Genomic DNA, 55,067 nt, shown 5'->3' with positions numbered 1-55,067 from the left:
CGGCGAGGATCAGGCGCGGTATCTGGTGGCCTGCAGCTTCGATCAGGCCGAAGCGCTGATGACCGCGGCCGCGCGCGCCGGGGTTCAGTTGGCCGCCGTCGGCCGCTTCGGCGGCGACAGCGTCCGGCTGGGCACCAGCGAGGCGCCGCTGGCCGATCTGTCGGCCCTCTACCGCAGCGCGTTCGCGCGCGCCATCGGCGACGCTTGATTGCGCCCGCGGGCACGACTACCTTTTCGCCAGAACATCGAGGAAGACCAATGGCCATCACGGCAGAAGAACTGGAAACGCTGTTGCGCGACAGTTTTCCGAACGGGCAGGTCACGATCACCGACCTGGCCGGCGACGGCAATCACTACGCCGCCGAGATCATCGACGAGAGTTTCCGGGGCCTGAACCGCGTCCAGCAGCAACGCGCCGTCTACGCCGCGCTGAAGGGCAAGATGGATGGCAGCCAAGGCGAGCTGCACGCGCTGGCATTGACCACGAAGGCGCCCGAATGACAGGTACTCCTGGATGATAATCTACCTGATCCTCGGCGGGATCGTGGTGCTTGGCATCTTCCTCATGCTGGGCCGCGCGAAGGTCGAGGAGAAGGACGACGACGACGATGACGACGACACCCCCGGCGGTCCGCGGCGCATCCGCGTTCCCGTCCGGTCAACGAACAGAGGTAAGCGATGAGCGTGACCGACCAGATCCGCGAAACGATCGAGAAGAACGACGTGGTGCTTTACATGAAGGGCACCAAGACCATGCCGCAATGCGGCTTTTCCAGCCGAGTAGCCGGTGTCCTTAACTTCATGGGCGTGGAATTCGCCGATGTGAACGTGCTGGCCGATGAGGGCGTGCGCCAGGGGATCAAGGAATTCTCGGACTGGCCGACGATCCCGCAGCTTTACGTCAAGGGCGAATTCGTCGGCGGCTGCGACATCATCACCGAGATGACGCTGTCGGGCGAACTCGACCAGTTGTTCGAGGCCAAGGGCGTCTCCTACGACAAGGACGCCGCCGACAAGATCCGCGAAGCGAACGCCTGATCCGCGCACGGTAGGCATCCTGAAGGCAGTCACCCCAGGATTGGATATCTTCGCTCGCAACCCTATTTGCGGGCGTTGAAGGCGTCTCAACTGCAATGCGATGCGATCCGGTAGTCCCTGCAACCGGGACACCGGCATGATGGGCGGGACACGCGAATGAAGATCACTCAGGTGCGCAACGCGACACTGCGGCTTGACTATGGCGGCAGCCGTTTCCTGATCGACCCGATGCTGGGCGATCAGGGCGCCTATCCGCCCTTCGCCGGCACGCCGAACGACGACCTGCGCAACCCGCTGGTGCCGCTGCCCCTGCCGCTGCAGGACATTCTGGATGTCGACGCGGTGATCGTGACGCATCTGCACGCCGACCATTGGGATACCGCCGCGGTGGAGAGCGTGCCGAGGGATCTGCCGCTTTTCGCGCAGAACGCCGAGGATGCTGCGAAGATCGGCGCCGCCGGCTTCAGCGATGTGCGCGTCCTGGGCGCCGACACCCGCCTGGAGGGGGTCGAGCTGATCAAGACCGCTGGGCAGCATGGCACCGACGCCGCGATCAATCGGCTCGGCGACCGGCTGGGGCAGGTCTGCGGAATCGTCTTCCGCCATCCGGATGAAAGAACGCTCTATCTGGCCGGCGACACGATCTGGAACGACCATGTGCAAACGGCGCTGACCCAGCACCGTCCGGATATCGTGATCGTCAATGCCGGTGCGGCGACGATCAATGGCGTGGGCCGGATCATCATGGGAAGCGACGATGTGCTGGCGGTGCATCACGCGGCGCCCGAGGCGCGGATCGTCGCCAGCCACATGGAGGCGCTGAACCACTGTGTCCTTTCCCGCGCCGATCTGCGCTCCTTCGCCGAGGGCAACGGTTTTTCGGACCACCTGGACATCCCCGCCGACGGCGAGACCCTGACGTTCTGACCCCTGCGCGGCGCGCGACGTCCGCGCATTCGGCGGCAGGCTGGACTTGAATCGCACAAAACAAAGGCACGTTGGTCAAAACGCCGGCGCATGGCCCGCGAAACAGCCTGAAAATAAGGCAGCGGGACGCGGATCGTATTGAAGGGGCAGCACGGTCCTGCCTTTCTGGCGCGAAAAGGAAACCGCGCCATGAACGCCCTCGCACCGGATACAGCCAGACACCAGCGCAGCCACGGCGCCGCGCATGTCGCGATGGCACGCCTGGCCGGTCGCACCCGCCTTTCCAGGCTGGCGCAGCGCGGCTCGGCCCGGGCGATCCTGCTAGACAGCGCTGATCGGCCGGAGGTGGTTTTCCTCAACACCTCGGGCGGGCTCACCGGGGGCGACCGGCTCGAGTTGTCGCTCGACCTCGGCGCCGGGTGCCAGGCGGTGGCGACGACTCAGACGGCGGAACGCGCCTATCGCGCGGCGGAGGGCGAGGCGCGCGTGCGCATTCAGCATGCGGTGCATGCCGGGGCGCATCTGGATTGGTTGCCGCAGGAAACGATCCTTTACGAATCGAGTGCCCTGTCGCGGCGCAGCGAGATCGCGCTGCACGCCGACGCCTCCTGCCTGGTGCTTGAGGCGGTCGTCCTGGGCCGCGCGGCGATGGGCGAGCATCCGCGCGAACTGCGTTTCGGCGATCACCGCACGATCACGCGCGACGGGCGCCCCGTCCTGATCGAGCCGCTGCTGCTGGACCGCGACGCGATCGCCGGCGGCCCCGCCGTCCTTGGCGGGGCACGTGCCTTTGCCATCCTCGCGCTCGTGCAAGCGGGTGCCGAAGACGCGGTTGCGGCGGCGCGCGATGCCCTGGGCGAACCCGGCGTGTCGGGCGCAGCCTCGGGCTTTGACGGCAAGCTGGTGGTGCGGCTGATGGCCGGGGATGGCTGGCCGCTCAAGCGCCAGATCGTCCGCCTGCTGCGCCGCCTGCGACCCCTTCCCCTGCCCCGCGTCTGGCAGATGGCCGGGGGCACCGCATGAACCTGACCCCGCGCGAACGCGAAAAGCTGCTGGTCAGCCTGGCCGCGATGGTCGCGCGCGGCCGGCTCGACCGCGGCGTGAAGCTCAACCACCCCGAAGCCGTGGCCCTGATCACCGATTTCGTGGTCGAGGGCGCGCGCGACGGGCGCAGCGTCGCCGACCTGATGGAGGCCGGCGCGCATGTGATCGTAGCCGACCAGTGCCTGCCCGGCATCCCCGAAATGATCCCCGCGGTCCAGGTCGAGGCCACGTTTCCTGATGGCACCAAGCTGGTGACCGTCCATCACCCCATCCGCTGAGAGGTTTTCATGCGCGCGCGTCGATCTGCTCTTCCACTTCTGCTGCTGCCGGTCCTGCTGCTTCCCGCAACCGCCGCGGCGCATCCGCATCATGACCACGCCGGGGGCTTCCTTGACGGGGTGGCGCACCCGCTTCTCGGCCTCGATCACCTGCTCGCGATGGTCGCCGTCGGCCTTTGGGCGGCGCTGACCGGCGGGCGGGCGCTCTGGGCTCTTCCGCTGGCGTTTCTGGCGGCGATGGCGGTTGCCGGGCTGGCCGGCACCGGCGGCGCCGCGTTCGCGCTGGTCGAACACGCGATCCTCGCCTCGGTGATCGTCCTCGCCGCGGCGGTGGCGCTGTCGCTGCGCGTCTCCCTGGCCTGGGCCGTGCCGCTGGTCGCGCTCTTCGGCACCGCGCATGGCTGGGCCCACGGGGTCGAGGGGTCCGGCGGGCTGGATTACGCCGCGGGTTTCCTGATCGCCACCGCCGCGCTCCACACGCTCGGGGTCGCGCTGGGGCGGCTGGGACCTGTCGCCCTGCGGCTGGCGGGCGGCGCAGTGGCGCTTGGCGGCGTCGCCCTTGCGGTCACCTGAGAAAGGCACCCCGATGATCCCCGGAGAGATGTTCTTCACCGACACCGAGATCGAACTCAACGCCGGTCGGCCCGTCACCGTCCTGGAAGTCGCCAATACCGGCGACCGGCCGGTGCAGGTGGGCTCGCACTACCACTTCGCCGAGGCCAACCCGGGACTGCGGTTCGACCGGGCCGCCGCGCGCGGCCAGCGGCTGGACATCCCCGCCGGCACCGCCGTGCGGTTCGAACCCGGCCAGACGCGCGAGGTTCGGCTGATCCCCTACGCGGGGGAACGCCACGTCTACGGGTTTTCCGGCGCTATCATGGGCGCGCTTTAGGGTATAGCGAGGGCGCTTAACCTGACCAGGAGTCGTTCCATGATGCTTACCCCCGCCGCGATGCAGCTTGCCAACACCTATACCCGGATGCTGGTCGAATCACAGATGATCATCACCATGCGCATGATGGGGATGGTCGGCGCCTGGCGCGTCTCGCCCACCGAGAACAAGCGCATGGTGCAAGAGAAGATGAGCGCCTTCATGAAGGGAGCCGCCGCCGCCGGTGCGGTCGCAATGCGCGGCGCCGACGCGGTCGCCATCGTCACGGCGGCGACCGCGCCCTACAGCCGCGCGACCCGCGCCAACACCCGCCGCCTGCGCGGTGGCCATCCGCTTCTGCCAAAGTAAGGACCAGCGATGCCCGTCCGTATCCCGCGCGCCGATTACGCCGACATGTACGGCCCCAGCACCGGCGACCGCGTGCGGCTGGGCGACACCGACCTGATCGTCGAGGTCGAGCGTGACCTGACCACCTACGGCGAAGAGGTGAAGTTCGGCGGCGGCAAGGTGATCCGTGACGGCATGGGCCAGTCGCAGGTCACCCGCGCCGGGGGCGCGGTGGACACGGTCATCACCAACGCGCTGATCGTCGACTGGACCGGGATCTACAAGGCGGATCTGGGCCTGCGCGACGGGCGGATCCACGCTATCGGCAAGGCCGGCAACCCCGACACCCAGGCCGGGGTCGACATCATCATCGGTCCGGGCACCGAGGTGATCGCGGGTGAGGGAAAGATCCTGACCGCCGGCGGGTTCGATGCGCATATCCACTTCATCTGCCCTCAGCAGATCGAGGATGCGCTGCATTCCGGCATCACCACCATGCTGGGTGGCGGCACCGGCCCGGCGCACGGCACGCTCGCCACCACCGCCACGCCCGGCCCGTGGCACACCGGGCGCATGCTGCAAAGCTTCGAGGCGCTGCCGATGAACCTGGGCCTCTCCGGCAAGGGCAATGCCAGCCTGCCCGACGCCCTGCACGAACAGATCCGCGCCGGCGCCTGCGCGCTGAAACTGCACGAGGATTGGGGCACCACCCCCGCCGCCATCGACTGCTGCCTGTCGGTGGCCGAGGAAACCGACGTGCAGGTGATGATCCACACCGACACGCTCAACGAATCCGGCTTTGTCGAGGATACGATCCGCGCCATTGGCGGCCGCACCATCCACGCCTTCCACACCGAAGGCGCCGGCGGCGGCCATGCGCCCGACATCATCAAGGTCTGCGGGCTGGCCAACATCCTGCCGTCCTCGACCAACCCGACCATGCCCTACACCGTCAACACGATCGAGGAACATCTCGACATGCTGATGGTCTGCCACCACCTCAGCCGTAAGGTGCCCGAGGATGTGGCCTTTGCCGAATCGCGCATCCGGCGCGAAACCATCGCGGCCGAGGATATCCTGCACGACATGGGCGCCTTCAGCGTCCTGTCGTCGGACAGCCAGGCGATGGGGCGGGTGGGCGAGGTGATCATCCGCACCTGGCAGACCGCGCACAAGATGAAGCGCCAGCGCGGCCCCCTGCCCGAAGAGCAGGGCGCGAACGACAACGCCCGCGTCCGGCGCTACATCGCCAAATACACGATCAACCCGGCCATCGTGCACGGCATGAGCCGCCATATCGGCAGTATCGAGGTTGGCAAGCGCGCGGACCTCGTGCTCTGGTCCCCCGCCTTCTTCGGCGCCAAGCCCGAGATGGTGCTGCTCGGCGGCTCCATCGTTCTGGCGCAGATGGGCGATCCGAACGCCTCGATCCCCGTTCAGCCCATCTATTCCCGCCCGATGTTCGCCGCCCACGGTCGCGCGCTGGAGGCGAGCGCCGTCACCTTCGTCAGCCAGGCGGCCCACGCGGCTCGCGTCGGCGCGGACCTCGGCCTGCGCAAGACCCTTCTGCCGGTCGAAGGGTGCCGCGGCCTGACCAAGGCCGACATGCGCCTGAACGACACCCTGCCCTTAATCGAGGTCGACCCCGAAACCTATGCCGTCCGCGCCAATGGCGAGCTTCTGACCTGCGAACCCGCGCAGGAGCTGCCGCTGGCGCAGCGCTATTTCCTCTATTGAGCCCGCCATGATCGCACACCTGCCCGCCTTTCGCGCAGTGTCGCTGGATTGCGCCCATGCAATGCGCAGCCAAGCCATGTCTATGCCGCAACGCAGCATTGCCCGGCCCGCACTGGATATGGCAGCCCCGATGCCCCATATTGTTCGCCAAGGGAGGAAACCGCCTATCGAAAGGGTTTCCTATGGCTTACTTTCCGAACCTCAACACGGAAGAACTGACGCCGCGCCTGCGCGCGCAAGCCGACCGCTTCTTCGCCACGCTGGGCCAGGGCTTCAATTCGTATATCGAGCGCCGCTCGCGCCGGGCGCAGATCGAATATCTCGACAGCCTCAGCGACGCCGAATTGGCCAAGCGCGGCATCACCCGCGACCAGATCGTCCAGCACGTCTTCCGCGACCTGATGTTCTGCTGAACGGCCGGACGGGACCGGGCGGGCAGGTCATGCTCCGGGCGGAAACGCGCCATGACTGACCTGCCCCCCGCCCGCCAGATCCTCCGCGCCGGGAACGGCCGGGCCGCCACCGAGACGGTCGCCCTCGACTACGAGGCGCGCTTTCTGCGTCGCAAACGGCTGCGCCTGCCGTCGGGCGACAGCTTTCTGGTCGACTTGGCCGAAACCGTCAGCTTGGACCACGGCGACGCCCTGCTGCTGGACGACGGCCGCGTGATCGCCGTCGAAGCCGCGCCCGAACCGGTGCTGGTGATAACCGGCGACCTGCCGCGCCTCGCCTGGCATATCGGCAACCGCCACACGCCCTGCCAGATCGCCCCCGACCGGCTGGTAATCCGCGCCGACCACGTGCTCGAGGCGATGCTGCGCCATCTCGGCGCCGACCTCGCCCCCACCCACCTGCCCTTCACGCCCGAGGGCGGCGCCTATGGCCACGGCCGCACGATGGGCCACGACCACGGCCATGCGCACGCCCACAGCCACGCCCATTCTCACGCGCACAGCCACGCCGACGCCCACAGCCACGCGGACGCGCACGCCGCCTCATCCAGCCCCCGGGAATGACCGCTCCGCTAACCCCCCTGCTGGCGCTGACCCAATGGCTCTCGCCCGCCTTCCCCACCGGGGCCTTCGCCTATTCCCACGGGCTGGAGCAGGTGGTCGCCGACGGCACCGTGCACGACCCCGCGACGCTTCAGGACTGGCTGCGTGGCATCCTTTTGCACGGCGCCGGGCGGCAGGACGGCGCGCTTCTGATCCGCGCGCTCGCGCCCGCAACCTCGCTCGACGCGCTCGACGCGCTCGACGCGATGGCGCGCGCCCTCGCCCCTTCGGCCGAACGGCTGGCCGAGACCGTGGAACTGGGCACCGCCTTCGCGCGCTCGGTCGCGGCGACAACCGGTCGCGCCATGCCACCCCGCGCCCTGCCCGTCGCCGTGGGCGAGGCCGCGCGCCCGCTTGGCCTGCCCGCCGCGCAGGTCGCGGCCCTCTACCTGCAGGCCTTCGCCGGCAACCTCGTCACCATCGCCACCCGGCATGTCCCCTTGGGCCAGTCCGCCGGGCAGCGCGTACTGGCGCAGCTTCTGCCCCCCATCCAGTCGCTAGCGCAGGACCTCTCGTCCACGGAAGCACCGGAGATCTCGGCCTCGGCGCTGGCCGCCGATCTCGCCGCCATGACCCACGAAACCAAGGACGTGAGGCTTTTTCGCACATGAGCATGAACGGCCCCCTGCGCGTCGGCATCGGCGGCCCCGTCGGCGTCGGCAAGACCACGCTGACCGAACACCTCGCGCGCGCGTTGGCCCCGCGCTGCTCGATGGCGGTGATCACCAACGACATCTACACGCGCGAGGATGCCGAATACCTGATGCGCGCGCAGGTGCTGCCCCAGGACCGCATCCGCGGGGTCGAGACCGGCGGTTGCCCGCATACCGCGATCCGCGAGGATGCCTCGATCAACCTCGCCGCGCTGGCGGAACTGTCCGTGACCTTCCCGGGGCTCGACCTGGTGCTGATCGAATCCGGCGGCGACAATCTGGCCGCGACCTTCTCGCCGGAACTGGCCGACCTCACGATCTACGTCATCGACACCGCCGCCGGGCAGGACATCCCGCGCAAGAAGGGGCCGGGGTTGACCCGGTCGGACCTGCTGGTGGTCAACAAGACCGATCTGGCCCCGCATGTCGGCGTGGACCTCGCGCAACTCGAATCCGACACCGCCGCGGCGCGGGGCGACCGCCCCTACGTCATGGCCCGCCTCAGGCAGGGCGAAGGCGTGCCGCAGATCGTCGACTTTCTGGTAGCCGAGGGCGGTCTGACCCTCTCCTGAAAACCCACCCCGCGCCTAGGGCAGCAGCAGCGCAAATGCCACGACCCCGGCCACCAGCAGCGCGCCCGCCATGGGCCATCGGCTCAGCACCGCGTCGATCCGGGCGGCGCGGACCAGCAAGCGCAGGCCCCCGCGTCGCGCTCCGAAGGGCGGTGTCGGTTCGATGTCGGGCAGCCGCCACCCTACCGCGCGCGCCGGCAGCAGGTGCAGCAGATCGCCAGGCGGTTGCGTCGGGACCGGCCGGCGGCAGAGCACGGCCAGCACTCCCAGCCCCAGCAGCATCGGCCACAGCGCCTCGACCACCGCGCCGGACCGCAGCGCATATCCCACCGGCAAGTCCGTCGCCCCCGACCAAAGCGCCCAGGGCACCAGCACCGCGGCCAGCCCCAGCGCCCCCGCCCCCGCGATCAGCGCGCCCCATGGCTGGCCCTGCGCCCTCTTGTCGTCGCGCGCCAGCAGCCAGAGGAACCAGCCCAGCACCAGCGTCGTCGTCACCCCGCTCAGCGTCACGGCCAGCGCCAGCGCCGGCGCCAGCCCGCTCTTGGCCGCGGCCTTCGCCAGCCCGCCGCCGGTCAGCGGCAGCCCGGCGACCGACAGCGCGATCAGCCCCGCCAGCGCCAGCGTCGCCGCGCGCCGCCGCCCGGTCGCCGCCATTGCCACGCCGACCAGCAGGAACAACGCGCCCTTGGCCAGACCGTGGTGCAGCGCGTAGAAGGCCACCGATTGCCCCGCCCCCACCAGCGCCAGGATCAGGCCCATCTGGCTGACCGTGGAATAGGCGAGTACCGCCTTGGGATTGGCCTGCGTCAGCCCCCACAGCGCCGCGCCGAAGGCCCCGGCAAATCCCAGGCCCACCAGCAGACCGCCCCAACCGCCGCCCGGTGGCAGGAACAGCAGCATGCCGATCAGCCCCGCGTTGACGATCGCGCCCGACAGCACCGCCGATCCGGGCACCGGCGCCACCGGATGCGCCAGCGGCAGCCAGACATGCAGCGGCACCATGCCCGCCTTGATGCCGAACCCGGTGACCAGCAGCGCCAGCCCGATCCCGCCCAGTGGCGCGTCGCTCAGCGCCTCGCGCACCGCCGGGATCTGCAGGCTGTCGCCCGCCTGCGCCCCGATCAGCAGCCCCGCCAGCAGCGCCGCCTCGCCCAGCACCGCCAGCACGATATAGACCCGCCCCGCCGCCAGCGCGGCTTCGGTCCGCTCGTGCACCACGAGCACCCAGGCACAGAGCGACACGGCGGCGAAGGCCACGTAGAAGGTCACGACATCCGCCGCCAGGAACACCCCCAGGTTGCCGGCCAGCGTCACGCACCAGAAGCCCGCCAGGATCCCGGAGCGCACGCCGCGTTCCAGCGTCAGCGCCGCCTGCCAGCCCGCCGCCGTCCAGACCGCCGCGGTCATGCCCAGAAACAGCGCCCCGCCGGGCACCGCCGCCAGTTCGACGCCCAGCAACAGGTCGGGCATCCCGGTCGTCCCCGGCGCCCCCAGCACCGCAAAGCCCAGCGCCGGCAGCGGCGCCAAGGGCAGCACCCGCACCGCCAGCGCGCGCCAGGCCGGCACAAGCGGCACCAGCCCCAGCAGCAGCGGCCAGGCCAGCACCAGAAACGGCCAGGGCGAGCCGGTTATGATCGCGCTCATGGCAGATACCCCCGCGTGATGATCAATTCGGCCCAGCGCAGCGGGCTGACGGCGCTGGCCGCCAGCGCCCCCACGCCCAGCGACGCCGCCGCGGTCACCACCGCGGGCGCGACCAGCACCGGCGCGCGCTCGTCCCCCGTCGCGTCCCCGGCGGCCGGCAGGAACCACAGCCGGTAGAGCAGCGGCAGGAAATAGGCCGCGTTCAGAAGCGTCGATGCCGCAAGCACACCCAGCACCCAGGGCGCGCCGGCCTCCAGCGCGCCGAGGCCCAGATAGACCTTGCTGACGAACCCCGCCATCGGCGGCAGCCCGATCATGCCCAGCGCGCCCAGCGAAAAGCAGGCCGAGGTCCAAGGCATCCGCGCGCCGAGGCCGTTCAACCCCTCGATCCGCTTCACCCCGGCGCGCTCGTCATAGATGCCGGCGCAGAAGAACAGCGTGATCTTCATCAACCCCTGATGCACCAGATGCACCAGCGCGCCAATCATCGCATAGGGCCCAGCCAGCGCCGCGCCCAGCACGATGTAGCTGACCTGGCTGACGGTGGAAAACGCCAGCCGCTTCTTGATCTCGTCCTGCTGCAGCGCGCGGATCGACCCCCAGACGATGGTCAGCGACGCCAGCGCCGCCAGCGGCACGCCGACCCCCAGCGCCGCCACCGTCTGCGGCCCGAAGACGTCGTAGATCACGCGGATGACGCCGAAGGCGCCAGCCTTGACCACCGCCACCGCGTGCAGCAGCGCCGAGACCGGCGCGGGTGCGGCCATCGCCGCCGGCAGCCAGCCGTGCAGCGGCACCAGCGCGGCCTTGACCCCGACGCCCAGGATGAACAGCGCAAAGATCGCGCGCAGTTCCCAGGGGTCCAGCCCGCTCAGGTCCGGCGGCTCGGTGAACAGGACAGGGCCGGTCGCGCTTTCCAGCCAGATGATCGCCCAGAGCAGCGCCGCACTCCCCGGCAGGGCGAACAGCAGATAGCTGCGCGCGGCCCTCAGCGACGCCCCGTCCTGCTTGTGCGCGACCAGGGGCCATGTGCTCAGCGTCAAGAGCTCGAAAAACAGGAAGAACGAGATCAGCGAACCCGACATCGCCAGCCCCGTCGTCGCCGCCACGCACAGGCTGAAAAAGCCGAAGAACCGCGACTGGTGCGCCTTGGTGCCGAAATAGGCGATCGCATAGACCGTGGTCAGCAGCCACAGCGTGCCGGATAGCGAAACGAACAACAGCGCGATCGCGTCCACCCGCAAGAGCAGCACCAGCCCCGGCGCCAGCGGCAGCGACGCCTCGTAGACCGCGCCGCCCGCCACCGCGACCAGCATGGCGACGATCAGCCCCAGCTTCAGCACCGCGCCGCCCAGGTTCAGCGCGTTGCGCAGCACGCGGCTCGCCTCGGGCAGAAAGAAGGTGATCGCGGCGGTGATCAGCGATGTCGCCAGGATCAGGACCGGCAGCAGCGCGCTCACGGCCCCTCCTCGGCGGCCTCGGGGCGACCGATCTGCAGAAAGTCGAAGGGCGCGGCCGACAGGATCCCCAGCAGGATCGCCAGCCCCGCCAGCACCAGCGGCACCGCCTGCCGCGCGCGCGCGACCGTCTGCACGCCCTCGCCCCCCTCGCGCGCGAAAAGCGCGGCCATCGGGCGATAGAGGTACCCCGCCGTCAGCAGCCCGCCCAGCGTCATCACCAGCGCCCAGATCCACTGCCCCGCCGCGAAGGACGAGGTCATCAGCAGGTATTTCGCCGTGAACCCGCCCGACGGCGGCAGGCTGATCAGCGTGACGCTGGCCAGCGCGAAGGCGAAGGCGGTCATCGGCATGACCCGCGCCAGCCCGCGCAACGCGCCCAGCCGGTCGCTGCCGGCGGCGGCCATGAACAGCCCGGCGGCCAGGAACATCGCGGCCTTGGCCAGCCCGTGGCTGAGCGCCTGAAAGATCGCGCCGGTCCAGGCGCCCGCCGTCCAGGGTTGCGCCCCCGCCGCGCCCCCGGCCAGCGGAAAGACCAGGAACAGGTAGCCCAGCTGCGCCACCGTCGAATAGGCGACGATCAGCTTCAGCCGCGCCTGCACCAGCGCCCGCAGGCTGCCCCACAGGATCGCCGCCGCCCCCAGCACGCCCAGCAGCAGAAGCGCCCGGTCCGTGCCCAGGTCCGGCATCGCCTCGAACCAGAGCCGCAGCAGGATCACGAAGGACGCCTTCGGCACCAGCGCCGACAACAGGGCCGAGGCCGGCGCCGGCGCGCTGGCATGCGCCGGCGGCAGCCAGACGTGAAACGGGAAGAGCGCGGTCTTGACCAGCAGCCCCGCGGTCATCAGCGCCAGTGCCAGCCCGTCCGGCGCGGCCGCATCGCGCGCGGCGACCAGGTCGATGTCCAGCGTGCCATGCGCGCCGTAGATCAGCACCACGCCGGCCAGATACAGCAGCGACCCGGCCAGCGCGAAGATCAGATAGCGCATCGCCGCGGCAATCGCCTCGGCCCGCCCGCCGATCGCGACCAGCGCGACCGCCGCCAGCGTCAGCAACTCGATCCCGACATAGAGGTTGAAAAGATCGCGCGACAGGAAAACCGCGTTCAGCGCCCCCCAGAGCAGAAGCATCAGAGGCCAGAAGCCGAAGGCGGCGCGCGGCCCGGCGCCCTGCGGCGTCATCTCGTCCCGCGCGGCGGCGGCGACGCCGGCCATGACCAGCGCCGTCAACAGCACGAAGGCGGCGCCCAGCCCGTCGGCGGCCAGCGCGATGCCCAGCGGCGGCGACCAGCCGCCCAGCGCCAGCCGCACCACCCCGCCCGAATGCACCGCAACGGCCAGCCCGACCGCCGCCACCAGCGTCAGCGCAACCACGCCCGCCAAGACCGCCGCCACCGCGCGGCGCGGCAGCGCGACGGCGGCCAGCGCGCCCAGCAGCGGCAGGACCAGGCAGGCCAGCAGCGCGCTCACGGCGCGTCCTCCTCCTCGGGCAGGGTGGCGCGGCCGGCGGCGCGCACCTGCGCCACGACCAGCGCCACGGCCAGCGCGCTGGCTGCCAGTGCGACGACGATGCCGGTGATGATCAGCGCCTGCGGCACCGGGTCCGGCGCCGCCCCCCGCGTCGCCGCCGCCCCGAAATAGAGAAACAGGCCCGACCCGATCAGGTTGAACGCCACCACCCGCCTGAGCAGGTGCCGCGCCGCCAGCAGGCCGAAAAAGCCCAGCCCGACCAGCGCCGCGCCCGTCAAGGCATAGATCGACAAGGCCGCCATCACCCGGCCCCCTCCGCCTCGGGCGGGCCGAGGACCAGGAACGCCAGCGTGACCGCGATCGACACGGTCAACGCCACCTCGATGGTGACGATGGCGGGTTTCGCAAACCCCTCGGGCAGGGTCAGGAAGCCCCCGGCCAGCACCGCGCCCGCGATCCCCGCCAGCAGAAAGACCGCCGGCCCCAGGACCAGCGCCCCCTGCCAGAGCGGCGCGCCGATCCACGGCGGGCGGATCACCCCCGCCAGCACCGCGACCAGCCCGACCGCCGCCAGCACCGTGCCGCCCTGAAAGGCCCCGCCCGGATGGTCCGCCCCCGCCCAGACCAGCCAGACCCCGACCAGCAGGCCCACCGGCGGCAGCACGCGCCCGAAACCGGCCATCACGCCACCCGGCCGCGCATGCTGCGGCCGGCCCAGCGGTTCGCGCCAGTCGCCCTCGCGCGCCAGCATCCACACGCCGATCAGCGCCGCCAGCAGCACGATGCTTTCCAGAAGCGTGTCCCATGCGCGGAAGTTCAGCAGGACCGCGGTCACCGGATTGCCGACGCCGGCGCGCGGCAGCGCCTCGGCCAGTTCCGGGCCGGGCTCCACGGGGATCGGCATCTCGAACCAAGCCCAGCCCAGCGCCGCGGCCAGCGCGCCCCCGGCCAGGGCGGCGGACCAGGGCATGCCATGCGCCAGATCCTGCGCGGCCTCGGCGCGCCGCAGGCGGCCATGCGCCGCCAGCAGCAGCACGCCGGTCAGCCCCGCGCCGATCGCCGCCTCGGCCAGCGCCACGTTGACCGCGTCCAGCCGCACCCAGGCGACCGCGGCCAGCAGCCCGTAGACGATGAAGAAGACGACGGCGCGGAACACCCCCCGTCCCGCCACCACGGCCAGCGCCACCCCCAGGATCAGCGCGCAAAGCGCCGCGTCCAGCGCCAGACCCAGCGCCGCTGTCATGCGCCGCCCCGCCGCATCAGCGCCGCGCGCGCCACCAGCTGCGCCACCGCCCCCGCCGCCAGCAGCGCCAGCACCCAGATCAGCGCGATCCGCGCGACCTGCGCCCAGCTCTCGGCCTGAAAGGCGACCCCCAGCGCGATGAAGCCCAGGCCCAGGTTGTCGGCCTTGGTCAGTGCGTGCAGCCGGCTGAAGGTGTCGGGAAACCGGATCAGACCCACCGTGCCGGCGGCAAAGAACACAAGCCCCAGCGCCGTGAACAGCAGCGTCGCCAGATCAGCCATCGCCACGCCGCCGATCCGGGTCCCGCCGCGTCCGGCCGACCTGCGCCGCCGCGTCCGGCGTCATCGCGGAAAGCTGCATGTCGGCGGGCGGCGCCTCCTCCTCGGGGTCGCCGGCGCCGTCGGGGGTGCCGGCCTTGACGAACCCCACCGCCGCCAGCGCCGCCAGCAGCGCCAGCGCCACCGCCACGTCCAAAGCCGCCCAGTCCTGCACCGCCGCCAGCAGGATCAGCACGGCGACCCCGCCGGTGCCGACCAGCTGCGCCGCCATCATCCGGTCGGCGGGCGCCGGCCCCCGCCACACCCGCCACAGCGCGCCGGCAAGACTGGCCAGCACGCCGATCGCCACGAAGGACAGCCAGGCGGTCATGCCCCACCCTGCGGCCGGTCCCGCCGGTGGCCGATGATCGCGGCGATCTCGCGCGCCTCGCGCGGGATGGAGGCGTCGAAACGCCCGCCGCGGTCCAGCACATGCACCAGCAGCCGGTCGCCGTCACAGCCCGCGGCCAGCGTGCCGGGCATCAGCGACAACTCGCCCCCCAGCGCCACGCGCGCGCCGCCCGGCAAGCCGCCGGACGGCTCGGGCGGGACGTCGATCCAGCCGGGGTCCAGCGGCATCTTCCGCGCGAACGCGCGGCGCGCGACATCGACCCCGCCGGTGACCGACCCGGCGAGGAACCGCGGCAGGTGCAGCGCCAGCCGCCACAGGATCAGCGGATGGCGCGCCGGCAGCAGCCGCAGGCTCAGCGCGACGGCGGCGGGCACGGCCACCAGGCCCAGCGCCAGCCCTTCGGGATCCGGGGCGCTCAGCGCCGCCCAGATCGCCCCCAGCATCGCGCCGCGGTGCGCCACCGCCCTGATCCACAGTCCGTCCATGGCCCGAGTTCACCGCAGCGCCGACCCCGACGCAACCCCGAATCGGGCGCACAGGCGCGGCCCGCGCCCCCGCTCAGCGCATCGCCAGCGGCAACCACAGGATGATCGCCGGAAAGGCCAGCACCAGCGCCAGCGCCAGCAACTGCAGCCCGACGAAGGGCAGGACCCCGGCATAGATCACCCGGATCGGCAGGTCCGTCGCGATCCCGCGCAGGTAGAACAGCGCATAGCCGAACGGCGGCGTCAGGAACGAGGTCTGCAGGTTCACCGCCAACGCGATGGCGAACCAGATCAGCACATGCTCGGTCGGCATGCCGAAATCCAGCGCCATGACCACCGGCGCGATGATCGGCACCACGACCAGCGTGATCTCCACCCATTCCAGGAAAAAGCCCAGCACGAAGATCATCGCCATGATGAAGATCAGCACCATCCACGGGTTGCGCTCGTCGATCTGGAACAGCTCGGCGATCATCGTGTCGCCACCGAGTCGCCGGAAGACGACGCTGAAGACCGTGGCGCCGATCATCACGAAGACGATCATCGCGGTGGTCTTGGTGGTATCGCGCAGGGCCAGGGTCAGCGCCTTCAGCGAAAGCCGCCGCGACAGCAGCGCCAGCAGCAACGCGCCCGCCGCCCCGATCGCCGCGGATTCGGTCGGCGTGGCGATGCCGGTGATGATCGTGCCCAGCACCGACACGATCAGCAGGATCGGCGCCAGCAGATCGCGCGTCAGCGCCCAGAGCGCGCGCCAGAACCCCGGGCTTTCCAGCGTGCGCCCCGGCGCCGGCATCTTGTGCGGCGCGAATATCGCCACCGCAATCAGGAACGCGGTGTAAAGCCCGCCCAGCATCAGCCCCGGCCCGATCGCCCCCATGAACAGATCGCCGACCGAAATGCGCAGCTGATCGCCCAGGATGATCAGCATGATCGACGGCGGGATCAAAATGCCCAGCGTCCCCGAGGCCGCGATCAGCCCGCTCGACAGGCGCAGATCGTATCCCGCCGCGCGCATCGCCGGCAGCGCCATCATCCCCAGCAGCACCACCGACGCGCCGATGATCCCGGTCGACGCCGCCATGACGATGCCGATGATCGCCACCGCAAAGGCATAGCCCCCCGGCACGTTGCGGAAAAGCGCGGCCAGCGAGGCCAGCAACCGCTCCGCCACGCCCGAGCGTTCCAGCATCAGCCCCATGAAGACGAAAAGCGGCACCGCGACCAAGAGCCAGTTGGTCAGCACGCCCGAATAGATGCGCTGCACCCCCATCGACAGGAACAGCATCGGCAGGTCCGCCGCCACCGCAAAGACGATGCCCAGCCCGGCCAGCACGAAGGCCACGGGATAGCCCGCGAAGATGCCGACCAGCAGCGCCAGCAGCATCAGGATCGGCATCACATGCGCGTCCACCGGCCGCCCCTCAGCTTGCGCCGGGGCGCGGGCGGCCCAGCAGTTCGGCCAGCGCCGCCGCCACCCGCGCCACGCCGGCCAGTGCCAGCAGGCCGAAGGCCAGCGGAATGCAGGCTTTCACGATCCAGCGGCTCTGCAACCCGCCGTGCGGCGAGCCCTCGCCGGTATTCCAGGCGGTCAGCGCGAAGAAGTAACCGTAATAGGCGATGATCAGGCAGAACGGGATCAACAGCACCAGATCGCCCAGGATGCGCAGCACCAGCTGCCCCCGCCGCGGCAGCAGCGCATAGACGAAATCGACCGCCACATGACGCTCGTCGCGCAGCGCGTAGACGCCGCCGAACAGCACCAGCGCGGCAAAGACATACCACTGAAAATCGATCAGGCTGTTCACCGTCAGCCGCGCGCCCAGCACCGGCACGCGACCCTCCCACTCGACCAGCGCGTTCACGCCCATCTTGGCGGCGGCGATGGTGATCAGGACCGAGGCCGCCAGCGGCAGCACCAGCCATCCGATCCAGCGGCCCGGCAGGCTGACCGCGTCGAGCAGACGCTCGGAAAGGCGTATCATGCGGCGGTCCCGGATGATCGGGCGGGCCGGCGGCCCGCCCGGTTGCGGTCAGTCGGCCTGCGGCAGCGCCTGCAGGGTGCTCCACTCGCCGACCGAGTCCATGTAGGCGGTCAGCGATTCCAGCGCCTCGGCGAAGATCTCGTCGCGCGCAGCCTCATCCTCCATCACCTTCTGGCTTGCCTCGCGCAGCGCCGCCAGCACCTCGTCGGGGAAGCGGCGCACCTCTACCCCGGCTTCGCGGATCGTGGCGATGGCTTCCGCCTGGGCGTTGATCTGGTCGTGCATGTTGAAGGCGATGTTGGCGAGGCACGCTTCCTCCATGATGCGCTGGTGCCGCTCGCTCAGGTCGTTCCAGACATCCATGTTGATGATGATGCTGTCCCAGCTCGACGGCTGGTGCCAGCCCGGAAAGTAGTAGTAGCTGGCGATCCGCTGAAAGCCGAAGCCGACATCCAGCTGCGGCGCCGAGAATTCGGCCGCGTCGATCCGGCCGGTTTCCAGCGACAGGTAGATCTCGCCCGCCGGCACCATCTGCACGTTGGCGCCCATCTCCGCCATCGCCAGACCGCCCAGGCCCGCGATGCGCATGGTCAGGCCCTGCAGGTCCTCGGGCGCGTTGATCTCGCGGTTGAACCAGCCGCCGGCCTCGGGCACGACCAGGTGGCAGGGCAGCACCTTGACGTTGTGCGCGTCATAGGCCTTCTGGATGATCTCCAGCCCGCCCCCCTGGAACATCCAGCCCATCGCCACCTCGGGCGTGGGCCCGAAGGGCATGGAGCCGACCAGGTTCGCCACCGGGATCGAACTGGCCCAGTAGCCGATCCAGTCGAACCCCATCTGCAACGCGCCCGAACTGACCGCGCCGAACACCTCGAACGGCGGCACGAAATCGCCGGCGCCGTGGACGTTGACGGTGATCTCGCCGTTGCTCATCAGGTTCACGCGCTCGGCCCAGCGTTGCGGGCTGGGGCCGATCGACGGCACGTTCAGGCCGAAAACGCTCTGCAGGTCCAGGGTCACGTTCTGCGCTGCGGCCGGCGCACCCGCCATCAGCGCTGCCGTCGCCACGGCAGTCAGGAAATGCCTCGTCATTCTGTCCTCCCTCCGGCGCGAACCCGTTCGCGCGCGCCTCTCCGTTTGATGCATCCGGGTTCCCACGAAAGGTAGCCCTTGGCACGACGAAAACGTTAGATATAGTCAAATCGATTTGCAAGAAACAAAAACGGGGATTCCATGAAAGGCATCGCGGGACAGGTGGCGGTGGTTTCGGGCGCCGGGCGCGGCAACGGCCGCGCCATCGCCCGCGGCCTGGCCGAGGCCGGCGCGGCGGTCGCCGTCTGCGACATCGACGCGGAAAGTGCTTCGGCGACGGCGGCGGAGATCACCGCCGCCGGCGGCACGGCGCGGGCCTGGGGGCTGGACGTGACCGACCGCGCCGCCTGCCTGCGCATTGCCGCCGCGGTCGCCGCGGACCTCGGGCCGGCCGCGATCCTGGTCAACAATGCCGGCATCATCCGGCGCAATCCGATCACCGCGCCCGAGGCCGCCGACGACTGGGACGCCACGCTCGCGGTCAACGCGACCGGCGCGATGAACCTGACCCGCGCCTTTATTTCGCAACTTCGCGAAACAGTCGGGCGCATCGTCAACCTCGGCTCGATCATGTCGGTCGCCGGCGGGCGGAACGTCGCCGCCTACGCCGCCTCGAAGGGCGCGATCCTGCAGATGACGCGGGCGCTCGCGGTCGAACTGGCCGGCGACGGCATCCGCGTCAACGCGCTGGCCCCCGGTGTCATCGACACGCCGATGACCGAAGCCACCCGCGCCGACCCGCAGGCCATCGGGCGCTTCATGGCGCATACCCCGATGGGCCGCACCGGCCGGCCCGAGGAACTGGTTGGCCCGGTCCTGTTCCTGGCCTCGGACATGTCCAGCTACGTGACCGGCGCGCTGCTGCCGGTCGACGGCGGCTACCTCGCAGCGTAAGGGAAGCGCGATGAAACGACACGAATGCGACGTTCTGGTGGTGGGCTCTGGCGCCGGGGGGCTGGCCACCGCCGTCGCCGCCGCCCACCGCCGGCTCAAGGTGCTGGTGGTCGAGAAGGAGCCGCTCTTCGGCGGCACCACGGCGCGGTCAGGCGGCTGGATGTGGATCCCCTGCAACGCCCCGGCGCAACGTGCGGGCGTGACGGACAGCAAGGACGAGGCCCGGCGCTACCTGCAGCACGAGGCCGGCGCGCATTTCGACCCGCACCGCGTCGACGCCTTCCTCGACAACGGCCCCCGCGCGGTCGAGTTCTTCGAGCGTGAAACGGCGCTGCAGTTCGACCTCGGCCCGACCTTCGCCGACTATCACCCCGACGCGCCGGGCGGCATGGACGGCGGCCGCTCCATCGTCGCGCGGCCCTTCGACGGCCGCGAACTGGGCCGCGAAATCCGCCGCCTGCGCCCCCCCCTGTCCGAGATCACCTTCCTCGGCATGATGATCGGCTCGGGCAAGGAGTTGCTCCATTTCTTCAACGTCCTGCGCTCGCCGGTCTCGGCGGGCTATGTCGCGGTGCTCTTCGCCAAGTTCCTGCGCGACCGGCTCTTCCACGGCCGCCCCATGCGGCTGATGAACGGCAATGCGCTGGTCGGGCGGCTGGCGAAATCGGCGTTCGACAAGGGCGTGCCGATCTGGACCGACGCCCCCGTGCGAGAGCTGATCCAAGACGACACCGGCCGCGTCACCGGCGCGCTTGTCCATACCGCCACCGGCCCGGTCGAGGTGCACGCCCGCCGCGGCGTGGTGCTGGCCGCCGGCGGCTTCCCGCAGGACGCGGTGCGGCGCAAGGAATTGATGCCGCACGCCCCCTCGGGGCACGAACACGCCTCGCCCGCACCGCCGGGCAATACCGGCGACGGGCTCAGGCTGGGCGAGGCCGTGGGCGCGACGGTCGACACGTCCCTGCCCCATGCCGCCGCCTGGGTGCCGATCTCGCGCCCGCGGCGGCCGGACGGGACGCTGGGCACCTTCCCGCATTTCGTGGACCGCTCGAAACCCGGCGTCATCGCCGTCACCCGTTCCGGCCGGCGTTTCGTGAACGAGGCGAATTCGTATCACGACTTCTGCCAGGCGATGGTCGCCCGCCAGCACGAGGAGGGCGGCGAGATCGCGGCCTGGTTCATCACCGACCACCGCGCCTTTCGCCGCTACGGGCTGGGCTACGCCAAGCCCGCGCCCGTGCCCTTCGGCAAACTGATCCGCGACGGCTACCTGCTGCGCGGGCGGTCACTGGCGGAACTGGCCCGGCAGTTCGGCGCCGATGCCGCGGAACTGGAGCGCACGGTGGCGCGCTTCAACAACCACGCCCGGCGCGGCGAGGACCCCGAATTCGGCAAGGGCACGACCAGCTACAACCGCTCCCTCGGCGATCCCGAGCATGAACCCAACCCCTGCCTTGCCCCGATCGAGAAGGGGCCGTTCTACGCCGTCAAGCTGGTGATCGGCGATCTGGGCACCTTTGCCGGGCTCAAGGCCGATGAAAACGCGCGCGTCCTCGACGAGGCCGGCCAGCCCATCGGCGGGCTTTACGCGGTGGGCAACGACATGGCCTCGATCATGGGCGGCAACTATCCGGGCGGCGGCATCACCCTCGGCCCGGCGATCACCTTCGGCTACATCGCCGCCCGGCATCTGGCCGGCGCGAACGAATGACCGACATCGGCGCAGCGGAAGGCGCCGACGGCAGCGGCGGGGCGCCGCGGGCGCAACGCGGTGTGCGGTCGCTGGAAACCGCGGGCACGGTGCTGCGCCGGCTGGCCCGCGCCGAGGCGCCGATGATGCTGCGCGACCTGTCCGAGGCGCTGAACATGGCCGCGTCGCAACTGCACCCCTACCTGGTCAGCCTGCGCGCCAGCGGGCTGGTCGAGCAGACCGAGCGCGGGCTCTACACGCTGGGGCCCTTCGCGCTGGAACTGGGCCTGAGCCGGCTGCGCAGCCAGAACGCCTACCGCGAGACGATCCGCCGGGTGCCCGCGCTGGTCGAGGAGTTGCAGCTGATGGTCGCGGTCACCGTCTGGGGCCTGCACGGCGCGACCATCGTCTATGTCGAGGAAAGCCCCAACCGCATTCACGCCAATGTCCAGCCCGGCGGTATCTTCCGGATGACCAACACCGCCACCGGCGCGCTCTTCGCCGCCTTCCATCCGCCCGCCCAGACCGAACCCGTCATCCGGCAGGAGATCGACGCGGCGACGCGGGCCGATGCGCCGGCCTCGGACTTCGACGAGGGCGCGCTGCGCGCCCGCATCCGCGCCGTGCGCGCGCAGGGCTACGCGACGACGCGCGACATCCCCATCCCCGGCGTCAGCGCGATCGCCGCGCCGGTCTTCGACCATACCGGCGTGATGAAGCTGGCGCTGACGGTGATCGGCCCGACCGGGCTGATCGGGCTGGAGCCGACCTCGGCTGCGGTGGCGCGCACCCTTGGTTTCGTGCGCACGCTCTCGTCCGATCTGGGCTGGGTCGGCGCGGCAAGCGATTGATGCCGGTCCCGCCGCGGACCGCCGGATTTTCCCCGCAGGGAATCCGGTCTGAATAGGGCGTTAATTCCCCGCGGGGAAATCACCGCCGGTCGGGGATGCGTCCGGACCGACGTGGGGCGACGGGGTTGGCAGGTGCGCAAGCCGCACCACCCCGCGGGGGAGTCTGAAAAGGATGTTAATTCCCCGCGGGGAAATCACCGCCGGTCGAGGATGCCCCCGGTCCCGATGAGGGGGTGACCGGATGGCGGGCGGGCCGGAATTCCCAGCGGGAGATCCACTCTGAATCGGGTGTTAATTCCCCGCGGGGAAACCACCGCCGGTCGGGGACGTACCCGGACCCGACGCGGGGGGATCGGGTGGCGGGCGGGCCTGTCGGAACTCCCCGCAGGAAATCCGGTCTGAATAGGGCGTTAATTCCCCGCGGGGAAACCACCGCCGGTCGGGGACGCGCCCGGACCCAACGCGGGGGGACCGGGTGGCGGGTGGGCGAGCCGGAATTCCCCGCGGGAAATCCGGTCTGAAGAGGGCGTTAATTTCCCGCGGGGAAATCACCGCCTGTCGGGGATGCGCCCGGACCCGACGCGGGGGGACCGGGTGGCGGGTGGGCGGGCCGAAATCTGAAAAGGGTGTTAATTCCCCGCGGGGAAATTGACTGCGACGGGCTCACCCGTTTCTACGTCAAAAATGGCGCGCAGTGCATTGATCCGAATATACTATCCGAAATCATGCCCGGCGCCGCCAGCGATCAGGCGTCGGTCGAAAGCAGTTCGCGCGGGTAGTCGGCGAAGCAGCTGGCGCCCTCCGCGCTTACCGCGAAGCTTTCGGAGACCACGAGTCCGTGGTCCGCCTGCCAGAGCGCGGGGATGGCGTGGAAAGTCATGTTTTCCTCCATCACCGTCTTGTCGCCGTCGCGCAGGGAACAGGTCAGCTCGCCCCAGGTCGGCGGGAAGCCGATGCCGACGGGGTAGCCGATGCGCGAGTCCTTCTCGATCCCGTGGCGGGAGATCACGCGCTTCCACGCCGCCGCGAGATCCTCGCAGAGCGCGCCGGGCCGCACGGCATCGAGCGCGGCTTCCAGCCCCTCGCGGATGATCTCGGTGGTGCGCACGAGTTCGGCGGGCGGGGTGCCGACATAGATGCAGCGCGACAGCGGGCAGTGATAGCGATGCCGGATGCCGCCGAGTTCGATGTAGAAAATCTCTCCCTCGCGCAGCGGCGCGTCGGTCCAGCTGAGGTGCGGGGCCGAGGCCAGCTCGCCCACCATCGCGTTGGGCGGCTTGCAGGGAAACGTGCCGCCCATGCCGGGCAGGCCGGCGGTGGTGACGCGGTAGACCTCGGCCATGACGTCGCACTGGCGCACGCCGGGGCGGGCGGTCTGGCGGGCGGCTTCCATCGCCGCGCCGGCGATCTGGCCGGCCTCGGACATGTAGCGCAGCTCGGTCTCGGACTTGACCATGCGGGCGCGGTTGACCAGCAGGAAGCCGTCGTCGAATTCGCCCTGCCCCATCCCCTCGGTCAGGATGCGGTTCCATTTGGCGGTGTAGTAGTAGTCGTCCTGCTCGGCGGCGATGCGGCCGCGGTCCAGCCCGCGTTCCTTCAGGATCCGGACCAGAAACTGCATCGGGTGCCGGTCGGGCGTGCCGACGTAGCTGTCGGGATACGGAATGACGTTTTCGGGCGCGAGGAAGGCCGTGAACTTCGCCCCCACGGCGTCCATCTTGCGCCCGAACCAGAAGGGCTCGTCGGCATCGACCGGCAGCACCACCATCTGCGGCGTGTAGAAGGACCAGCCGTCATAGCCGGTCAGCCAGAACTGGTTGGCCGGGTTCGAGACCAGCAGCACGTCGATACCGGCGTCGCGCATGAGTTTCTGCGTGCGGGCGACGCGGGCGCGGAATTCCTCGGGCGTGAAGAGAAGCGGATGGGTCATCGGGTCACCTCGGTTCTGGCCAGCCGGTCCCAGGCGCCATCGTGGCCCTGGGGCAGCTTGTGTTTCATGATCCGCTGGCTGGGGGTGCGGGGAAAACCCTCGACCAGCCGGAAGTAGCGGGGCAACTGGTAGCGCGCGAGGCGCGGTTCGAGCCAGGCGGCGAGCGTCGCGGGGTCGAGCGCGGCACCGGCGCGCGGCTGGACGTGGAGGACGGCCTCCTGCTCGCCGATCTCGGCGGCGGTGGCGGTGACGGCGCAATCGGCCACATCCGGGTGGCTAGTGACGACATGTTCGATCTCCCAGGCGGAGACGTTTTCGCCGCGGATGCGCAGCGCGTCGCTGAGCCGGCCGTGAAACCGCAAGGTGCCGCTGTCGTCCAGCGATCCGACATCGCCGGTGTGCAGGCGGCCGGCGCGCAGGGTCTTGCGCGTGGCCTCGGGGTTCTGGTGGTAGCCCGCGAAGAAGGCGCCGGGATCGCGGGTTTCGACCACGATCTCGCCGCGCGCGCCGGTCGGCAGGGCGCGGCCCTGCGCATCGCGGATGCTGACGTCGAACCAGGGCAGCGGCTTGCCCACCACCCCCGCGGTGCCGCCGTCCGACACGGTGGTGATCGAGGACATTTCGGTCATGCCGTAGCATTCGCGGATCGCGAAGCCCCAGCGGGCGCGGGCGGCCTCGAACACCTCGGCGGGGCAGCCGCCGCCCCAGAGGACGCGCAGGCGGGTCGCGCGTTCCTCGGGGCTGTCGGGCTGCTTGAGCAGGATCTGCAGGATCCCGCCGAGGTAGTGGACATGCGTCGCCCGGCTGGCCGCGACCTGCCCCCAGAACCGCCGCGCGCTGAAGGAGGCGGTCATCGCCAGCTCTACATCGACGAGCCCCGGCAGGCCGAGCATCTGCGCGCCGCCGATGTGGTAGAGTGGCTCCCACATGAACATGACGTCGCCGGGGCGCGCGTCGGTCACTTGGGCCACCCCTTCGGCGGCGATGCGCATCATGCGGTGGGTCACCGGCACGCCCTTGGCCGGCCCGGTGGTGCCCGAGGTGTACATCAGCGCGAAGCGGGCATCGGGCGCGGGCGGCGGGGTCGCGGGCGCGGCCGGGCCGTCGAGCAGCGCCTGAAGCTCGGCGCCGCGGCGCAGGAGCGGGCGCGCGCCGGCGCCGCAGGCCGCGATCGCGGGGGCGAGGTCGGGCTCGGCGATCACCAGCGCCGGGTCGGAATGATCGAGGATGTGGCGCAGGCCCGGCCCCTGCGCCTGGGCATTGACCGGCACCCAGACCATCCCGGCCCGAGCCAGCGCAAGGATCGTCAGCACCGCGTCGAGCGAGTTGCGCAGCATCACCGCGACCACGGCGCCGGGGCGCAGGCCGCGCGCGGTCAGCCCCGCCGCGAGCGCCGCGGTGCGCCGGTCGAGGTCGCCGAAGCGCAGCGCCTCGCCGTCAAAACGGGCGAAGACGCGCTCGGGCCGGTCGCAGGCGAGGGTCAGGATCGGTTCCAGGAAGCCGCCGGGCGGCGGCGTCTCTGTCGTCATTTCCGGCCGCGCTGGGCCATGAAAGCCTCCATCATCCGCGCCGGTTCGCCGGTGCCGTAGGCTTCGGCCTGGGTGCGGGCGCCGGCGTCCAGCGCCTCGCGGAAGGAGGCTTCGGTCAACTCGCGGAAGCGGCGCTTGTTCAGCCGCATCGCGACGGGCGGCTTGGCGGCGAGTTCCTCGGCCAGCGCAAGCGCCTCGGGCAGCACCTGCGCCGCCGGGACGAGCCGCGAGATCAGGCCGAGGCGGTGGCATTCCTCGCCGTCCATCAGGCGGCCGGTCAGGGTCAGCTCGATCGTGCGGGCAAGGCCGATCCGGTCCAGCATCACCCAGGGGCCGGTGGTGCTGGGAATGCCGGCGTCGATCTCGGGCTGACCCATGCGGACATCGGCATGCCCGACGCGCAGATCGCACAGCAGCACGAACTGGAAGGCCGAGCCCGCCGCGACCCCGTTCAGCGCCGCGATCGAGGGTTTGTCGAGGGCGCGCAGCGCGCCGTAAAGCTCGGCCCATTCGTCGATCCATTCGCGCGCGCGGTCGGCGTCGAAGCCATGCGCCTCGCCCAGGTCCTGCCCGGCGCCGAAGGCCCGATCGCCGGCGCCGGTCAGCACCACCGCGCGGACATCGGCGTCGGCATTGGCGTCGTGCAATGCGGCGACGAGTTCCTGGCGCATCGGCCGGTGCCAGGCGTTCATCACCTCGGGCCGGTCCAGGGTGATCAGGCGCACGGCGCCGCGGGTTTCAAGGATGATGTAGTCCGGCATGGGACCCTCCTGGATCGTTTCAGACAGGACCGCCAGCGCCCGGCCGCGCCGGGTTGCGGCCGGGCGCCGGCGGTCGCGTGGTCACCCGGTGCTCATTTACTAGGCGCCCGGTCGTTGGCGGATGTTCTCGGGCAGCCAGGTGGCGATTTCGGGAAACGCGATGAGCACGAAGACCATCAGCACCATGATCAGGAACATCGGCAGCGCCGCCCAGGAGATGAAGGTCATCTGGTGTTTCGTCATCCCCTGCAGGACGAAGAGGTTGAAGCCGATGGGCGGCGTGATCTGCGCCATTTCCACCACGACGACGATGAAGATGCCGAACCAGATCATGTCGATCCCCGCCTGCCGGATCATCGGCTCGACAATCGCCATGGTCAGCACGACCGAGGAAATCCCGTCCAGGAACATGCCGAGGATGATGTAGAAGACCAGAAGCACCATCAGCAACTGGAAGGTGGACAGATCGAGCCCGTCGATGAACTGCGCCAGCCCGCGCGGCAGTCCGGTGAACCCCATCGACAGCGACAGGAACGCCGCGCCGGCAAGGATCAGCGCGATCATCGCCGAGGTGCGGGTGGCGCCGAGCAGGCTTTCGATGAAGGTGTGCCAGCTCAGCATCCCCTGCGTCGCGGCAAGGATCAGCGCCCCGATCACCCCGAAGGCCGCCGCTTCGGTCGCGGTGGCGTAACCCAGATACATCGAGCCGATCACGACGAGGATCAGGATCATCACCGGAATGAGCGAGCGCGAATTCTTCACCTTCCACATGAAGGTTGTGCGCGGCTCTGGCGTCGGGTTGAAGTTGCGCGAGAGGGTCGCGGCGATGGCGACATAGGCCATGAACATCCCCGCCAGCACCAGGCCGGGGAAAACCCCCGCCATGAAAAGCCGGGTGATCGATTCGTTGACGGTGACGCCATAGACGATCAGCGCCAGCGACGGCGGGATCATCAGGCCCAGCGTGGCCGCGCCGGCCAGCGTGCCGATCACCATCGTCTCGGGGTAGTTGCGCTTGCGCAGTTCGGGGATGGACATCTTGCCCACGGTGGTCAGCGTCGCCGCCGAAGACCCCGAAACCGCGGCGAAGACCGTGCAGCCGACGATATTGGTATGCACCAGCCCGCCGGGCAGCCGCGCCAGCCAAGGCGAGAGGCCGCGAAACATGTCCTCGGACAGGCGTGTTCGGTAGAGGATCTCGCCCATCCAGATGAATAACGGCAGCGCGGTCAGCGTCCAGGACGACGAGGAGCGCCACATCACCGTGATCATCGCGTCCCCGGCGGGGCGCGCGGTGAACAGTTCCATCCCCACCCAGGCGACGCCGACCAGCGCCAGCCCCACCCAGACGCCGGTGCCCAGCAGCAGAAACAGCACGAAGAGAAAGATCGCGATCGGCGCGAGTTGTTCCATCCAGGAAGCCCCTTATTCGGATTGCGCCGCGTCGCCGGCGCTGCCCTCGGTGCCCGAGGTGCCGGTGAAGATCATGCGGATCAGGTTGTCCCACAGGCAGATCGCAAGCAGCGCCGAGCCGATCACCATCACGATCTGCGGGATCCAGAGGGGCGTCGCGTCCTGCCCCTGGCTGACATCGCCCAGGAGCCGCGACCAGTAGACCGCGTTCCAGGCGTTGTAAAATATGTAGCTGACCACTACCGCGCCGATCGAAAGGCACCACACCTCGCCCCATCGGCGCCAGCGGCCCAGCGCGGTCAGGGCGAGCGTGACGCGGATATGCGAGCCGGTGTTGAGCGCGTAGGCGAACGCCATGAACGAGGCGCCGGCCATCGCGTAGCCGGCGTAATCCGACGCGCCGGGAATCGTCAGGCCGGTCCAGCGCGCGATCATCTGCGCGGTGATCAGAAACAGGATCGTGATCAGGAAGGCCGCCCCGATATAGCCGCCGATCAGATAGATCGTATCGAGAATGCGTCGCACAAGGCCGAGCATTCGGGCCATGATCGCCTCCGTCGTCGTTGGGTCGGACAAAAGTGATGGGGGTCGGACAAAAGTGGTGGAGGTCGGACCAGAGTGGCGGGACGCGGCGCGCAGGCGGCCGCGTCCCGAAGCGAGTGGTCAGTCGGCGCTGCGATACGCCTCGATCACTTCACGGCCGGTCTCGCCGGCGCTTTCCAGCCATTCCTCGGTCATGGTGTCGCCGATTTCGCGCAAACCTTCCATCAGCTCGTCGCTGGCGCGCTGGACGATCATGCCGCCGTCGCGCAACCCGTCGAGGGTGAAGTTGGTGTATTCCTTCGACATCTCCAGTCCGCGTTCCTTGGCTTCCGCGGCGCAGTCGCGGATGGCGGATTGCGTGTCCTCGTCCAGACCTTCCCAGGCCTGCTTGTTGGCGAAGATGATGTTGCGCGGCAGCCAGGCGTCGACCTCGTAGAAATGCGTCAGGCTTTCCCAGACCTGGCTGTCATAGCCGGTCGCGCCCGAGGAGATGAAGCTCTCGGCCACGCCGGTGGCCAGCGCCTGGCTGAGTTCGGCGGCCTCGATCTGCACGGGGCGCATGCCGGTCAGTTCGGCCAGCCGCGCCGTGGCGGTGTTGTAGGAGCGGAAGCGGATCCCCTCCATGTCGGAGACCGAGTTGATCTCGCGCTTGAAGTAGAGCCCCTGCGGCGGCCAGGCGACCGAGTAGAGGTAGACGAGGTTCTGCGAGTCGAGCAGTTCGGCGACCGCCGGACCCGCGACTTCCCAAAGTTCCTCGTGATCATCGAACGATGTCGCCAGGAACGGGATGGAGTCGATACCGAAGAGCGGATTCTCGTTCTGGTGAGCCGAGATCAGGCGCTCGCCGATGGGCGCCTGGCCGGTCTGCACGGCGCGCTTGATGTCGTTGCCGGCGAAAAGCGAGCCGTTGGGGTGGGTGACGATCTCGATCGCGCCGTCGGTCGCATCCGCGACGCAGGAGGCGAATTCCGCGGCGTTCTCGGAATGGATATTGGTCGCCGGATAGGCCATCGGCAGGTCCCAGGTCTCGGCCGTGATGGCCGAAACGCCGACCGCAGTCAGCGCCGTGGCAGTCATGAGGGTGGTCATCGTCCGCATCATCATTCTCCCTGTCGGTTGCGGCTTGTCGTTATTGAAAGCGTGAAGGCGCATAGGGCGCAAGGTCTATGTTCGGGCGTTTCCCGGCGATCAGCTGCGCCAGAAGCTGTCCGGTGCGCGGCCCGCCGGTCAGGCCGACGTGGTGGTGCCCGAAGGCAAGGTAGGCGCCGCTGACCCCGGGCACCGGCCCGATCAGCGGGATCGAATCGGTCGGCGCCGGGCGATGGCCCATCCACTCGGTCATCTTGCGCCAGGTCAGGCCGGGAAAGGCCGCCGCGACCTGCCGCTTGAGAAACTCGACCGGCGGGCGCGAGGGCGGCGCGTCGAGGCCGCCGAACTCCACCACGCCAGCAAGGCGCAGGCGCCCCTCCATCGGCGTGGCGACGAACTTGCCCGCCGCGATCATCCCGGGCGCCTTTGGCATCGCGCTCGGCTCCCAAAGCTCGATGTGATAGCCACGCTCGCTTTCCAGCGGAACCTTGAGGCCCAGCTTCGCGGCCAGCGCGCCGGACCAGGCGCCGGTGGCGATCACCGCGGCGTCGCATTCCAGCGTTTCGGCGGTGCCGTCGCGGGCGCGCAGCCGCAGCCCGGTGACGCGGCCATCGCTGCAGGCAATATCCGTCACCTCGGCAATGCGCAGCGCGCCGCCCTGGGCCACGACGTGATCGGCCAGCGCGCGCACATAGGCGCCCGGATCGGAAATGCGGCCGTGATCGGGGACGCGCACGGCATACCCGACCGCGGGGCCGTAGACTGGATCATGCGCGCGCAGCGCCTCGCCGTCCATTTCCTCATAGGTCAGGCCGAGGTCGCGGCGGATTTCCCAGCCGAAGGCGTCGGCGTCATAGGCGGCGCGGTCGCGGTAGAGGAACATGTAGTCGGAGGGCACGACGAAACGCTCGGCCCCGGTGCCGGCCGCCAGCGCCCGATGATCGGCAAGGCTATCCCCGATGATCCCGTGCAGCGCCGTGGCGATGCGGCGGACATCGGCGGCATTGCCGTGCCGCAGGTAGCGGATCAGCCAGGGCGCGAGCCGGGGCAGATAGCCCCAGCGCAGGAACAGCGGCTGGCCGGGATCGAACAGCATCCGCGGCGCCTTGGCCAGAAGCCCTGGCACCGTGACCGGCACCACCGAACAGGCGGCCAGCACGCCGCCGTTTCCAAAGCTCGCCCCCTCGGCTGGGCCGGCGCGGTCGATCAGGATCACCTTGCGCCCGAAGCGCTGCAGCCAGAGCGCGGTGGCGACGCCGACGATCCCGGCCCCGATAATGGCAACCGTTCCGGAAGCCGCGGCCGGGCCGCCTGCGCTGTCGGCGCTCTGGTCCTGGGGCAGCGTGTCGGTCGTGCTCATGCGGCCTCTCGGGTCAGGGTGCGGCGGGAAAATCGGGCAAGGCGGTCGGTATCGACGGCAATACCCAGGCCCGGCCCCGGCGGCACCACGACCCGACCTTCGCGGATCGGAAAGGGTTGCGCAAGGATATCTTCGGCAAGGTAGTAGCGGGCCTGGTAGAATTCGCAGCCCAGCCCGATGGCGGGCGTCGCGGCGATCATTTGGGCACCGGCAAGATGGCCCAGCCCCGTCTCGAACATGTCACCGCCATAGGCGGAAAGGCCCGCCGCCGCCGCCATCTGGGCCACCGACTGTGCACGCCGCAGCCCGCCGGCCTTCATCACCTTGACCGAGACGCCGTCGCAGATGCCCTCCGCGATCGCGCGCAGCATGTCTTCGGGTCCGAAGACGCTTTCGTCGGCAAGAAGTGGCACGTCGATCGCCTCGCGCAGGCGGCGCATCAGCGCGAACTGCGATGCGGCGACCGGCTGCTCGATGAAATCGGGGCGGAAGGTTGCCACGTCGCGCAGGCAGGCGGCGGCCTCGGCCGGGCCCAGGCCCTGGTTGTAATCGACGCGTATCGCGATGTCGGCATGGTCGCGCCGCAACCGTTCCAGCCGCTCCAGGTCGAACCGGTGCCCGGCGACACCGGCCTTCAGCTTCACGATGCCGACACCATCCGCCCGCAGCCGGTCGAGCAGTGCCAGATCGGCGCCGAAGTCCGGATCGGCGAGCGAGACGGAAAGCGGAATCTCGGCCTGCGCGCAGCCGCCCAGCAAGGCCCAGACCGGCAGCCCGGCGACCCGGCCGACCAGATCCAGCAGCGCGGTTTCCAGCGCCGCCTTTGCCTCGGTGCAATGCGCCACGACGCGCGCGGCGGCTTCCATCATGCCAGCGGCTTCGACAAGCGGCCGGTGCAGCGCGAGGGGGCAGATATAGCGGTCGAGCGCGGCCAGGCTGGCTTCGGGCGAGCCGGTGAAGACCGACCAGCAGGCCGCCTCGCCATAGCCCTGGGTGCCGTCTTCCGCGGTCAGGCGCAGCACGACAACCTCGACCGTGCCGGCGACGCTTCCGATCCCGTGGTCGCGGCGCGACACCACCGGCAATTCCAGGTGCCATAGATCGAACCCGACGATCCGCTGGGAAAGGTCGGCGGTCATGCGGTCGACCCGTTCACAGGTGGGGCGGCGCGCAGCGGCAAGGGCCCGAACGGATCCCCGCAAGCCCTGCGCGCCGGCATAACGGCTAGCGCGGCACGACGCCGAAACCTGGCGATGACTTCGGCCGCTTCCCTGATCTCGCCACCCGCTGACACTTTGCATGCTCCATTGTACACAGCCCCGTGTTCAACACAGCTTGCAAACTCTGTGGGGGTGAGTCAAGTTGCCGCGGCGGGAAGTGCTGCGGACCGGAAAACCGGTGGCAAGACCGCGCGCCGGGCGGAAATCACGGCGGCGGCCGAGAGAAATCGGCGATGACGAAGGGGCGGGCATGAAGGTTGGCGGCGGCAAGGCGGTCTACGGGGCGGCGGTGGGCATCCTGATGCTCGAGGCGCGCTTTCCGCGCATCCCCGGCGACATGGGCAACGCGCTCAGCTGGCCCTTTCCCGTCCTCTACCGCGTGGTGCGCAACGCCAGCCCCGACCTGGTGGTGCGCCGCCGGGCCGAGGGGATGCTCGACGCCTTCATCGACGCCGCGCGCGACCTGGTCGCGGAAGGCGCCGACGGCATCACCACCAACTGCGGCTTCCTGTCGATCTTCCAGGACGAGATCGCGGCGGCGGTGCCGGTGCCGGTGGCGACCTCGTCGCTGATGCAGGTGGCGACGGTGAACAGTCTGCTTGCGCCGGGGCGTCGGGCGGGGATCCTGACGATATCGGCCTCCACCCTGACGCCGCTGCATCTGGAGCGTGCGGGCGTGCCGGCGGACACACCGATCGGCACCACCGAGGGCGGGCGCGAATTCACCCGCGTGATCATCGGCAACGAGCCGGAACTCGACGTGGCGGCGGCGCGCGAGGACAACGTTTCCGCCGCGCTGGCGCTGCAGCGCGCGCATCCGGAACTGGGCGCGCTGGTGCTGGAATGCACGAACATGGTGCCCTATGCGGCCGATATCCGGGCCGCCACCGGCCTGCCGGTCTTTTCGATCGCAAGCTTCGTCACCTGGTTCCACTCGGCCCTGGTGCCGCCGCGTTTTGCCGATCCGACGCCGTCCTTCCCGGCGCTGCGCGGCTGAACCGGGCGACGACCGGCAGCGGGGAGCGAAAGCCGCGCGGAGGGGGCCGGGCCGCCGTCCCGCGCCCTCTACATTGAGGGGGAAGGCAGGTGGGTGCCGAGGTTCAGTTTCCGCGTCCAGCGGGGCGACAGTCGTGAAAGTGGGGTGCGATGAACAGGTTCCGAGGTCTTTCGACGGGTGAACCGGGCGCCGCGCTGGCGATCGTCCTTGCCGTCATGGCCGCGGCGCTGAACGCGCTGGATGCGGTGCTGGTCCGGCTTGTGTCCGAGACCATGCATCCCTTCGCCATCGGCTTCTTCCGCAGCGCCTTCGGGCTTCTGTTCGTGGCGCCGTGGATGGTCTCGCTGCCGCGGCTGGCCCGGTCGAGTTATCGCTGGACGCATGTGGTGCGGGCCGGGATCAAGCTGGGCGCGCTGGTCGCGTTCTATGCCGCCTTCGCGCGCGCCAACCTGGCCGATGCCACCGCGATCATGTTCACCGCGCCGCTGTTCCTGACGCTGGGCGCCTGGATGGTGCTGCGCGAACGGCTCGACCTCTTGCGCATCATCGCGATCCTCGCCGGCTTCTGCGGCGCGCTGATCATCATCCGGCCAGGACAGGGCGATCCGTCGCCGGCGCTGCTGTTCGCGCTGGGCGGGGCGGCGCTGATCGCGGTGTCGCAACTGATGCTCAAGGTGATGTCGCGGCGCGACGATACCCGCACGCTGGTCGCCTGGAACCTGGTGGTGACGGTGCCGCTGGCGGTGTTGCCGGCGCTCTATTTCTGGGCAACGCCGAGCTGGGACATCCTGGCGCTGCTGGCCCTGCAGGGCGGGCTGGGGGCGCTGAACATGGCGATGCTGACCCGCGCGTTTTCGCTGACCGAGGCCTCTCGGCTGGCGCCGATCGACTTTTTGCGCCTGCCGGTGGTGGCCCTGCTGGCCTTCGTGGCCTTTGGCGAGGTTGCCGGCATCAACACCTGGATCGGCGCCGCGGTGATCCTGGGCGGGACGCTTCTGCTGACGGTCGGCGGGGTCCGCCTGCGGTGGCTGACCGGCATGTGGCGCTAGCGCGTTGCGTCCGGTCCACAATTCTGCATACATTCCTGGGCACAGGCGGCCGGGTACGGAAAACGACAGGAACGACGGAAGGTGATGGGCACGATGAAAACGGATGTGGTTGTCATCGGGGCGGGGCTGATCGGCGCCCATACCGCGGTCCAGCTGGCCGATCGCGGCTTCGGCGTGGTGCTGGTCGATCCCGATCCGCCGGGCGGCGAACAGGCCGCCAGCTACGGCAACGCGGCGTGGCTCTCGTCGCATTCCGTCCTGCCGCCCGCCGCGCCCGGCGTCTGGAAGCAGGTGCCGCGGTGGCTGATGGACCCGCTGGGACCGCTGAGCCTGCGTCCGACCTATCTGCCACGGGTTGCGCCGTGGCTCTGGCGCTACCTTGCCTCGGCCTCGACCGAGGCAAAGCTGAGGACAATCGCCGCGCATCTGCGCGCGCTGCTGGTCGGCGCCCCCGCGCTGCATGCCGAAATCGCCGCCCGCGCGGGCCTGTCGCACCTCATCGACGCGGAATGCGGGCTGATGCATGTCTACCCCGATCGCGCCGCCTATGCCGCTGATGCGATGGCCTGGGACATCCGGCGCGACCTCGGCATCGCGTTCGAGGAGGTCGAGGGCGAGGAACTGGCCCGCCGCCAGCCCGATCTTGCGCCGGAATACCGCTTCGCCATCCACGTTCCCGAAGGCGGGCAGTGCCGCGACCCCGGCGCCTATTGCGCCGGTCTGGTTGCGCATGCCGAAACGCTGGGCGCGCGGCGCATCATCGCCCGCGCCACCGGGTTTCGCGAAAGCGGCGGCAAGCTGACCGCGGTGGAGACGACGCAGGGCGAGATTGCCTGCAGCGCCGCGGTGATCGCCGCGGGTGCGCATTCCCGCGCGCTGGCGATCAAGGCCGGCGACCGCGTGCCGCTGGAAAGCGAGCGCGGCTATCACGTCACCATCGCCGGCGGCGACAACCTGCCCGGCCCGACGACCGGCGTCATGATCAGCGACCGGAAGGTGGTGATCAGCCGGCTGCAGCACGGCGTCCGTTGCGCGGGACAGGTCGAGATCGCAGGCCTCGACGCCGCCCCCAACTGGCGCCGCGCCGAGGTCCTGCGCACGCATCTCGCCAAGGTTTTTCCCGGCCTCGACACTGCCGAGGGGCGCGTCTGGATGGGGCACCGGCCCAGCACGCCCGATGGACTGCCGGTGATCGGCAGGGCATCAAGGCTTTCGGGCGTCGTCCAGTCCTTCGGGCATGGCCATGTCGGGCTTGTGTCGTCGGCGCGCACGGGGCGGTTGAACGCGCAGCTTGTCGCCGGCGAGGAACCCGAGATCGACCTTGCCCCGTTCAGCCCGGCGCGCTTCGCCTGATCCAGCCGCAGTCAGGGGGATTGCGGCGGTTCGGCTACCGTCCCTCCCCGATCAGGCTGTCTGGAACAGCCAGGCACCGCGCCCCAGCGCCGGCGCGAAGGGCAGAACGAGCGTGTCACCGACCGCTTTCGCCTCGGGCCGCGCGCGCAGGAAGGACAGGTCCGCCACGGTGACGCGCAGCCCGACGAAACAGGACCGCCCGGGGTCCACCGCCTGCCCGATCAGCTCGGTTGCTGCGTCCTCGGGCAGAAACTCGACCGCGCCGCGATCAAGCGCGATGCGCAGTCCCGCCTCGGTTTCCTCGGGCGCGCGGCCCAGCAGCCGGGCGAAACGCGCGGCGGCCTCCTGCGGGTCCGGCGCCGAGACGAGGATCGCCTGAAGCGCCTGCGCGCCGTTGGCGTGCCGGGTCCAGCGCGGCTGCCACATGGCGGCCTCATCGTGATGGGTCAGGACCTGGACGCGGCCTTCGGGCATGGATCCCGCCGCCATGCGCGCGACGGTGAAGGCGGCGGTCCGATGCCCGACGACCGTTTCCACCGCGCGCGAGAAATGAACGAGCGGGCGCATCTCGACCCCCGCTTCCGTCAGTTCCCGGTGGCGGGCAGCGGCATCCGCGACCCCGAAGGCGCAGAGATGCAGGCCCGCGCGACGGCCAAGCGCGGCGCTGAATTCCCGTCCGATCGGCGTGTCGGCGGTGTGGACCAGGAACTCCAGATACCCCGCCGGCAGCATGACACAGACATTCCCGGTCCCGGTCAGGCGTTCCGCCCCGGTTTCGGGGTCCGGCTGCACCTGCGCCGAGAACGGCGTGACGGTGAAGCCAAGCTCCTCCAGCGCGCGCCGGGCGGCGTCGGCATCGGCGACGAAATGGCCGCTGTGGTCCAGGGTGACTTCGCGATCCGCGGGTTGGTTGGCTGATTTCATGACCCGTGTTCCTGACTTCCCTGCGCGGCCCGGACAAGAGGGCGCGAAAACCGTTGCAATGCACTCTTTAATGTATAGCATGATGTATACAAACAAGCCCGTGCTCAAACCGGCACAGAATGGATCCCGACGGGCGCCGCATCAAGGATGCGTCTGGTGCCCGTCACAACTGACAGAGAGGTTGACCATGACCCTTGGACACAGCATTCGCACCGCCCTGGCGGGTGCCGCCCTTGTGGCGTCGGGCGCGGTGGGCGCCGCGGCGCAGGACTTTCCCGCCCGCGACCTGACCCACATCATGCCCTGGAGCGCCGGCGGCGGCACCGATTCCGTCATGCGCACCTTCCTGCAGTATGTCGAGGAGCCGCTGGGCGTCGGCATCCGCACGCAGAACATCACCGGCGCGCAGTCGGGCGTCGGCGTGCTGCGGCTGATGCGCGCGCGCCCCGACGGCTACACCATCGGCACCCTGACCTGGGACAGCATGATCACCGTTCCCTACCGCGACCTGGTGCCGGGCTACGATACCGCCGACCTCAGCTACCTCGCCATGGTGACGCTCTATCCCACGGTGCTGGCCGTCAATGCCGACACCGGATGGGAATCCCTGGACGACTTCATCGCCGCCGCCGAGGAACGGCCGGGCGAGGTGACGGTGTCGAACTCGGGCATCGCCGGGATCTGGCATCTTCACGCCCTCGACATGGCGGACCAACTGGGGATCGAGGTCAATCACATCCCCTTCCCCCACGGCTCGGCCGAACAGCGCGAGGCGCTGCTGTCGGGCGAGAACGACGCCGGCAGCCTGAGCTACGCCACCGTGGCCACCGCGCATGAAGCCGGCCAGGTCAACGTGCTGGCCGTCATGGGCGAGGAGCGTGACGCGAACCTGCCCGACGTGCCGACCTTCAAGGAACTGGGCTATGACGTGGCCTGGGGCGGCATGCGGGTTCTGGCGGTTCCCGCCGAGACGCCGGAGGACATCCAGCAGACGCTGATCACCGCGATGAAGGCGGGCTTCGACGACCCCGAATTCCAGCAGCGCGCGGAAGAAACCGGCATGAATGCCTACTGGATGGACGGTCCGGCGGCGAAGGAATATGTCGAACGGATGCAGGAACGCGCGACGCAGATGCTTGACCGGCTGACCGAGGAAGGCCTTATCGGCGACTGATCCGTCGCACGGCGACACTTGCCCGAAGTTCCATCGCGACCCGGTTGTCCGCAGCAGCCGGGTCGCTTCGCAGATCAAGAAGCCAGGGGAAGAACCGCCAGTGACCCTCAACCGCCAGGTCATTTTCGCCCTTTTCATCCTCGCGCTCGATGCCGCCTATCTGCATCAGGCCTTGTCGCTGACCTTCCCCTTCGCGCGGGGCGAACCCGGCCCGGCCTTCATGCCGCTGATCCTGGTCGTGGTACTCGCAATCGGCGCGCTCGGCGTGTTGGTCCAGGAATTGCGCGGCACCCCCGACCCCGATGACGAGGTCGGCGGAACCTTCGCGCTGCGCACGCTGGCCCTGATCGCGCTGACCGCAGGCTTCGTCTGGGCGTTCGAGCCGCTTGGCTACTGGATCGCGACGGCGGGCTACACCTTCGCCGTCGCCTGGCTGTTCGAGCAGGACCGCCTGGGCGGCGTCCGCGCGGTGCTGACCTCGGCCCTGATCGCGGCCGGGATCACCGTGTCGGGCTGGCTCTTCTTCGCCTACCTGTTCGAGCTTTTCCTGCCGGCGGGCCGGTTCTGATGTCCGGGGAAATTCTTCAGGGCTTCGGCGCGCTCACCGATCCGGTGACCTTTTTCTACCTGGTGGGCGGGTTCCTTATGGGGCTGCTCTTTGGGGCCATCCCCGGACTGACCGCGACGCTGGCCATCGCGCTTCTGTTGCCCTTCACCTTCGCGATGGAGCTGACCAACGCGCTGGTCATGGTCATGGCGATTTTCATGTCCGGCATCTACGCGGGCAGCGTGACGGGCATCACCGTCAACATTCCCGGCGCGGCCGGCGGCGCCATCACCACGATGGAAGGCTACCCGCTGACCAAGCGCGGCGAAGGCGCGAAGGCGCTGAGCCTCGATGCGCTGGCGTCCTCCATCGGCGGCGTCCTCGGCGCGCTGGTGCTGATGTTCGTCGCCATCCCGATGAGCCAGTTCGCGCTTCTCTTTCGCACCCCCGACAAGTTCGCGCTGGTCTTCATGGCAGTGGTGACCGTGGTCATCGTCGCCAAGGGCTCGATCTGGAAAAGCCTCGTCGCGGTGACCCTGGGCCTGATGATCTCGACCGTGGGCTTCGACAACATGGTGGCGCAGGGCCGCTTCGATTTCGGCAGTCACAACCTGATCGAGGGCGTGCTGCTGCTGCCGGCGGTCATCGGCCTCTTCGCCGTCTGCGAGCTGTTCCTGCAGGGCGGCTCCCCGCCCCGGGGCGCGCTCGATGCGCCGAATTTCAAGGTGCGCCACCGCGACTTCCTGCCGAAATGGGCGGACATCCGAGAGATCGGCTGGTGGACCTACGTCAAGAGTTCGATCATCGGCGTGCTGATCGGCATGCTTCCCGGCGGCGGGGCCTCGATGGCGTCCTTCGTCGCCTATGCCGAGGCAAAGCGTGTGTCGAAGAAACGCGAGGAATACGGCAACGGCTCGCACGAGGGGCTCTCGGCCGCAGAATCCGCCAACAACGCCATGTGCGGTGGCGCGGTCGTGCCGCTCCTGACCCTCGGCATTCCGGGCGACGCGGTCACGGCGATCATCTTCGGCGTGCTTCTGATCCACGGGCTGGTGCCCGGACCGGGCCTCCTGACTAACGAGATGGCGACGATCGCGCCCATGTTTGCCGCGCTGATGGTGGCGGCGGTCTTCGTCTTCCTCTCGGTGCTGGTCTTCGGGCCCTATTACATCCGGCTGGCCCGGATGAACCGCGCGGTGCTCTATTCCTTCATCGCCATGGTGGCCATGGTGGGGACCTATGCCTCCACCTTTTCGGTCTTTCAGATGTGGGTGGCGCTGGGGATCGGGATCTTCGCGTATCTGCTCCGGCTGATGTCCTATCCGCTGGTGCCGATGCTCATGGGCTTCATCCTCGGGCCGTATCTGGAGCTTTACATGCGCCGCGCGCTGATCACCTCGCAGGGCGACGTGATGATCTTCTTCCAGAGCCCGATCAGCCTCGGGCTTTACGCGATGATGTTCCTGTTCATCTACTTCCTGCGGATCCGCGCGCCGAAGGTCGGCTGAGGCGGCCCACCCGACGGCGGGAGCGATCTACAAACCGCGATGCGCCTGGAATCCGGGTAAAGATCAGGTTAACAGAAAAATCTTTATGCCGTTCTTTCAGTGACTTGATCGGGGTGTGCAACTTGCACACCCCTCCATTCCTCACCGTTTCGGCGCGGAAAGCCCCGGCTGATCCCTCTCGGCCCCGGCCTCAGCCCATCCAGCGGCGCACCGGCGCGTTGGCCTCCTCCAGCGGCTGGCTGACGATATCGACCAGCGTCGGGCCGTCGTGCGCCACCGCCGCGCGCAGCACGCCCTCCAGCGCCTCGGGGTCCTCCACCCGCCAGGATTTCACGCCATAGGCCGCCGCGACCGCCGCCTGATCGACCCGGTCGAAATCGACGTTGTAATAGCGCGACCCCTTGTCGGCCATCTGGCTTGCCTTGATCCAGCCGTAGCTGGAGTTCGAGAAGACGATGAAGGTGATCGGCGCGCGCGACCGACAGACCGTTTCCAGCTCGCCCACGGTGAACCCGAAGGACCCGTCGCCCATCAGCGCAACCGTCTTGCTGCCCGGCCGCCCGTACCACGCGCCCAGCGACGCCGCCAGCGCGTAGCCAAGCGCCCCATGCGCACGGTTGGTGATGAAGTACCGCCCGGCGAGTTGCTGGCTGTAATACGCCGAATAGTAGGGGCACGACGTCCCGGGATCGGACACCACGGTCGCATCGGGGGGCAGAACCTTCATCAGGTCCGAAATCACGCGCTCCGGTCGGATCGGCCGCTCCGTCCCTGCCGCGATCCGGTCGAAGATCTCGAACTTGCGGCGCTTGATGTCCGCGACGGCCGCCGCCCCCCCGAAGGTGGCGCCCCCCTGTCCCCGCCGGTCGAGTTCCGCGTTCACCATCTCCAGCGACATCCGCAGGTCGCCCACCACGCCGACCTCCGTCGGCAGGTTGGCCCCGATCACCAACGGGTCGACGTCGAAATGCACGATCCGCGTGCCGACACTCGGCGCCTCCCAGCGCGAGGTCGTGGTCGACCCGGCGCGGCACCCCATGAACACGATCAGGTCGGCCACTTCCATCAGCTCCCAGGTCTGATCGGTGCCGCCGTTCGAACCCACCACGCCCAGCGAATTGGGGTGAACGTCCGCCAGCGACCCCTGCCCCGAAATCGACGTCGCCACCGCGATGTCGAGCCGCGTGGCAATACGCTCGAGCTCGTCCATGGCACCCGCCACGACAACGCCGCCGCCGCAGACGATCAGCGGGTTCCGGGCCGACAGGATGGCATCGATCGCCGCCTCGATCGCGCCCGCGTCCGGGCCGGTCGGATAGGCCGGATAGCTGGCAAGCTTCGGGTCGGCCCAGATGTCGGTGGGTTCGACCGGATGGTACTGGATGTCATAGGGCAAGCCCAGATGCGCAGCGCCGGGCCGCCCGGTGGTCATCGCGCGGAAGGCGGCGCGCACCATCCGCGGAATGTGATCGGCGTGCCGGATCACCGTGTTCCACTTAGTCAGCGGGCGCATCAGCGCCTCCTGATCGACCTCTGTCAGCGGGTACTTCCCATAGGTCCCGACCGAGATGTCGGTGGTGATGGCAAGCATCGCATAGGAACTTTCGGAAGCCTCGATCAGGCCCGGCAGGATATAGGTCGCCCCACCGCCGGACGGGCCCTCGCAAATCCCGGGCCGGCCGGTCACGCGCGAATAGCCATCCGCCATGTAGGCGGCGCTACGTTCGTCGCGGGTCAGGATATGGTCGATGTCGTGGTCGAGCAGATGCATGGCATCGTAAAAGGGAAGCGTCGTGTCGCCGCACAAGCCGAAGATGTGCTTCACCCCATGCGCTTCCAGCATGCGCACCATGGCTTCGGCGCCGTTGAGCCTGTTTTCCAAGAAGAACCCTCCTCTCGGCTATCCCGAACCGATCAGGAAAGCCGTGGCAAAAAACTGTATCCGTGGTTGTATACATACATGCAGGCAGTTTCGCAATGATCGAAGGCCCGCCCTACAGGGTCAGGCCGCCGTTCACGTGCAGGTTCTGGCCAGTGATGTAGCCCGCGCCCTCCGACAGCAGGAACGCCCCCGCCGCGGCGACTTCTTCGGGGCGGCCGATGCGCGCCATCGGGATCGTGTCCGTCACCTTGGTCCACTGCTCCGGCGTCAGCGAGGAGGGCGTTCCGGCCTCCTTGGCGATGAAGCCGGGGACCAGCGCGTTCACCGTGATCCCCCGCGGCGCAAGATTGGCGGCGAAGAGGCGCACCTGGGCCTCCAGCGCCGCTTTCGCCGGGGCGGTGGGGGCATAGCTGTGGGTCTTGGTCCGGTGCGCCCCGAAGGCGCTGACACACAGGATGCGGCCGCGCCGATCCGGCAATTTCCGCGAGGCAAGCGCCGCCAGGGTCTGAAAGGCCATCGGCATCGCATCGAGCGCGGTGCGCAGCGCCTTCGCGTCGGCGGTGTCGAGCGTCCCGAGTTTCGCGTAACCGGCGGCGAAGGTGAAGGTGGTAAACCCGCCGGCGGGCAGCTGGTCCAGCCAGTCTGAAACCCGTTCTGCCAGATGCGGCTCCTCGGTCAGGCCCAGGCAGGTGTCGACCCTTGCCCCCTTCGCCTCGCAGTCCGCGGCGACACCGCGCAGGCGATCGGCGTTCTGGCCGGTGTGCAGCAGCAACTCCATTCCCGGCGCAGCCAGAATCCGCGCAAGCGCGGCGCCGATACCGGAGCCCGATCCGATGATGATGTGACGTTCCATGCTACGCGCTCCTTCGACTGTGCCGCCTTGCACGCCGGCGTCAGGCCGACGACAGCGTGTAGACGTGCCCGTACGCCGCCTTGATCGCCACGAGGATGTCGTCGTTCCGATGCAGGATATGTTCGCGCATCACCTCAATGGCGGCGTTCTTGTCGCGCGCGCACATGTGGTCGAGGATGTCACGATGCTCCGATTGTGTGCGCTCGCGTCGGCCCTCCATGGCGATCCAGCGGACCAGATGGATACGGTCGTTGAGGTTGGAGAGTGTCTGCCGCAACACCTCGTTGCGGGCGAGTGCGGCGATGGTGTCATGGAACCGAAGATCCAGTTCGATCAGCCGGTCGACTGAGGCGTCGGGCGACTCCGCCATGCTTTCGCTGAGGAATTCGGACAGCGCCTCGAGTTCCGCATCTTCGGCGCGTTCGCAGGCGAGGCGGACGGTCGCGCACTCGATCTCGAGCCGCGCCTCGAACAGATCGAAAACCACCTTCGGTTCGAGCCCGGGCACCGAGAGTCCCCGACCCCGGTCGACCAGCAGCCCCTCGGCGACAAGCCGGTGCAGCGCCTCGCGCAGCGGCGTGCGGCTGATGTTCAACTCGCTGGCAAGCGCGACCTCGTTGATCTTCTGGTTCGGCAGGAACCGCGACCGCAGGATCCGCTCGCGAAGCTGCGCATAGGCCCGTTGTGACGATGACGGGCCGGGCTTTGCCTGCGCGGATCTAAGTTCGTTGGACATGGCCCGACCCTTTCACCAATGTTCTGCTTTTCGAATTGCGGGCACCGGCGCCACCTTCATGCGACATGGGCATCGGGTGGCTGTGCGAGAATACCGGTCAAGGTCCGAACATCCGGCGCTGAATAAAGATCGGTCGCGGCGTCTGCGAGTGCCTCTCGGCGCATGTCCGAACAGACGGCGGATGTCACCTCGTCGAATTTCGCATCCAGCTCTTCCTGCGTCATCGGGACTTCGGGATAGCCGCGCGCGACATCCGACCTTGCCACGAGCGTGCGCCCGTCGGTCAGGGTCAGCGTGATTTCGCCCATGTAGGAATCCGGAAAGGCCGCGTCGAACTCGCCGGTGTCGCGGATCACCTCGGTGCTGACTGCAAGGCGGGCAACCTCGGGCTCGCTTTCGCGGCGATCGATGAAGAGATCGAGGAAAGAAAGCCGCCCCATGGCCGCGCGCACCGGCAGGATGTACTGCGCCGAATGACCCTTGAGCGGGTTGTCGTCGACGCAATGCGCACCCGCAGCGGCAAAGCGAAGGGAGATCTTCGCGATCTGGGATGAGTTCAGCGCGTATTCTTCCAGCAGCCCGACAAGCGCGTCGAGGGCCGGGTGCAGGAAGGACACCGAGGAATAGGGCTTGATCGCCAGTTCCATCACCCCGTCCCAGGTCTGGCCCAGACCGTCGACCAGTTTGCCGGCATCGGCAACGCCGCTATAGGCGTCGAGCACGACGTGGCCACCATCGAAGATGCGATCGGGCGCACCGAATCCCCGTTGGGCCAGCAATGCCGCCATGACCCCGTTCCGCGCGGCAAGCCCCATCTGGAACGGCCGCGCGTCCTCGCGCGGATCGTCCTGCCAGGCCAGCAGCCCCGAGGTCTGCAGCCCAGCCAGTCCCAGGGCGCGCACGGTCTGTTCGGTATCCAGACCCAGCAGGTATGCCGAAGCCGCGGCGGCGCCGAAGCTGCCGGCGATGGCCGAGGGGTGAAACCCGCGCTCGTAAAGCGCGCGGGGGTTCATCGCCATGGAAACGCGATAGGTGATCTCGCAGCCAAGCGCCACGGCGGCCAACGCCTCGGCACCGCTGCGGGATTCGGTTTCCGAGAGGGCGAGCGCGGTGGGGATCATCACGGCGATCGGATGGAGGATCGCCTCCGGGTGGTGCGGCTCGAAATCGGCGGCATAGCCCAGTGTCCCGTTGGCCAGCACCGCGTTGACCGGGTCCACCTTGCGGCCGCGCCCGATCAGCGTTGCGCGACCGGCGCCTGCGAACTCTTCAGCGAAATCTCCGATCCCTTGCGCGGCGGTGACGCTGGGATGGGTCGCCGCGCACAAGACCCCGATGCCGTCGGTCGCCAGCGTGCGGGTATAGGCCATGACCTCCTCGGGCAGCGAGTGCGGCCCGAAACCGGAAATGAAGGCGGCGAGGCGGCGCGTGATCGGAGCGCGGTCGCTCATCAATTGTTCCTCAACAACTTTTCGTCTTGCACCGATAAATGTATACATGTCAGAATACATAAGCAACACGATCATGAGGGGCGCGGAAAGATGGCGAAAGCGATGCGGATCGTACTCGGCGGGTTCGGAAATGTCGGCCAGCAGATCGCGCACAAGCTGACGACCAACGCCAACGAGACGATCGAGATCGTGGCCATCGCCGCGCGCGACAAGGTCAAGGCGGAGCGGGCGGCGACGGGCTTCAATCTGGATGTCCCGATCATCTCGGCCGACGAGGCTCCGGGCTTCGACGCGATCCTGGTGGAATGCGCGACCTATGACGGATTTCGCGCGGTGGTCGAGCCGACACTGCGCGCGGGTGGCAAAGTGGTCGCCGTCAGCATCGGGGCGCTTGCGGTCAACATGGACCTGATCGACATCGCCGAAGCCAGCGGCGCCACGCTTCACCTGGCGGGTGGAACGCTGCCGGGCCTGGACATCATTCGCGCCGCCGCCGAAGACGAGATCCGCTCGGTCGTGCTCACCTCGCACATCAACCCCGCCTCCTTCGAGCACGAGCCGTATATCCGTGAGCAAGGGATCGACCTCGCCGCGGCCGCCAGCGGCCCGGTCACGGTGCTGGAGGGAAGCGCGCGGGAGGCGGCAGGGCATTTCCCGCGCCATTTCAACGTCGCGGTCACGCTGGCCCTGGCCGGCATCGGTCTGGACCGGACCCAGGTGCGGATACGCGCCGACGGCACCCTGCCCGGGGCCCGCCACACGCTGAGCGTCGAGGCCAGCTCCGTCTCGCTCGAGATGACCTCGCAGAACTATCCGTCGCCGCAGAACAACCGCACCAGCATGGTGGTGGCGCTGAGCATTCTCGCCGCGCTGCGCCGCGAAGGCGCCACCCTGCGGATCGGCAGCTGAGCCCGTGCGACTTTCCGATCATGACAAGGCCCTGCTGGCCGGCGACCAGGGCCGGGCGGCGCAGTTGGCGATGGAGGCGCTGGTCCAACTCGGCGAAGCCTATGATGCGCCCGACATGGTCGATATCGGCTATGCGCATGTGCATGCCGGCATGGCGCTCTACAAGGGCGATGTGGAGCTGATCGAGGCGACAGCCGAACAGGGCGCGCGCATGGTCGTGCCGGTCTCCACCAACATCGCCAATGCCGACATGGGCGACTGGCACAGCACCGGCGCGCCCGACAGCCTGGGGCAGTTGCAGAAGCGGGCCGAGGCCGCCCACCGCGCCATGGGCAGCGCGACCTCCTTCACCTGCACGCCGTACTGGGCAGGACACTGGCCCACCTGGAACATGCACATCGCCTCGATCGAAAGCGGCGTGACCGTGTTTGCCAATTCCGTCCTCGGTGCGCGCGCCAACCGGGACGGGTTCTTTGCCGTCTATGCCGGGATGACCGGGCGGTATCCGCGCTTCGGGCTGCACCTGAACGCGAACCGCCAAGCCACCCATCGGGTGCGGGTGACGGCCCCGCCGCGGGGAACGGCCGACTTCACCGCGCTCGGCTATGCCATCGGCACCGCCGTACGCAACGGCGTGCCGCTGATCACCGGGCTGCCGTTCCGGCCCGGCCTCGATGACCTGGATGCCCTGGGGGTCGGAATGGCGACATCGGGCGGTGTCGCGATGTTCATCCTGCCCGGCGTGACCCCGCCCTACGACAGCGACGCGGACGCGGCCGGCCTGCCCGAGGTCGCCATCGCCGAGGCCGACCTTCAGCAGGTGTTCGACGGGTTCTGCACCGGCGACGAGACCGGGTTCGACCTGGTGCATCTGGGTTGCCCGCATGCGTCCTTCGAGGAAATGAAGCATTATGCCGCGCTCTTCGCGGGACGCAGGATCGCCGAAGGCGTCGAGGTCTGGGTCACCACCAACCGGGTCGTGCGGCAGATGGCGCGCGATGCGGGGCTGCTGGCGCCGCTGCTGGCCGCCGGCGCGAAGGTCGTTTCGGACACCTGCCCGATCTCGTGCCACTTCGCCCGCACCTGCTCGCCCGATGCGTCGCTCGGCGTGACGCCCCCGAAGATCCGCACGATCCTTGTCGATTCCGCCAAGCAGGCCCACTACGTGCGCGACATGATCCAGTGTCCCACGCTTTTCACCTCCAGTGAACGCGCGGTGGAATCCGCGATTTCCGGGCGGTTCGTGCCAAGGGCGCGGCAGAATGACTGAAACCGGCTGGAAAGCGCGCGGCGTGGTCAAGGGCATGGCGGAGGGGCCTGCGCTGATCTCGCAAACGGCGCTTTCCTTTCTGGGCGACCTCGACATCCGGTCCGGTCGGGTTGTCGGCCGGTCCAGCGATCTCTGCGGCGAGGTCGTCACGGGCCGCGTTCTGGTGCTGCCGGAAACCCGTGGCTCGGCCGGCGCCTGGCGCTTTCTCTATCAACTCAAGGTCCATGAAACGCATCCCGCCGCGCTGGTCCTGCGCGAATTGCCGGACCCATCCGTCACGCAGGGCGCCTTTCTTGCGGAAGTGCCCATTGTCGTGGTCGCGGATACGGGGTTCTGGCAGGCTGTGACACCCGGCGATCGGCTTCGGGTCGACGCCGTGGCGGGTCGGGTCACTCGCGTCTGATCGTCGCTCCGCTGGTTCGGACTGCACTCTTCTGATGAACCCGTGCTGTCCGGCAGATGCGATCCGGTCTTGGGCCCCCTGCCCGGCTCCGCCGTGTGCCACACCGAGTCGACACCGCCTGTCGCTAATGGCGGCCCGGAATCGGCTTGATCCGCGCGCCGAAATCACCAACCCTCCAAGCCGGAGGGCCGTTCATGTCGCAAAATCTTCGCCTGCCCGAGATCCTGTCCATGGCCCGGCGCGACGGGCGGGTCAGCGTCGATGAACTGGCCGCGCATTTCGACGTCACGCCGCAGACCATCCGCCGCGACCTGACCGAGCTTGCCGACAGCGGCAAGCTGGAGCGCGTTCACGGCGGCGCGCTGCTGCCCTCGACCGTGGCCAACATCGGCTACGAGGATCGCCGCGGGCTGAACGATGCCGCCAAGGCCGCGATCGCGGCGCGCTGCGCGCAGGACATCCCGAACGGTTGCTCGGTCTTCCTCAACATCGGGACCAGCACCGAGGCCGTTGCCCGCGCGCTGCTGAAGCACCGCGACATCATGGTGCTGACCAACAACATGAACGTCGCCAACATCATGGTCGACAACCCCGATTGCGACGTGATCGTGGTGGGCGGATTGCTGCGCCGCGCCGATGGCGGGCTGGTCGGCACCATCGCCATGCAGGCGATCCGGGCCTTCAAGTTCGACCTGGCCGTGATCGGCTGCTCGGCGCTTGACGAGGATGGCGACATGCTGGATTTCGACATCCAGGAAGTCGGGGTCAGCCAGACGGTCATCGACTGCGCGCGCAAGACCTATCTGGTCGCCGATCATTCCAAGTACCAGCGTCGCGCCCCGGCGCGCATCGCCTCCCTGCGCCAGATCGACGCCTTCTACACCGACCATCCGCCCCCGCGCAGCGTCATCGCCGCCTGCGGCGAGTGGGGCACGAGGCTTTGCGTCGTGGGCTGAAGCCGACCAGGTACCGCGTGCCGTGCGTCACGGGATTCTGCCCCCTGCCGATATCGACCTGCAACCGGCACAATACGGGCGGAACGCTACGCAGAAGGCGGCGGCATGACGGCTTCAGCCGGGCGGATTTGGCTGTCGGCCGAAAGTTTCAATGCGGTTAATTTACGAAATTTTCGAATCTGATATGAATTGGTTACGCGAAGGTCCAAGCTTGGACCCTGTCGCAATCCGCCCCCCCTTTTCACGCCCTGCGCCCTAAGGAACCGGCAGCCGCCGGCTTGAACATCTGGCCGTACTGGCGCCGAAGCTCGGCCTTCTGCACCTTCCCCATCGCGTTGCGCGGCAGTTCCGGCACGATCTCAAATCCCTTCGGTCGCTTGAACCCGGCCAGACGCTGGCGCAGATCCGCCTCGATCATGTTCAGATCGGGGGTCGCGCCGGCCTGGGGGACGAGAACCGCCAGCACCGCCTCGCCGAAATCCGGATGCGGCACACCGATCACCGCGGATTCCAGCACGCCGGGCTGGGCGTCCAGGACATCCTCGATCTCGCGCGGGTAGACGTTGAAACCGCCGGTGATGATCAGATCCTTCTGCCGCCCGACGATCTCAAGGTAGCCGTCCGGCTGGAACCGGCCCAGGTCACCCGTGATGAAGAAACCATTCTCGCGCAACTCCTCCGCCGTCTTCTCGGGCATGCGCCAGTAGCCGCGGAAGACGTTGGGGCCGCGAACCTCGATCATTCCGGTCTCGCCCGCCGGGACCTCGGCGCCCGTTGCGGGATCGGTCAGGCGCACCTCGATCCCCGGCAGCGGAAAGCCGACCGTGCCGGCGCGGCGCTCGCCCTCATAGGGGTTCGACGTGATCATGTTGGTTTCGGTCATGCCGTAGCGTTCGAGGATGCGATGCCCGGTGCGCGCTTCCCAGGCGGTGTGCGTCTCGGCCAGAAGCGGCGCCGAGCCCGAGACGAAGAGCCGGACATGCTCGACCATCTTCCGCGTCAGCCGCGGATCCTCCAGCAGGCGCGTGTAGAAGGTCGGCACCCCCATCATCGCGGTGGCGCGCGGCAGTTCCTCGAAGACCTGATCGGCGTCGAACTTCGGAAGGAAGATCATCGACCCGCCGACCAGCAGCGTGACATTGGTCGCGACAAACAGGCCATGCGTGTGAAAGACCGGCAGGGCGTGCAGCAGCACGTCCGAATCGCTGAAGCGCCATTCCTGAACCAGGACCTCGGCGTTGGACAGAAGGTTTCGCTGGCTCAGCATCGCGCCCTTCGACCGGCCCGTCGTGCCCGACGTATAAAGGATCGCCGCCAGATCGTCCGGATCGCGGGCGACCGGCGCAAATGTGTCGGGCTGAGCCGCCGCCAGCGCATCGAAGCTTCCCGACCCGTCCGACGACAGCGTTTCAAGGCGCGTGCCGCAATCCGCCACGATCGGCGCGAGCGCCGGCGCATGTGCGGGTTCGGCGATCATCAACCCTGCCTCGGAATCCTGCAGGAAATAGGCGACTTCATCGGGCGTATAGGCGGTATTGAGCGGCAGGAAGACCACACCCGCCGCCAACGCCCCGCCATAGATGGCAAGTGTGCCGGGGCATTTCGCCGCCTGCACCACGACCCGGTCGCCGGGTTCCAGCCCCGCGGCGCGCAGCGCGCCGGCCGCGCGAGCGCACATCGCGAAGAACTCGAACCCCGAGAGCGATGCGCCGTCACTCAGATGCAGCAGCGGATCGGCGCGCGTGCGCAGCGGGGCGATCAGGGCTTCATGCAGCGGGTTTGTCATGTCTGGCGATCTCCTTCCGGGCGGTCGCGGGTTCGGACTGGGCGATTTCGGCGGCACGGGCCAGCGCCCGCACCCCCCGCGTCGCCGCAACCGTGCCCCGCTGCGCATAGTCCTCGTGGTTCTGCTCGACGGCGTCGAGGGCATAGTCATAATTGACCATCGCGCCAAGTGCCTGTTTCAGACCGCGCGGCGAACGATCGGCATTGGCGTGGACATCGTAGACCTGCGCGCCGTTGCCAAGATGGAACCGCGCCACCGGGTCCAGCGGGCGTCCGCCCTCGCGTTTCGCCTCGACCAGGAAATACGCGGCCAGCCGGCGCAGCGACAGCACTTCGGCATCGCCGAGGTTCTTACCCGTAGCGGCTGTTTTCAGCAACGCGGCGGGCACGGCGTCCCCCGCCTCGGCGCGCCTTGAAAGCCAGCGTGCAAACCCGGGGATTGGCGACAGCGTCACGAAATGGCGAAGGTGCGGAAATTCGCTGCGCAGCAGTTCGACGACCTGCTTGATCAGCGAGTTGCCGAAGCTGATGCCGCGCAGCCCCTCCTGACAGTTCGAGATCGAATAGAACGTGGCGGTATCGGCCGCCGCCGGGTCGAGGATGCTGCGCTCGGGATCGAGCAGGGCGTGAACCGAGCCGGGTACCTTGCGCACCAGCGCCACCTCGACAAAGATTAATGGCTCGTCCGGCATCGCCGGATGGAAGAAGGCGAAGCAGCGCCGGTCGGGCGGATCGATGCGGGCGCGCAGCGCACGCCAGTCACCGATTTCGTGCACGGCTTCGTACTCGATGATCTTTTCCAGCAGCCGGGCGGGCGTGTCCCAGGTGATCTGTCGCAACACAAGAAAGCCACGATTGAACCAGGATGCGAAGAGATGCGTGAAATCGAGGTCGACCCGGCTCAGCGCCGGTTCCTCGGACACGAAATCCAGCAGATCGCGCCGCATCCGAACCAGATCAGCCGTTGCGCCGGGCGCGTGGTTGAGCCGGCGAAAAAGCTCCTGACGGGCGGGTTCGGCGGCACGTACGAGCCGGGACAGCCTGTCCGCGTCTCGCGCTTCGGCATAGGCGGCAGAAGCCTCCGCCACCGCGGCGGGATCAAGGTCGAAGCGTTCTGCAAGCAACTGGAAGAAGGCACGGCGACCGGCGGCGTCCATGCCGTCATAGCGCGCCAGGATCTCCCGAGCGAGTCGCATGGCCGAAACTTCGCCGCGGCCCGAAAGCAGCGCGCGGCACAGATCTTCGATCGGCTTGTCGCTGGCAGGCCGGAACGGAATGAACTGCCGATCAACCAGTTGTGCCAGCAGATCGCCCAGAAAGCCTGTCCGTGCCATCGCTTCACCTCTCCTCGCTCAGATTACCGGCCCCATGACCAACTCGGGCAGCCAGGTGGCGATAGCCGGAAAGAAACACAGGATGATGATGGCAAGCACCATGCAGCCGACATAGGGCATGGACCCCTTCAGGATTGTCTTGAGCTTGATATCCGGCGCGATGGAGTTGATCACATAGAGGTTGAGCCCCACGGGCGGCGAGATCAGGCCGATCTCCATGTTGATCGTCAGCACGACCGCGAACCAGTAGGGATCGAAATCGGCAGCCAGCACGATTGGCAACAGGATGGGCGTCGCCATCAGGATAACCGCCACAGGCGGCAAGAAGAAGCCCGCGATGAGCAGGAAGACGTTGATCGCCCCCATCAGCACCCAGCGGTTCACGTCCAGCCCCGAAATCCACATGGCAATGGACTGCGTGATGAAAAGCGAGGAAAGCATGTAGCTGAAGACCCCCGCCGCGCCGATGATGAAAAGGATCATCACGCTTTCGCGCGTCGAGTCGCGCAGCACAACCCAAAGCGATGCCGGCGACCACATCCGGTAGATGACGATCGCCATCAACAGGCACAGCAGGGCGCCCACCGCGGCGGTTTCGGACGGCGTGGCGATGCCTCCATACATGGCGTAAAGGACACCCAGGATCACCAACAGGAACGGAATCACCCGCGGCAGGATCTCCAGCTTCTCGCGCAGGCTGTAGCGTCTGTCCGACATGACCGAGAGGCCGGTGTTGCGCCAGGTCGACCAGACCGACCACGCCATGAACAGCCCCACCAGCATCAACCCCGGAACGACGCCCGCCAGAAACAGCCGCCCGATCGAGGTTTCGGTGGCGATGCCGTAGACGATCATCGTCACCGACGGCGGGATCAGGATGCCCAGCGTCCCGCCCGCGGCGATGGAGCCTGCCGCCACCTCGTCAGGATAGCCGCGCTTGCGCATCTCGGGGATGCCCATCTTGCCGATGGCCGCGCAAGTCGCGGGGCTGGAGCCTGACATCGCCGAGAAAAGCGCGCAGGCGCCCAGGTTCGACATGACCAGCCCTCCGGGAACCCGGGTAAGCCAGCGCTCCAGCGCCTCGTAGAGGTCGGCGCCCGCGCGGGTCGAGGAAATCGCCGACCCCATGATGATGAACATCGGGATCGACAGCAGCGCGAAGGAGTTGAGCTTGCCGAAAAACATCTCGGGCATGAGTTCGAGCGAGCGCATGCCGTCGAACACCACCAGGAACCCGCCCGAAACGATTAGCAGGCCGGTTGCGACCGAAACGCCCGAGAACAGCACGAAGACCGTGACGATCGCGACGAACGCGCCCAGGGTGAGTGGGTCCATCAGGCGTCCTCCAACCCGAATGCACGATCACGGCCGGTCAGCAGGGCCACGAGGTCAGCGAAGAGTTGCAGGATGAAAAGCGCGAAGCCAAGCGGCAGCGCCAGATACGGCACCCAGAGCCGTGGCCCCCACACGGTCGCCGAGCGCCAGCCACGGGAATAGGCGGTCATCCAGTTCTCGAAAGCGTACCAGGCCATCACACCCAGGACGACAACCCCGGCGACCAGTACGAAGACGGCAAGCACCTTGCGCGGCAGGGGTCGCATGTAGAGCGGAAGCAGATCCACGTTCACATGGCCGCGAAGCTTCTGCACATAGGGCAGGCCGAGCATGGTCGCGGCGATCATCAGGTAGATGACGGTTTCGGTCTGCCAGATCGTGGATTGGCGCAGCATGAAGCGCACGAAGATCATCTGGCAGGTGATCAGCACCGAGGCGAGGATCATCGTCGCCGCGATCCAGCCGCACAGGGTCGATACCCCCCCCACGACACGAAGGAAGAGATCGACACCGCGGCCGCCTGCGGCGGCGGAGGGGCGTTGCGTCATGGCTGGCCTCCGGAGCGACGACCGGGCCGCGCAGGCCCGGCGCCACGATCAGGTGACGGTCACTCGACCTCGAAGGCGAGGTCGAGCAGGCGCTGCCCGTCTGGCACATCCTCAAGGAAGCTCGCGTAGGAGGATTGCATCGCCAGTTCGCGCCAGGCCTCGAAGTCCTCGGCGGTCATCTCGGCAATCTCTACGCCATTGTTTCGATAGACCTCGACCGCGTTGACGTCATCGGCCTTGGCCTGCTCAAGATACCATTCCTCGGCCTCGGCGGCGGCGTCGCGAAGTGCCTGCTGCTGTTCCTCGCTCAGCCCCTCGAATGTCGACTTGTTCATCAGAAGCGGCTGATACATGAACCAGAGCGCGACATCGCCCGCCGGGGTGAAGCAGTCCACCTGCTCGTAAAGCCGGAACGAGACGAACGACGAGGAAGATGTGTTGATGGCGTCCAGGACCCCGGTCTGCATTCCGTTGTAGACCTCGGACGAGGCCATTGACGAGATCGAGGCGCCGGCCGCGGCCAGCATCTGCTCGAACGCGCGGCCCGCGGCGCGGACCGTCCGGCCCGACATATGCTCGGGCCGGGTGACGCAGTCGCCCTTGGAGGCGAAGCCGCCGGCCAGATAGCCGTGCACGAGGACCATCACGTCATCCTCGGCCATGATGTCTTCCAGCGCCTCCATAAACGGTGATTGGTTCAGGCGCGCAGCATGGTCGTGGTTGCGAACAAGACCGGGCATGAGCGTGAGGTTGTATTCCGGTCGCTGTCCGCCGGCATAGGACAGCGGATAGACCGTCATGTCGAGTTGCCCACGGCTGAGAGGTACGTACTGCTCTGTCGCGGAGAAGAGCGAGGCCGAAGGAAAGATGCGGATTTCGAGCCCGACATCGGCTTCGGCCACCTTCTCGGCCACCATCTCGGCGACCTTGTGGCGGACATCGGCCGTGGACCACTGGTGCGACAGCCGCAGTTGCTGCGCTTCGGCGGCACTCAGGCCCAGGGCGAGTGCAAGCGCGGCCGTAGCCGCCGGATAACAAGCGATCTTCATTCTGTTCCTCCCTGATCTGCAAATCTTGCGACCTTGGTCGATCTGCACCTCCCGCCACGCCCAGATGGGCTGACGCTCCGAGGGAACTCCATCTGAAATGCAGAGTCAATTATTTTGTATACAAGTTCGGCGTTGTGAAAAACAATGCTGCACGCTAGGCTGATTGCATGAACACCCGACGCGCGGACAGGCGGGCCGATGGCGTCCGCCATGAACTCGAACAGCTGATCCTGACCGGCGACCTTGCGGATGGCGACCGGCTGGACGAGGTCAGCCTTGCCGAACGGTTCGGCTGTTCACGCACGCCCCTGCGCGAGGCTTTCCAGGCACTCGCCGCCTCGGGATTGGTGCAACTCATCCCGCATCGTGGCGCCTTCGTCCGGCACCCGGCCTTCGAGGAACTGGTCGAGATGTTCGAGGTGATGGCCGAACTGGAGGCGCTGTGCGGGCGACTGGCGACACGTCGGATCACACGCCCGCTTCTTGCGGCGCTGCACGAGACGGTCATCGCCTGCGAGGCGGCAGTCCACGACGCCGACAGCGACCGCTACTACGCAGAGAACGAACGCTTTCACATGCTGCTTTACCAGGCCGGTGGCAACCGCTTCCTGGCCGACGAGGCCGCTCGTCTGCATCGTCGGTTGAAGCCCTTTCGCAGGATGCAGCTACAGGTGCGTGGACGCATGGCGCAATCGCTGGACGAGCACCGCCAGGTTTTGGCAGCTCTGGAACGTGGCGAGAGCGAAGCTGCGGCGGATGCCTTGCGGAATCACGTCGCGGTCCAGGGCAGCAAGTTCAACGATCTCATGGCAAGCTACCGCCGTTCCCCTCTGGTACCGGCCGCCATGGGACGTTCCTAACATACGGCGCTGGCAACCGGTCAGGCACGCTCGTCGATCTGATCCGCCAGGGCCTCGGCGCGGGCGGCGAGTTCGGCCATCGTTTCGGCGACCTCCTGCGGGACGACGGGAACCTCGACCCGGTTCTGCGCAGGACGCGGGGCGCTGCGCAACTTGGAATTCTCGGCACGCAGCCTTTCGATTTCTTCCTCGGCCGCGCGCAGGCGGTCCTCGTAACCCGCGGTCTTGTCGGCCAGCATGAGGCCGGACATCAACAGCATGCGCGCTTCCGGCAGGCGACCGATCTGGCCGATCAGGGCT

59 protein-coding genes (2 of these 59 only partly in view) are annotated in these 55,067 nt (G+C 68.5%); 29 read left to right on the top strand and 30 right to left on the bottom strand.

From position 1 onward, the window contains the following. The 15 genes from purL to ureG all read left to right on the top strand — a co-directional run. Positions 1–208, top strand: partial view of a phosphoribosylformylglycinamidine synthase subunit PurL gene (gene purL, locus IM708_RS01585; protein ID WP_209424544.1) — the final stretch only. Its footprint begins 1,958 nt before the window's first position; the window shows 208 of its 2,166 coding nt (coding positions 1,959–2,166); the start codon falls outside the window, past its left edge; it ends in the stop codon at positions 206–208. 50 nt (positions 209–258) lie between these two features. Beyond that, a complete protein-coding gene (locus tag IM708_RS01580) occupies positions 259–501 on the top strand; it encodes a BolA family transcriptional regulator (protein ID WP_209424543.1) in 243 nt (80 codons plus the stop codon). 13 nt (positions 502–514) lie between these two features. Beyond that, positions 515–682, top strand: coding sequence for a hypothetical protein (locus IM708_RS01575; RefSeq protein WP_209424542.1), 168 nt, complete (start codon positions 515–517; stop codon positions 680–682). Continuing rightward, positions 679–1,038 (top strand): Grx4 family monothiol glutaredoxin, encoded by a 360-nt coding sequence (gene grxD / locus IM708_RS01570; protein ID WP_209424541.1) that lies wholly within the window; start codon positions 679–681, stop codon positions 1,036–1,038. Before IM708_RS01575 ends, grxD begins: the two co-directional genes overlap by 4 nt. 156 nt (positions 1,039–1,194) lie before the next feature. Next, on the top strand, positions 1,195–1,965 hold the full coding sequence (locus IM708_RS01565; protein WP_209424540.1) for an MBL fold metallo-hydrolase: 771 nt from the start codon (positions 1,195–1,197) through the stop codon (positions 1,963–1,965). Positions 1,966–2,154: 189 nt separating this feature from the next. Further along, positions 2,155–2,988 carry an urease accessory protein UreD gene (locus IM708_RS01560; RefSeq protein ID WP_209424539.1) on the top strand — a complete coding sequence of 278 codons (834 nt, stop codon included), beginning with the start codon at positions 2,155–2,157 and terminating at the stop codon, positions 2,986–2,988. After that, positions 2,985–3,287: an urease subunit gamma gene (locus IM708_RS01555; RefSeq protein ID WP_209424538.1), complete on the top strand. Its 303-nt coding sequence runs from the start codon at positions 2,985–2,987 to the stop codon at positions 3,285–3,287. The genes IM708_RS01560 and IM708_RS01555 overlap by 4 nt, the downstream gene beginning before the upstream one ends. A gap of 9 nt (positions 3,288–3,296) precedes the next feature. Then, positions 3,297–3,860 (top strand): HupE/UreJ family protein, encoded by a 564-nt coding sequence (locus IM708_RS01550; RefSeq protein ID WP_209424537.1) that lies wholly within the window; start codon positions 3,297–3,299, stop codon positions 3,858–3,860. Positions 3,861–3,873: 13 nt separating this feature from the next. Next, positions 3,874–4,179: an urease subunit beta gene (locus IM708_RS01545; RefSeq protein WP_209424536.1), complete on the top strand. Its 306-nt coding sequence runs from the start codon at positions 3,874–3,876 to the stop codon at positions 4,177–4,179. Positions 4,180–4,218: 39 nt separating this feature from the next. Further along, positions 4,219–4,527 (top strand): antibiotic ABC transporter, encoded by a 309-nt coding sequence (locus tag IM708_RS01540; protein WP_209424535.1) that lies wholly within the window; start codon positions 4,219–4,221, stop codon positions 4,525–4,527. A 9-nt stretch (positions 4,528–4,536) separates the two neighbouring features. Then, positions 4,537–6,243 (top strand): urease subunit alpha, encoded by a 1,707-nt coding sequence (ureC, locus tag IM708_RS01535; RefSeq protein ID WP_209424534.1) that lies wholly within the window; start codon positions 4,537–4,539, stop codon positions 6,241–6,243. A 182-nt stretch (positions 6,244–6,425) separates the two neighbouring features. Further along, positions 6,426–6,656 carry a DUF1127 domain-containing protein gene (locus tag IM708_RS01530; RefSeq protein ID WP_209424533.1) on the top strand — a complete coding sequence of 77 codons (231 nt, stop codon included), beginning with the start codon at positions 6,426–6,428 and terminating at the stop codon, positions 6,654–6,656. Positions 6,657–6,707: 51 nt separating this feature from the next. Then, positions 6,708–7,259: an urease accessory protein UreE gene (gene ureE, locus IM708_RS01525; RefSeq protein ID WP_209424532.1), complete on the top strand. Its 552-nt coding sequence runs from the start codon at positions 6,708–6,710 to the stop codon at positions 7,257–7,259. After that, entirely contained in the window at positions 7,256–7,909 is a 654-nt protein-coding gene (locus IM708_RS01520; RefSeq protein WP_209424531.1) for an urease accessory UreF family protein, read from the top strand. Before ureE ends, IM708_RS01520 begins: the two co-directional genes overlap by 4 nt. After that, complete coding sequence (gene ureG / locus IM708_RS01515) at positions 7,906–8,523, top strand: urease accessory protein UreG (RefSeq protein WP_209424530.1); 618 nt, start codon at positions 7,906–7,908, stop codon at positions 8,521–8,523. The genes IM708_RS01520 and ureG overlap by 4 nt, the downstream gene beginning before the upstream one ends. A gap of 15 nt (positions 8,524–8,538) precedes the next feature. Here the strand turns inward: ureG and IM708_RS01510 are convergent, their stop codons facing one another. The 11 genes from IM708_RS01510 to IM708_RS01460 all read right to left on the bottom strand — a co-directional run bounded on the left by IM708_RS01510 (position 8,539) and on the right by IM708_RS01460 (position 18,564). Then, entirely contained in the window at positions 8,539–10,167 is a 1,629-nt protein-coding gene (locus IM708_RS01510) for a complex I subunit 5 family protein (protein WP_209424529.1), read from the bottom strand. After that, positions 10,164–11,627 (bottom strand): proton-conducting transporter membrane subunit, encoded by a 1,464-nt coding sequence (locus IM708_RS01505; protein ID WP_209424528.1) that lies wholly within the window; start codon positions 11,625–11,627, stop codon positions 10,164–10,166. Before IM708_RS01505 ends, IM708_RS01510 begins: the two co-directional genes overlap by 4 nt. Then, a complete protein-coding gene (locus IM708_RS01500) occupies positions 11,624–13,093 on the bottom strand; it encodes a proton-conducting transporter membrane subunit (RefSeq protein WP_209424527.1) in 1,470 nt (489 codons plus the stop codon). The genes IM708_RS01505 and IM708_RS01500 overlap by 4 nt, the downstream gene beginning before the upstream one ends. After that, positions 13,090–13,395, bottom strand: coding sequence for an NADH-quinone oxidoreductase subunit K (locus tag IM708_RS01495; protein ID WP_209424526.1), 306 nt, complete (start codon positions 13,393–13,395; stop codon positions 13,090–13,092). Before IM708_RS01495 ends, IM708_RS01500 begins: the two co-directional genes overlap by 4 nt. Further along, entirely contained in the window at positions 13,395–14,336 is a 942-nt protein-coding gene (locus tag IM708_RS01490; RefSeq protein WP_209424525.1) for a hydrogenase subunit MbhD domain-containing protein, read from the bottom strand. The genes IM708_RS01495 and IM708_RS01490 overlap by 1 nt, the downstream gene beginning before the upstream one ends. Next, positions 14,333–14,617: a monovalent cation/H(+) antiporter subunit G gene (locus tag IM708_RS01485; protein WP_209424524.1), complete on the bottom strand. Its 285-nt coding sequence runs from the start codon at positions 14,615–14,617 to the stop codon at positions 14,333–14,335. The genes IM708_RS01490 and IM708_RS01485 overlap by 4 nt, the downstream gene beginning before the upstream one ends. Further along, a complete protein-coding gene (locus tag IM708_RS01480) occupies positions 14,610–14,984 on the bottom strand; it encodes a monovalent cation/H+ antiporter complex subunit F (RefSeq protein WP_209424523.1) in 375 nt (124 codons plus the stop codon). The genes IM708_RS01485 and IM708_RS01480 overlap by 8 nt, the downstream gene beginning before the upstream one ends. Beyond that, a complete protein-coding gene (locus IM708_RS01475; RefSeq protein WP_209424522.1) occupies positions 14,981–15,490 on the bottom strand; it encodes a Na+/H+ antiporter subunit E in 510 nt (169 codons plus the stop codon). Before IM708_RS01475 ends, IM708_RS01480 begins: the two co-directional genes overlap by 4 nt. A gap of 73 nt (positions 15,491–15,563) precedes the next feature. Beyond that, the gene (locus IM708_RS01470; protein WP_209424521.1) at positions 15,564–16,901 is read right to left on the bottom strand and encodes a TRAP transporter large permease subunit; all 1,338 of its coding nucleotides are present in this window, start codon (positions 16,899–16,901) and stop codon (positions 15,564–15,566) included. A gap of 10 nt (positions 16,902–16,911) precedes the next feature. Continuing rightward, the gene (locus IM708_RS01465) at positions 16,912–17,472 is read right to left on the bottom strand and encodes a TRAP transporter small permease subunit (protein WP_209424520.1); all 561 of its coding nucleotides are present in this window, start codon (positions 17,470–17,472) and stop codon (positions 16,912–16,914) included. Between the two features lie 48 nt (positions 17,473–17,520). Beyond that, positions 17,521–18,564 (bottom strand): TRAP transporter substrate-binding protein, encoded by a 1,044-nt coding sequence (locus tag IM708_RS01460; RefSeq protein WP_209424519.1) that lies wholly within the window; start codon positions 18,562–18,564, stop codon positions 17,521–17,523. A 141-nt stretch (positions 18,565–18,705) separates the two neighbouring features. Between IM708_RS01460 and IM708_RS01455 the strand changes: the two genes are divergently transcribed. From IM708_RS01455 to IM708_RS01445, 3 genes are read left to right on the top strand one after another with little or no spacing between them, the layout of a single operon-like run. After that, a complete protein-coding gene (locus tag IM708_RS01455) occupies positions 18,706–19,458 on the top strand; it encodes an SDR family oxidoreductase (protein ID WP_209424518.1) in 753 nt (250 codons plus the stop codon). A 10-nt stretch (positions 19,459–19,468) separates the two neighbouring features. After that, the gene (locus IM708_RS01450) at positions 19,469–21,169 is read left to right on the top strand and encodes an FAD-dependent oxidoreductase (RefSeq protein WP_209424517.1); all 1,701 of its coding nucleotides are present in this window, start codon (positions 19,469–19,471) and stop codon (positions 21,167–21,169) included. Beyond that, the gene (locus IM708_RS01445) at positions 21,166–21,999 is read left to right on the top strand and encodes an IclR family transcriptional regulator (RefSeq protein WP_209424516.1); all 834 of its coding nucleotides are present in this window, start codon (positions 21,166–21,168) and stop codon (positions 21,997–21,999) included. The genes IM708_RS01450 and IM708_RS01445 overlap by 4 nt, the downstream gene beginning before the upstream one ends. Before the next feature lie 745 nt (positions 22,000–22,744). Here the strand turns inward: IM708_RS01445 and IM708_RS01440 are convergent. From IM708_RS01440 to IM708_RS01405, 8 genes are all read right to left on the bottom strand, one after another. Then, the gene (locus IM708_RS01440) at positions 22,745–23,929 is read right to left on the bottom strand and encodes a Xaa-Pro peptidase family protein (protein ID WP_209424515.1); all 1,185 of its coding nucleotides are present in this window, start codon (positions 23,927–23,929) and stop codon (positions 22,745–22,747) included. Continuing rightward, positions 23,926–25,458 (bottom strand): AMP-binding protein, encoded by a 1,533-nt coding sequence (locus IM708_RS01435; protein ID WP_209424514.1) that lies wholly within the window; start codon positions 25,456–25,458, stop codon positions 23,926–23,928. The genes IM708_RS01440 and IM708_RS01435 overlap by 4 nt, the downstream gene beginning before the upstream one ends. Further along, positions 25,455–26,219 carry an enoyl-CoA hydratase/isomerase family protein gene (locus IM708_RS01430; RefSeq protein WP_209424513.1) on the bottom strand — a complete coding sequence of 255 codons (765 nt, stop codon included), beginning with the start codon at positions 26,217–26,219 and terminating at the stop codon, positions 25,455–25,457. Before IM708_RS01430 ends, IM708_RS01435 begins: the two co-directional genes overlap by 4 nt. 99 nt (positions 26,220–26,318) lie before the next feature. Beyond that, positions 26,319–27,632 carry a TRAP transporter large permease subunit gene (locus IM708_RS01425; protein WP_209424512.1) on the bottom strand — a complete coding sequence of 438 codons (1,314 nt, stop codon included), beginning with the start codon at positions 27,630–27,632 and terminating at the stop codon, positions 26,319–26,321. Positions 27,633–27,644: 12 nt separating this feature from the next. Beyond that, a complete protein-coding gene (locus tag IM708_RS01420; RefSeq protein ID WP_209424511.1) occupies positions 27,645–28,178 on the bottom strand; it encodes a TRAP transporter small permease in 534 nt (177 codons plus the stop codon). 117 nt (positions 28,179–28,295) lie between these two features. Continuing rightward, positions 28,296–29,273: a TRAP transporter substrate-binding protein gene (locus IM708_RS01415; protein ID WP_209424510.1), complete on the bottom strand. Its 978-nt coding sequence runs from the start codon at positions 29,271–29,273 to the stop codon at positions 28,296–28,298. Between the two features lie 31 nt (positions 29,274–29,304). Further along, positions 29,305–30,624 carry an FAD-dependent oxidoreductase gene (locus IM708_RS01410; RefSeq protein ID WP_209424509.1) on the bottom strand — a complete coding sequence of 440 codons (1,320 nt, stop codon included), beginning with the start codon at positions 30,622–30,624 and terminating at the stop codon, positions 29,305–29,307. Continuing rightward, entirely contained in the window at positions 30,621–31,763 is a 1,143-nt protein-coding gene (locus IM708_RS01405; protein WP_209424508.1) for an enolase C-terminal domain-like protein, read from the bottom strand. Before IM708_RS01405 ends, IM708_RS01410 begins: the two co-directional genes overlap by 4 nt. 331 nt (positions 31,764–32,094) lie before the next feature. On the opposite strand from IM708_RS01405, the gene IM708_RS01400 reads away from it, so the two are divergent. The 3 genes from IM708_RS01400 (at position 32,095) to IM708_RS01390 (ending at position 35,243) form a co-directional block, all read left to right on the top strand. Further along, positions 32,095–32,841 (top strand): aspartate/glutamate racemase family protein, encoded by a 747-nt coding sequence (locus IM708_RS01400; RefSeq protein ID WP_209424507.1) that lies wholly within the window; start codon positions 32,095–32,097, stop codon positions 32,839–32,841. Between the two features lie 149 nt (positions 32,842–32,990). Then, on the top strand, positions 32,991–33,890 hold the full coding sequence (locus tag IM708_RS01395) for a DMT family transporter (RefSeq protein ID WP_209424506.1): 900 nt from the start codon (positions 32,991–32,993) through the stop codon (positions 33,888–33,890). 93 nt (positions 33,891–33,983) lie between these two features. Then, on the top strand, positions 33,984–35,243 hold the full coding sequence (locus IM708_RS01390; RefSeq protein ID WP_209424505.1) for an FAD-dependent oxidoreductase: 1,260 nt from the start codon (positions 33,984–33,986) through the stop codon (positions 35,241–35,243). A gap of 51 nt (positions 35,244–35,294) precedes the next feature. Here IM708_RS01390 and IM708_RS01385 read toward each other — a convergent pair whose 3' ends face one another. After that, positions 35,295–36,167 carry a VOC family protein gene (locus tag IM708_RS01385; RefSeq protein WP_209424504.1) on the bottom strand — a complete coding sequence of 291 codons (873 nt, stop codon included), beginning with the start codon at positions 36,165–36,167 and terminating at the stop codon, positions 35,295–35,297. Positions 36,168–36,354: 187 nt separating this feature from the next. On the opposite strand from IM708_RS01385, the gene IM708_RS01380 reads away from it, so the two are divergent. The 3 genes from IM708_RS01380 to IM708_RS01370 all read left to right on the top strand — a co-directional run bounded on the left by IM708_RS01380 (position 36,355) and on the right by IM708_RS01370 (position 39,396). After that, a complete protein-coding gene (locus tag IM708_RS01380; protein WP_209424503.1) occupies positions 36,355–37,341 on the top strand; it encodes a tripartite tricarboxylate transporter substrate binding protein in 987 nt (328 codons plus the stop codon). 100 nt (positions 37,342–37,441) lie between these two features. Next, positions 37,442–37,909 carry a tripartite tricarboxylate transporter TctB family protein gene (locus IM708_RS01375; protein ID WP_209424502.1) on the top strand — a complete coding sequence of 156 codons (468 nt, stop codon included), beginning with the start codon at positions 37,442–37,444 and terminating at the stop codon, positions 37,907–37,909. Further along, the gene (locus IM708_RS01370; RefSeq protein WP_209424501.1) at positions 37,909–39,396 is read left to right on the top strand and encodes a tripartite tricarboxylate transporter permease; all 1,488 of its coding nucleotides are present in this window, start codon (positions 37,909–37,911) and stop codon (positions 39,394–39,396) included. Before IM708_RS01375 ends, IM708_RS01370 begins: the two co-directional genes overlap by 1 nt. Before the next feature lie 190 nt (positions 39,397–39,586). Here the strand turns inward: IM708_RS01370 and IM708_RS01365 are convergent, their stop codons facing one another. The 4 genes from IM708_RS01365 to IM708_RS01350 all read right to left on the bottom strand — a co-directional run bounded on the left by IM708_RS01365 (position 39,587) and on the right by IM708_RS01350 (position 44,318). Then, positions 39,587–41,278 (bottom strand): thiamine pyrophosphate-binding protein, encoded by a 1,692-nt coding sequence (locus IM708_RS01365; RefSeq protein WP_209424500.1) that lies wholly within the window; start codon positions 41,276–41,278, stop codon positions 39,587–39,589. Between the two features lie 112 nt (positions 41,279–41,390). Beyond that, positions 41,391–42,131: an SDR family oxidoreductase gene (locus IM708_RS01360; RefSeq protein WP_209424499.1), complete on the bottom strand. Its 741-nt coding sequence runs from the start codon at positions 42,129–42,131 to the stop codon at positions 41,391–41,393. Positions 42,132–42,171: 40 nt separating this feature from the next. After that, a complete protein-coding gene (locus IM708_RS01355) occupies positions 42,172–42,867 on the bottom strand; it encodes a GntR family transcriptional regulator (RefSeq protein ID WP_209424498.1) in 696 nt (231 codons plus the stop codon). 56 nt (positions 42,868–42,923) lie between these two features. After that, positions 42,924–44,318 (bottom strand): MmgE/PrpD family protein, encoded by a 1,395-nt coding sequence (locus IM708_RS01350; protein WP_209424497.1) that lies wholly within the window; start codon positions 44,316–44,318, stop codon positions 42,924–42,926. 90 nt (positions 44,319–44,408) lie between these two features. Here IM708_RS01350 and IM708_RS01345 point away from each other — a divergent pair, with 90 nt between their 5' ends. From IM708_RS01345 to IM708_RS01330, 4 genes are all read left to right on the top strand, one after another. Continuing rightward, complete coding sequence (locus IM708_RS01345) at positions 44,409–45,227, top strand: aspartate dehydrogenase domain-containing protein (protein WP_209424496.1); 819 nt, start codon at positions 44,409–44,411, stop codon at positions 45,225–45,227. Positions 45,228–45,231: 4 nt separating this feature from the next. After that, positions 45,232–46,497, top strand: coding sequence for an aconitase X catalytic domain-containing protein (locus tag IM708_RS01340; protein ID WP_209424495.1), 1,266 nt, complete (start codon positions 45,232–45,234; stop codon positions 46,495–46,497). Next, complete coding sequence (locus tag IM708_RS01335) at positions 46,490–46,900, top strand: DUF126 domain-containing protein (protein ID WP_209424494.1); 411 nt, start codon at positions 46,490–46,492, stop codon at positions 46,898–46,900. Before IM708_RS01340 ends, IM708_RS01335 begins: the two co-directional genes overlap by 8 nt. A 194-nt stretch (positions 46,901–47,094) precedes the next feature. After that, entirely contained in the window at positions 47,095–47,856 is a 762-nt protein-coding gene (locus IM708_RS01330; RefSeq protein WP_209424493.1) for a DeoR/GlpR family DNA-binding transcription regulator, read from the top strand. 241 nt (positions 47,857–48,097) lie between these two features. On the opposite strand, the gene IM708_RS01325 is transcribed toward IM708_RS01330, so the two are convergent. The 5 genes from IM708_RS01325 to dctP are packed head-to-tail and all read right to left on the bottom strand — an operon-like array spanning position 48,098 to position 53,907. Further along, positions 48,098–49,642: a malonyl-CoA synthase gene (locus IM708_RS01325; protein ID WP_209424492.1), complete on the bottom strand. Its 1,545-nt coding sequence runs from the start codon at positions 49,640–49,642 to the stop codon at positions 48,098–48,100. Continuing rightward, positions 49,623–50,975 carry a malonyl-CoA decarboxylase gene (locus tag IM708_RS01320; protein WP_209424491.1) on the bottom strand — a complete coding sequence of 451 codons (1,353 nt, stop codon included), beginning with the start codon at positions 50,973–50,975 and terminating at the stop codon, positions 49,623–49,625. The genes IM708_RS01325 and IM708_RS01320 overlap by 20 nt, the downstream gene beginning before the upstream one ends. An 18-nt stretch (positions 50,976–50,993) precedes the next feature. Next, positions 50,994–52,310, bottom strand: coding sequence for a TRAP transporter large permease (locus IM708_RS01315; RefSeq protein WP_209424490.1), 1,317 nt, complete (start codon positions 52,308–52,310; stop codon positions 50,994–50,996). Then, on the bottom strand, positions 52,310–52,858 hold the full coding sequence (locus IM708_RS01310; RefSeq protein WP_209424489.1) for a TRAP transporter small permease: 549 nt from the start codon (positions 52,856–52,858) through the stop codon (positions 52,310–52,312). Before IM708_RS01310 ends, IM708_RS01315 begins: the two co-directional genes overlap by 1 nt. Before the next feature lie 59 nt (positions 52,859–52,917). Continuing rightward, positions 52,918–53,907 carry a TRAP transporter substrate-binding protein DctP gene (dctP, locus tag IM708_RS01305; protein WP_209424488.1) on the bottom strand — a complete coding sequence of 330 codons (990 nt, stop codon included), beginning with the start codon at positions 53,905–53,907 and terminating at the stop codon, positions 52,918–52,920. A gap of 167 nt (positions 53,908–54,074) precedes the next feature. Between dctP and IM708_RS01300 the strand changes: the two genes are divergently transcribed. Continuing rightward, positions 54,075–54,767 (top strand): GntR family transcriptional regulator, encoded by a 693-nt coding sequence (locus IM708_RS01300; RefSeq protein WP_209424487.1) that lies wholly within the window; start codon positions 54,075–54,077, stop codon positions 54,765–54,767. Between the two features lie 20 nt (positions 54,768–54,787). On the opposite strand, the gene IM708_RS01295 is transcribed toward IM708_RS01300, so the two are convergent. Then, on the bottom strand, positions 54,788–55,067 hold the 3' portion of the coding sequence (locus IM708_RS01295) for a cell division protein ZapA (protein ID WP_209424486.1). Its footprint extends 110 nt past the window's final position; 280 of the gene's 390 nt are visible here — the last part of the coding sequence; its start codon lies beyond the right edge, outside the window — the gene reads right to left on this strand; it ends in the stop codon at positions 54,788–54,790.

Origin of the sequence: Pararhodobacter sp. SW119, assembly GCF_017811755.1 — a bacterium.
GTDB lineage: Bacteria > Pseudomonadota > Alphaproteobacteria > Rhodobacterales > Rhodobacteraceae > Pararhodobacter.
The sequence above is the reverse complement of the archived record's forward strand: the minus strand, read 5'-3'. Positions and strand labels throughout refer to the sequence as shown.

Excerpts from the sequence above, each read along its gene's own strand:
- IM708_RS01400 (WP_209424507.1), top strand. The coding sequence starts at position 32,095 with ATGAAGGTTGGCGGCGGCAAGGCGGTCTACGGGGCGGCGGTGGGCATC.
- ureC (WP_209424534.1), top strand. The coding sequence starts at position 4,537 with ATGCCCGTCCGTATCCCGCGCGCCGATTACGCCGACATGTACGGCCCC.
- ureE (WP_209424532.1), top strand. The coding sequence starts at position 6,708 with ATGACTGACCTGCCCCCCGCCCGCCAGATCCTCCGCGCCGGGAACGGC.
- IM708_RS01330 (WP_209424493.1), top strand. The coding sequence starts at position 47,095 with ATGTCGCAAAATCTTCGCCTGCCCGAGATCCTGTCCATGGCCCGGCGC.
- IM708_RS01335 (WP_209424494.1), top strand. The coding sequence starts at position 46,490 with ATGACTGAAACCGGCTGGAAAGCGCGCGGCGTGGTCAAGGGCATGGCG.
- IM708_RS01325 (WP_209424492.1), bottom strand. The coding sequence starts at position 49,642 with ATGACAAACCCGCTGCATGAAGCCCTGATCGCCCCGCTGCGCACGCGC.
- IM708_RS01415 (WP_209424510.1), bottom strand. The coding sequence starts at position 29,273 with ATGCGGACGATGACCACCCTCATGACTGCCACGGCGCTGACTGCGGTC.
- IM708_RS01345 (WP_209424496.1), top strand. The coding sequence starts at position 44,409 with ATGGCGAAAGCGATGCGGATCGTACTCGGCGGGTTCGGAAATGTCGGC.
- ureG (WP_209424530.1), top strand. The coding sequence starts at position 7,906 with ATGAGCATGAACGGCCCCCTGCGCGTCGGCATCGGCGGCCCCGTCGGC.
- IM708_RS01350 (WP_209424497.1), bottom strand. The coding sequence starts at position 44,318 with ATGAGCGACCGCGCTCCGATCACGCGCCGCCTCGCCGCCTTCATTTCC.
- IM708_RS01555 (WP_209424538.1), top strand. The coding sequence starts at position 2,985 with ATGAACCTGACCCCGCGCGAACGCGAAAAGCTGCTGGTCAGCCTGGCC.
- IM708_RS01575 (WP_209424542.1), top strand. The coding sequence starts at position 515 with ATGATAATCTACCTGATCCTCGGCGGGATCGTGGTGCTTGGCATCTTC.
- IM708_RS01430 (WP_209424513.1), bottom strand. The coding sequence starts at position 26,219 with ATGCCGGACTACATCATCCTTGAAACCCGCGGCGCCGTGCGCCTGATC.
- IM708_RS01370 (WP_209424501.1), top strand. The coding sequence starts at position 37,909 with ATGTCCGGGGAAATTCTTCAGGGCTTCGGCGCGCTCACCGATCCGGTG.
- IM708_RS01390 (WP_209424505.1), top strand. The coding sequence starts at position 33,984 with ATGAAAACGGATGTGGTTGTCATCGGGGCGGGGCTGATCGGCGCCCAT.
- IM708_RS01445 (WP_209424516.1), top strand. The coding sequence starts at position 21,166 with ATGACCGACATCGGCGCAGCGGAAGGCGCCGACGGCAGCGGCGGGGCG.
- IM708_RS01475 (WP_209424522.1), bottom strand. The coding sequence starts at position 15,490 with ATGGACGGACTGTGGATCAGGGCGGTGGCGCACCGCGGCGCGATGCTG.
- IM708_RS01480 (WP_209424523.1), bottom strand. The coding sequence starts at position 14,984 with ATGACCGCCTGGCTGTCCTTCGTGGCGATCGGCGTGCTGGCCAGTCTT.
- IM708_RS01565 (WP_209424540.1), top strand. The coding sequence starts at position 1,195 with ATGAAGATCACTCAGGTGCGCAACGCGACACTGCGGCTTGACTATGGC.
- IM708_RS01380 (WP_209424503.1), top strand. The coding sequence starts at position 36,355 with ATGACCCTTGGACACAGCATTCGCACCGCCCTGGCGGGTGCCGCCCTT.
- IM708_RS01540 (WP_209424535.1), top strand. The coding sequence starts at position 4,219 with ATGATGCTTACCCCCGCCGCGATGCAGCTTGCCAACACCTATACCCGG.
- IM708_RS01510 (WP_209424529.1), bottom strand. The coding sequence starts at position 10,167 with ATGAGCGCGATCATAACCGGCTCGCCCTGGCCGTTTCTGGTGCTGGCC.
- IM708_RS01395 (WP_209424506.1), top strand. The coding sequence starts at position 32,991 with ATGAACAGGTTCCGAGGTCTTTCGACGGGTGAACCGGGCGCCGCGCTG.
- IM708_RS01460 (WP_209424519.1), bottom strand. The coding sequence starts at position 18,564 with ATGACGAGGCATTTCCTGACTGCCGTGGCGACGGCAGCGCTGATGGCG.
- dctP (WP_209424488.1), bottom strand. The coding sequence starts at position 53,907 with ATGAAGATCGCTTGTTATCCGGCGGCTACGGCCGCGCTTGCACTCGCC.
- IM708_RS01520 (WP_209424531.1), top strand. The coding sequence starts at position 7,256 with ATGACCGCTCCGCTAACCCCCCTGCTGGCGCTGACCCAATGGCTCTCG.
- grxD (WP_209424541.1), top strand. The coding sequence starts at position 679 with ATGAGCGTGACCGACCAGATCCGCGAAACGATCGAGAAGAACGACGTG.
- IM708_RS01385 (WP_209424504.1), bottom strand. The coding sequence starts at position 36,167 with ATGAAATCAGCCAACCAACCCGCGGATCGCGAAGTCACCCTGGACCAC.
- IM708_RS01355 (WP_209424498.1), bottom strand. The coding sequence starts at position 42,867 with ATGTCCAACGAACTTAGATCCGCGCAGGCAAAGCCCGGCCCGTCATCG.
- IM708_RS01300 (WP_209424487.1), top strand. The coding sequence starts at position 54,075 with ATGAACACCCGACGCGCGGACAGGCGGGCCGATGGCGTCCGCCATGAA.
- IM708_RS01410 (WP_209424509.1), bottom strand. The coding sequence starts at position 30,624 with ATGAGCACGACCGACACGCTGCCCCAGGACCAGAGCGCCGACAGCGCA.
- IM708_RS01310 (WP_209424489.1), bottom strand. The coding sequence starts at position 52,858 with ATGACGCAACGCCCCTCCGCCGCCGCAGGCGGCCGCGGTGTCGATCTC.
- IM708_RS01440 (WP_209424515.1), bottom strand. The coding sequence starts at position 23,929 with ATGACCCATCCGCTTCTCTTCACGCCCGAGGAATTCCGCGCCCGCGTC.
- IM708_RS01405 (WP_209424508.1), bottom strand. The coding sequence starts at position 31,763 with ATGACCGCCGACCTTTCCCAGCGGATCGTCGGGTTCGATCTATGGCAC.
- IM708_RS01315 (WP_209424490.1), bottom strand. The coding sequence starts at position 52,310 with ATGGACCCACTCACCCTGGGCGCGTTCGTCGCGATCGTCACGGTCTTC.
- IM708_RS01425 (WP_209424512.1), bottom strand. The coding sequence starts at position 27,632 with ATGGAACAACTCGCGCCGATCGCGATCTTTCTCTTCGTGCTGTTTCTG.
- IM708_RS01485 (WP_209424524.1), bottom strand. The coding sequence starts at position 14,617 with ATGGCTGATCTGGCGACGCTGCTGTTCACGGCGCTGGGGCTTGTGTTC.
- IM708_RS01360 (WP_209424499.1), bottom strand. The coding sequence starts at position 42,131 with ATGGAACGTCACATCATCATCGGATCGGGCTCCGGTATCGGCGCCGCG.
- IM708_RS01550 (WP_209424537.1), top strand. The coding sequence starts at position 3,297 with ATGCGCGCGCGTCGATCTGCTCTTCCACTTCTGCTGCTGCCGGTCCTG.
- IM708_RS01580 (WP_209424543.1), top strand. The coding sequence starts at position 259 with ATGGCCATCACGGCAGAAGAACTGGAAACGCTGTTGCGCGACAGTTTT.
- IM708_RS01435 (WP_209424514.1), bottom strand. The coding sequence starts at position 25,458 with ATGACGACAGAGACGCCGCCGCCCGGCGGCTTCCTGGAACCGATCCTG.
- IM708_RS01320 (WP_209424491.1), bottom strand. The coding sequence starts at position 50,975 with ATGGCACGGACAGGCTTTCTGGGCGATCTGCTGGCACAACTGGTTGAT.
- IM708_RS01545 (WP_209424536.1), top strand. The coding sequence starts at position 3,874 with ATGATCCCCGGAGAGATGTTCTTCACCGACACCGAGATCGAACTCAAC.
- IM708_RS01530 (WP_209424533.1), top strand. The coding sequence starts at position 6,426 with ATGGCTTACTTTCCGAACCTCAACACGGAAGAACTGACGCCGCGCCTG.
- IM708_RS01450 (WP_209424517.1), top strand. The coding sequence starts at position 19,469 with ATGAAACGACACGAATGCGACGTTCTGGTGGTGGGCTCTGGCGCCGGG.
- IM708_RS01465 (WP_209424520.1), bottom strand. The coding sequence starts at position 17,472 with ATGATACGCCTTTCCGAGCGTCTGCTCGACGCGGTCAGCCTGCCGGGC.
- IM708_RS01455 (WP_209424518.1), top strand. The coding sequence starts at position 18,706 with ATGAAAGGCATCGCGGGACAGGTGGCGGTGGTTTCGGGCGCCGGGCGC.
- IM708_RS01420 (WP_209424511.1), bottom strand. The coding sequence starts at position 28,178 with ATGGCCCGAATGCTCGGCCTTGTGCGACGCATTCTCGATACGATCTAT.
- IM708_RS01490 (WP_209424525.1), bottom strand. The coding sequence starts at position 14,336 with ATGACAGCGGCGCTGGGTCTGGCGCTGGACGCGGCGCTTTGCGCGCTG.
- IM708_RS01495 (WP_209424526.1), bottom strand. The coding sequence starts at position 13,395 with ATGGCGGCCTTGTCGATCTATGCCTTGACGGGCGCGGCGCTGGTCGGG.
- IM708_RS01560 (WP_209424539.1), top strand. The coding sequence starts at position 2,155 with ATGAACGCCCTCGCACCGGATACAGCCAGACACCAGCGCAGCCACGGC.